52 protein-coding genes, 3 pseudogenes and 1 other annotated feature (1 of these 56 running past the window's edge) are annotated in these 56,813 nt (G+C 61.4%); of the genes and pseudogenes, 30 read left to right on the forward strand and 25 right to left on the reverse strand.

Features of this window, described 5'->3' with window-relative positions; all coding sequences use genetic code 11:
* Both K225_RS20865 and smpB read right to left on the reverse strand, forming a co-directional pair.
* Window positions 1–284 (reverse strand): transposase (locus K225_RS20865; RefSeq protein WP_034712810.1); only part of this gene is annotated, 284 nt, incomplete at its 3' end.
* A 69-nt stretch (window positions 285–353) separates the two neighbouring features.
* Window positions 354–827, reverse strand: coding sequence for an SsrA-binding protein SmpB (gene smpB / locus K225_RS0114290; RefSeq protein WP_026437053.1), 474 nt, complete (start codon window positions 825–827; stop codon window positions 354–356).
* A gap of 133 nt (window positions 828–960) precedes the next feature.
* Between smpB and K225_RS0114295 the strand changes: the two genes are divergently transcribed.
* Both K225_RS0114295 and K225_RS0114300 read left to right on the forward strand, forming a co-directional pair.
* A complete protein-coding gene (locus K225_RS0114295; protein WP_026437054.1) occupies window positions 961–1,401 on the forward strand; it encodes a type II toxin-antitoxin system RatA family toxin in 441 nt (146 codons plus the stop codon).
* Window positions 1,394–1,741, forward strand: a complete 348-nt coding sequence (locus K225_RS0114300; RefSeq protein ID WP_026437055.1) for an RnfH family protein — start codon at window positions 1,394–1,396, stop codon at window positions 1,739–1,741. The genes K225_RS0114295 and K225_RS0114300 overlap by 8 nt, the downstream gene beginning before the upstream one ends.
* A gap of 34 nt (window positions 1,742–1,775) precedes the next feature.
* Here K225_RS0114300 and K225_RS0114305 read toward each other — a convergent pair whose 3' ends face one another.
* Entirely contained in the window at window positions 1,776–2,291 is a 516-nt protein-coding gene (locus tag K225_RS0114305) for a DUF4124 domain-containing protein (RefSeq protein WP_026437056.1), read from the reverse strand.
* 107 nt (window positions 2,292–2,398) lie between these two features.
* On the opposite strand from K225_RS0114305, the gene guaB reads away from it, so the two are divergent.
* From guaB to K225_RS0114320, 3 genes are all read left to right on the forward strand, one after another.
* On the forward strand, window positions 2,399–3,868 hold the full coding sequence (gene guaB, locus K225_RS0114310) for an IMP dehydrogenase (RefSeq protein ID WP_026437057.1): 1,470 nt from the start codon (window positions 2,399–2,401) through the stop codon (window positions 3,866–3,868).
* Window positions 3,869–3,939: 71 nt separating this feature from the next.
* The gene (gene guaA / locus K225_RS0114315) at window positions 3,940–5,559 is read left to right on the forward strand and encodes a glutamine-hydrolyzing GMP synthase (RefSeq protein WP_026437058.1); all 1,620 of its coding nucleotides are present in this window, start codon (window positions 3,940–3,942) and stop codon (window positions 5,557–5,559) included.
* Window positions 5,560–5,866: 307 nt separating this feature from the next.
* Window positions 5,867–7,069 carry a site-specific integrase gene (locus K225_RS0114320; protein ID WP_026437059.1) on the forward strand — a complete coding sequence of 401 codons (1,203 nt, stop codon included), beginning with the start codon at window positions 5,867–5,869 and terminating at the stop codon, window positions 7,067–7,069.
* A gap of 89 nt (window positions 7,070–7,158) precedes the next feature.
* Here the strand turns inward: K225_RS0114320 and K225_RS0114325 are convergent, their stop codons facing one another.
* Together K225_RS0114325 and K225_RS0114330 are read right to left on the reverse strand one after the other, a co-directional pair.
* Window positions 7,159–7,404 (reverse strand): AlpA family transcriptional regulator, encoded by a 246-nt coding sequence (locus K225_RS0114325; RefSeq protein WP_026437060.1) that lies wholly within the window; start codon window positions 7,402–7,404, stop codon window positions 7,159–7,161.
* A gap of 119 nt (window positions 7,405–7,523) precedes the next feature.
* Window positions 7,524–8,519, reverse strand: a complete 996-nt coding sequence (locus K225_RS0114330; protein WP_369794866.1) for a LuxR family transcriptional regulator — start codon at window positions 8,517–8,519, stop codon at window positions 7,524–7,526.
* Window positions 8,520–8,609: 90 nt separating this feature from the next.
* On the opposite strand from K225_RS0114330, the gene K225_RS0114335 reads away from it, so the two are divergent.
* The 11 genes from K225_RS0114335 (at window position 8,610) to K225_RS0114385 (ending at window position 17,590) form a co-directional block, all read left to right on the forward strand.
* Window positions 8,610–8,843: a hypothetical protein gene (locus K225_RS0114335; protein WP_026437062.1), complete on the forward strand. Its 234-nt coding sequence runs from the start codon at window positions 8,610–8,612 to the stop codon at window positions 8,841–8,843.
* 3 nt (window positions 8,844–8,846) lie between these two features.
* A complete protein-coding gene (locus K225_RS0114340; RefSeq protein ID WP_026437063.1) occupies window positions 8,847–9,722 on the forward strand; it encodes a helicase RepA family protein in 876 nt (291 codons plus the stop codon).
* Window positions 9,712–10,581, forward strand: a complete 870-nt coding sequence (repC, locus tag K225_RS0114345; protein WP_034712815.1) for a replication protein C, IncQ-type — start codon at window positions 9,712–9,714, stop codon at window positions 10,579–10,581. Before K225_RS0114340 ends, repC begins: the two co-directional genes overlap by 11 nt.
* 706 nt (window positions 10,582–11,287) lie before the next feature.
* On the forward strand, window positions 11,288–11,569 hold the full coding sequence (locus K225_RS0114350) for a TraK family protein (protein ID WP_026437065.1): 282 nt from the start codon (window positions 11,288–11,290) through the stop codon (window positions 11,567–11,569).
* Between the two features lie 331 nt (window positions 11,570–11,900).
* Window positions 11,901–12,275: a conjugal transfer transcriptional regulator TraJ gene (traJ, locus tag K225_RS0114355; protein ID WP_026437066.1), complete on the forward strand. Its 375-nt coding sequence runs from the start codon at window positions 11,901–11,903 to the stop codon at window positions 12,273–12,275.
* Between the two features lie 34 nt (window positions 12,276–12,309).
* On the forward strand, window positions 12,310–14,106 hold the full coding sequence (traI, locus tag K225_RS0114360; protein WP_026437067.1) for a TraI/MobA(P) family conjugative relaxase: 1,797 nt from the start codon (window positions 12,310–12,312) through the stop codon (window positions 14,104–14,106).
* A gap of 213 nt (window positions 14,107–14,319) precedes the next feature.
* A complete protein-coding gene (gene trbJ / locus K225_RS0114365) occupies window positions 14,320–15,105 on the forward strand; it encodes a P-type conjugative transfer protein TrbJ (protein ID WP_026437068.1) in 786 nt (261 codons plus the stop codon).
* Between the two features lie 15 nt (window positions 15,106–15,120).
* Window positions 15,121–15,390, forward strand: coding sequence for an entry exclusion lipoprotein TrbK (gene trbK / locus K225_RS0114370; protein ID WP_026437069.1), 270 nt, complete (start codon window positions 15,121–15,123; stop codon window positions 15,388–15,390).
* The gene (gene trbL, locus K225_RS0114375) at window positions 15,387–17,030 is read left to right on the forward strand and encodes a P-type conjugative transfer protein TrbL (RefSeq protein WP_026437070.1); all 1,644 of its coding nucleotides are present in this window, start codon (window positions 15,387–15,389) and stop codon (window positions 17,028–17,030) included. Before trbK ends, trbL begins: the two co-directional genes overlap by 4 nt.
* 2 nt (window positions 17,031–17,032) lie before the next feature.
* Window positions 17,033–17,290, forward strand: coding sequence for a hypothetical protein (locus K225_RS0114380; RefSeq protein WP_034712820.1), 258 nt, complete (start codon window positions 17,033–17,035; stop codon window positions 17,288–17,290).
* A 63-nt stretch (window positions 17,291–17,353) separates the two neighbouring features.
* Window positions 17,354–17,590, forward strand: coding sequence for a type I toxin-antitoxin system ptaRNA1 family toxin (locus tag K225_RS0114385; RefSeq protein ID WP_026437072.1), 237 nt, complete (start codon window positions 17,354–17,356; stop codon window positions 17,588–17,590).
* Window positions 17,591–17,861: 271 nt separating this feature from the next.
* Here the strand turns inward: K225_RS0114385 and K225_RS22760 are convergent, their stop codons facing one another.
* A complete protein-coding gene (locus K225_RS22760; RefSeq protein WP_026437073.1) occupies window positions 17,862–18,218 on the reverse strand; it encodes a hypothetical protein in 357 nt (118 codons plus the stop codon).
* Window positions 18,215–18,529 (reverse strand): XRE family transcriptional regulator, encoded by a 315-nt coding sequence (locus tag K225_RS20870; RefSeq protein ID WP_238323240.1) that lies wholly within the window; start codon window positions 18,527–18,529, stop codon window positions 18,215–18,217. The genes K225_RS22760 and K225_RS20870 overlap by 4 nt, the downstream gene beginning before the upstream one ends.
* A 380-nt stretch (window positions 18,530–18,909) precedes the next feature.
* Between K225_RS20870 and K225_RS0114400 the strand changes: the two genes are divergently transcribed.
* The 6 genes from K225_RS0114400 to K225_RS20875 are packed head-to-tail and all read left to right on the forward strand — an operon-like array spanning window position 18,910 to window position 28,823.
* Window positions 18,910–19,110, forward strand: a complete 201-nt coding sequence (locus tag K225_RS0114400) for an AlpA family transcriptional regulator (RefSeq protein WP_026437075.1) — start codon at window positions 18,910–18,912, stop codon at window positions 19,108–19,110.
* Between the two features lie 58 nt (window positions 19,111–19,168).
* Window positions 19,169–21,943, forward strand: coding sequence for a DNA methyltransferase (locus tag K225_RS0114405; protein WP_026437076.1), 2,775 nt, complete (start codon window positions 19,169–19,171; stop codon window positions 21,941–21,943).
* The gene (locus K225_RS0114410; RefSeq protein ID WP_026437077.1) at window positions 21,940–23,994 is read left to right on the forward strand and encodes a DEAD/DEAH box helicase; all 2,055 of its coding nucleotides are present in this window, start codon (window positions 21,940–21,942) and stop codon (window positions 23,992–23,994) included. The genes K225_RS0114405 and K225_RS0114410 overlap by 4 nt, the downstream gene beginning before the upstream one ends.
* Entirely contained in the window at window positions 23,987–25,198 is a 1,212-nt protein-coding gene (locus tag K225_RS0114415; RefSeq protein WP_026437078.1) for a GIY-YIG nuclease family protein, read from the forward strand. The genes K225_RS0114410 and K225_RS0114415 overlap by 8 nt, the downstream gene beginning before the upstream one ends.
* Window positions 25,195–27,864, forward strand: a complete 2,670-nt coding sequence (locus K225_RS0114420; RefSeq protein WP_034712824.1) for a TrlF family AAA-like ATPase — start codon at window positions 25,195–25,197, stop codon at window positions 27,862–27,864. Before K225_RS0114415 ends, K225_RS0114420 begins: the two co-directional genes overlap by 4 nt.
* Window positions 27,846–28,823 carry an RNA-binding domain-containing protein gene (locus tag K225_RS20875; RefSeq protein ID WP_034712845.1) on the forward strand — a complete coding sequence of 326 codons (978 nt, stop codon included), beginning with the start codon at window positions 27,846–27,848 and terminating at the stop codon, window positions 28,821–28,823. Before K225_RS0114420 ends, K225_RS20875 begins: the two co-directional genes overlap by 19 nt.
* Window positions 28,824–28,829: 6 nt before the next feature.
* Here the strand turns inward: K225_RS20875 and K225_RS0114430 are convergent.
* Window positions 28,830–29,069: pseudogene (locus tag K225_RS0114430) on the reverse strand (Tn3 family transposase); the annotation flags it as partial.
* 143 nt (window positions 29,070–29,212) lie between these two features.
* Window positions 29,213–32,137, reverse strand: coding sequence for a Tn3-like element IS1071 family transposase (locus tag K225_RS20880; RefSeq protein ID WP_051248980.1), 2,925 nt, complete (start codon window positions 32,135–32,137; stop codon window positions 29,213–29,215).
* Here K225_RS20880 and K225_RS21800 point away from each other — a divergent pair.
* Window positions 32,136–33,334 (forward strand): annotated as a pseudogene (locus tag K225_RS21800) (IS3 family transposase); the annotation flags it as partial. The gene K225_RS20880 and the pseudogene K225_RS21800 sit on opposite strands and share 2 nt — an antisense overlap.
* Window positions 32,414–32,530: a sequence feature (AL1L pseudoknot), on the forward strand. (Overlaps the previous pseudogene by 117 nt.)
* 484 nt (window positions 33,335–33,818) lie before the next feature.
* On the opposite strand, the gene K225_RS0114450 reads toward K225_RS21800, so the two are convergent.
* From K225_RS0114450 to K225_RS0114460, 3 genes are all read right to left on the reverse strand, one after another.
* Complete coding sequence (locus K225_RS0114450; RefSeq protein ID WP_026437080.1) at window positions 33,819–35,357, reverse strand: IS3 family transposase; 1,539 nt, start codon at window positions 35,355–35,357, stop codon at window positions 33,819–33,821.
* A gap of 140 nt (window positions 35,358–35,497) precedes the next feature.
* Window positions 35,498–37,159, reverse strand: a complete 1,662-nt coding sequence (locus K225_RS0114455; protein WP_026437081.1) for a GMC family oxidoreductase — start codon at window positions 37,157–37,159, stop codon at window positions 35,498–35,500.
* Window positions 37,156–38,694, reverse strand: a complete 1,539-nt coding sequence (locus K225_RS0114460) for a CoA-acylating methylmalonate-semialdehyde dehydrogenase (RefSeq protein ID WP_026437082.1) — start codon at window positions 38,692–38,694, stop codon at window positions 37,156–37,158. The genes K225_RS0114455 and K225_RS0114460 overlap by 4 nt, the downstream gene beginning before the upstream one ends.
* A gap of 73 nt (window positions 38,695–38,767) precedes the next feature.
* Here K225_RS0114460 and K225_RS0114465 point away from each other — a divergent pair, with 73 nt between their 5' ends.
* Window positions 38,768–39,688 (forward strand): LysR family transcriptional regulator, encoded by a 921-nt coding sequence (locus tag K225_RS0114465; protein WP_155885283.1) that lies wholly within the window; start codon window positions 38,768–38,770, stop codon window positions 39,686–39,688.
* Window positions 39,689–39,714: 26 nt separating this feature from the next.
* Here K225_RS0114465 and K225_RS0114470 read toward each other — a convergent pair whose 3' ends face one another.
* Genes K225_RS0114470 through K225_RS0114490 form a run of 5 tightly spaced genes read right to left on the reverse strand, consistent with a single transcriptional unit; the run spans window position 39,715 to window position 45,516 of the window.
* Window positions 39,715–41,631, reverse strand: a complete 1,917-nt coding sequence (locus K225_RS0114470; RefSeq protein ID WP_026437084.1) for a propionate--CoA ligase — start codon at window positions 41,629–41,631, stop codon at window positions 39,715–39,717.
* Window positions 41,632–41,666: 35 nt separating this feature from the next.
* A complete protein-coding gene (locus tag K225_RS0114475) occupies window positions 41,667–42,647 on the reverse strand; it encodes an MDR family oxidoreductase (protein ID WP_026437085.1) in 981 nt (326 codons plus the stop codon).
* Window positions 42,648–42,656: 9 nt separating this feature from the next.
* The gene (locus K225_RS0114480; RefSeq protein ID WP_081679699.1) at window positions 42,657–43,571 is read right to left on the reverse strand and encodes an enoyl-CoA hydratase; all 915 of its coding nucleotides are present in this window, start codon (window positions 43,569–43,571) and stop codon (window positions 42,657–42,659) included.
* Window positions 43,572–43,599: 28 nt separating this feature from the next.
* Window positions 43,600–44,814 carry a CaiB/BaiF CoA-transferase family protein gene (locus K225_RS20890; protein ID WP_034712831.1) on the reverse strand — a complete coding sequence of 405 codons (1,215 nt, stop codon included), beginning with the start codon at window positions 44,812–44,814 and terminating at the stop codon, window positions 43,600–43,602.
* Window positions 44,815–44,874: 60 nt separating this feature from the next.
* Window positions 44,875–45,516, reverse strand: a complete 642-nt coding sequence (locus K225_RS0114490; RefSeq protein WP_026437087.1) for a TetR/AcrR family transcriptional regulator — start codon at window positions 45,514–45,516, stop codon at window positions 44,875–44,877.
* A 429-nt stretch (window positions 45,517–45,945) separates the two neighbouring features.
* On the opposite strand from K225_RS0114490, the gene urtA reads away from it, so the two are divergent.
* Both urtA and K225_RS0114500 read left to right on the forward strand, forming a co-directional pair.
* Window positions 45,946–47,133 (forward strand): urea ABC transporter substrate-binding protein, encoded by a 1,188-nt coding sequence (gene urtA, locus K225_RS0114495; protein ID WP_026437088.1) that lies wholly within the window; start codon window positions 45,946–45,948, stop codon window positions 47,131–47,133.
* Window positions 47,134–47,138: 5 nt separating this feature from the next.
* A pseudogene (locus K225_RS0114500) lies at window positions 47,139–47,300 on the forward strand (urea ABC transporter permease subunit UrtB); the annotation flags it as partial.
* A gap of 50 nt (window positions 47,301–47,350) precedes the next feature.
* Here the strand turns inward: K225_RS0114500 and K225_RS0114505 are convergent.
* The 8 genes from K225_RS0114505 to merT form a co-directional block, all read right to left on the reverse strand.
* Complete coding sequence (locus tag K225_RS0114505) at window positions 47,351–50,317, reverse strand: Tn3 family transposase (RefSeq protein WP_026437090.1); 2,967 nt, start codon at window positions 50,315–50,317, stop codon at window positions 47,351–47,353.
* Between the two features lie 2 nt (window positions 50,318–50,319).
* Complete coding sequence (locus K225_RS0114510; RefSeq protein ID WP_012478189.1) at window positions 50,320–50,877, reverse strand: recombinase family protein; 558 nt, start codon at window positions 50,875–50,877, stop codon at window positions 50,320–50,322.
* A gap of 128 nt (window positions 50,878–51,005) precedes the next feature.
* Window positions 51,006–51,995, reverse strand: coding sequence for a DUF3330 domain-containing protein (locus K225_RS22605; protein ID WP_003132006.1), 990 nt, complete (start codon window positions 51,993–51,995; stop codon window positions 51,006–51,008).
* Window positions 51,992–52,228, reverse strand: coding sequence for a broad-spectrum mercury transporter MerE (merE, locus tag K225_RS0114520; protein ID WP_003132004.1), 237 nt, complete (start codon window positions 52,226–52,228; stop codon window positions 51,992–51,994). The genes K225_RS22605 and merE overlap by 4 nt, the downstream gene beginning before the upstream one ends.
* Complete coding sequence (merD, locus tag K225_RS0114525; protein WP_000995360.1) at window positions 52,225–52,590, reverse strand: mercury resistance co-regulator MerD; 366 nt, start codon at window positions 52,588–52,590, stop codon at window positions 52,225–52,227. The genes merE and merD overlap by 4 nt, the downstream gene beginning before the upstream one ends.
* A 17-nt stretch (window positions 52,591–52,607) precedes the next feature.
* Entirely contained in the window at window positions 52,608–54,293 is a 1,686-nt protein-coding gene (gene merA / locus K225_RS0114530) for a mercury(II) reductase (protein WP_003158917.1), read from the reverse strand.
* Window positions 54,294–54,364: 71 nt separating this feature from the next.
* Window positions 54,365–54,640, reverse strand: coding sequence for a mercury resistance system periplasmic binding protein MerP (gene merP, locus K225_RS0114535; RefSeq protein WP_003131987.1), 276 nt, complete (start codon window positions 54,638–54,640; stop codon window positions 54,365–54,367).
* A gap of 12 nt (window positions 54,641–54,652) precedes the next feature.
* Window positions 54,653–55,003, reverse strand: a complete 351-nt coding sequence (gene merT / locus K225_RS0114540; protein WP_003131974.1) for a mercuric ion transporter MerT — start codon at window positions 55,001–55,003, stop codon at window positions 54,653–54,655.
* 71 nt (window positions 55,004–55,074) lie between these two features.
* Between merT and K225_RS0114545 the strand changes: the two genes are divergently transcribed.
* The 4 genes from K225_RS0114545 to K225_RS0114560 form a co-directional block, all read left to right on the forward strand.
* The gene (locus K225_RS0114545) at window positions 55,075–55,509 is read left to right on the forward strand and encodes a mercury resistance transcriptional regulator MerR (RefSeq protein ID WP_003131969.1); all 435 of its coding nucleotides are present in this window, start codon (window positions 55,075–55,077) and stop codon (window positions 55,507–55,509) included.
* Between the two features lie 80 nt (window positions 55,510–55,589).
* On the forward strand, window positions 55,590–55,772 hold the full coding sequence (locus tag K225_RS0114550; protein ID WP_026437091.1) for a hypothetical protein: 183 nt from the start codon (window positions 55,590–55,592) through the stop codon (window positions 55,770–55,772).
* A 62-nt stretch (window positions 55,773–55,834) separates the two neighbouring features.
* Complete coding sequence (locus K225_RS0114555) at window positions 55,835–56,032, forward strand: hypothetical protein (RefSeq protein ID WP_011805724.1); 198 nt, start codon at window positions 55,835–55,837, stop codon at window positions 56,030–56,032.
* Between the two features lie 400 nt (window positions 56,033–56,432).
* On the forward strand, window positions 56,433–56,813 hold the 5' portion of the coding sequence (locus K225_RS0114560) for a site-specific integrase (protein ID WP_026437092.1). The gene runs 876 nt beyond the window's last position; the window shows 381 of its 1,257 coding nt (coding positions 1–381); its start codon is at window positions 56,433–56,435; its stop codon lies beyond the right edge, outside the window.

Below are 56,813 nucleotides of genomic sequence, written 5' to 3' on the forward strand. Positions count from 1 at the left end.
ATGCGCAGAGCGCCGGCGTCGGTCAGCACGGTCTTGGCGCTCTTGCCGTTGCGGTGATTGGCCGCAGCCCCTTCGGGCTTGGCCTGGCCGGGGGCGTAGCCCAGGTGGTGACTCATCTCCGCGCCCAGCGCGCGCTCAAGCACCGACTTCTTGAACTGCTGGAAGATGCCCTCAAGCTCGGCTGGCGTGACTGGCCCGGGAATGAGTTGCTCAAGCAGCTCGGCTGAGAATTGCGGCTGCGCCGCCTTGTCCGCTGATGCGGTGGTCTTCGTCTTGCGTGGCATTCATGCTCCTTGTTGACATGCTATGCCTCACACACAAACTTTCTGACAGGCTCCCGCCCTCCAGGATCGCTAGCGGTTGCGGCTCTTCATGGCGCGTTCGACCTCGCGCTTGCCTTCGCGGTCCTTGATGGTGTCGCGCTTGTCATGTTCCGCCTTGCCCTTGGCCAGGGCAATCTCGCATTTCACAAAACCATTTTTCCAGTGCAGGTTGATGGGCACCAGGGTGTAGCCCTTTTGCTCGACTTTTCCGATCAGGCGTTTGATGTCATCCTTCTTGAGCAGCAGCTTCTTGGTGCGTGCTGCCTCGGGGTTGACGTGGGTGGAGGCGGTCTTGAGGGGATTGATCAGGCAGCCCAGCAGGTACAACTCGCCATCACGGATGAGCACATAGCCATCGGTCAGCTGCACCTTGCCCTCACGCAGCGCCTTGACTTCCCAGCCATACAGCACCATGCCGGCCTCGTGGCGTTCTTCGAAGAAGTAGTTAAAGGCCGCCTTTTTGTTGTCGGCAATGCGGGACGTGGGATCGGGTTTTTTGGCCATGAGAGATTAGATGCGGCGCAAACGGGGAGATAAAAGGCCTCCCTACAATGGTTGGGTCTCGCTAGAGCGATTCTAAATTCCCCCGGATCCTCTGGCTGATTCCGTCGCTCCATTGCGCCGAAGCCGTATCTGCATGAAAACCGTCCACAAATCCGTCCTTATCTGGTACAGCCCCGAAGAAATGTTTGCCCTCGTAACGGGGGTGGAGCACTACCCCCAGTTCCTGCCCTGGTGCGACCGCTCGGCGGTGCTGGAGCGCGACGATGAAGGGATGACGGCCGAGGTGGGTATCGCAATGGCCGGTTTGCGCCAGACCTTTGTCACCCGCAACATCCATGAGGTGGGCCGGCGTGTGCAGATGCACCTGGTCAAGGGCCCGTTCTCCCGGCTGGAGGGCGATTGGCATTTCCACCCGGTGGCGGATGGCAGTCAGCGTGCCTGCAAGGTCGAGCTGTTGCTGCACTACGGGTTTGACAGCGCTGCCCTCGCGGCATTGGTGGGCCCCATTTTTGACCGCATCGCCGCCAGCATGGTGGACGCCTTTGTCAAGCGCGCGGAGCAGGTGTATGGGTGACGACAAGGGGTTGCTGCATATCACCGTGGTGGTTTGTGCGGCACCGCGCAGTGCGGTCGAGTGGGCATTGCAGCTGCCACAGGGGGCCACGGTGGCCGATGCGCTGAACATGTGCGCGGCCTTGCAGCCGTTGCCTGCAGATGCGACTTCTTCCGTGGTCGGTGTCTGGGGGCGTCAGGTGGCGCCAGACCGCATGCTCGCCGCAGGGGATCGGGTGGAGGTGTATCGCCCGTTGAAGGTGGACCCCAAGGTGGCCCGGCGCGAGCGCTTTGCCCGCCAGGGCGCCCGAACCACCGGACTGTTTGCGCGGCAGCGTCCCGGCGGTAAATCGGGCTATTGAAGTCTGGACAACGGGGGCGGCGGCAGCCCGACCATCACCGCGCGCAATCGGATGCAATGACGCTGTCGATGCGTTGGGATTCTGAAGCGCGGGTTGCTTCATCCAGGTAAACCCGTTCGCCCTGGGCATTCGTATGCATCATGGGCCGGCCAGAATCGAGTGTGGCCCTGGCCTGGCGGGCGCGGGTGCAGTTGTCCGCCTTGGTTTTTGCGATCTTCTCTTGTTCGGATTTTTTCTTGGCCGCTTCTGCCGCCTCTGCTTGCGCTTTTCTCTCTTCAAGTTCCTTGTCCTTGCCGCCGGTGGCGCTGCTGGCCGACGGTTTCGGGGCGGATGCGGCAGCAGCGGGTTCTGCTGCTCCAGCCAGCAGGGCGGGCCTTGGGTCCATACGGGTTCCCGGCTGCTTCAGGATGCTCTTGTCCGGGATGTCCGGAGGGGGCGCACGGTCGCTGAACACTTTGCGGCCGTCCTTGTCGATCCATTGCCATTGGGCCGAAGCGCCCAGTGACCAGGTGCAGGCGAAGGCCAGCAGCACAAGCTTGTGAATTTTCATGGCGGCAAGTTTAGCTGTGCCTCCATGGGGCTGCCAGCAAGTTGCTTTCCGTGGCAGCGTTTTTGCCACAGGCCGCGCGGGTACAATCCATTTTTTGGAGCTTTCTCATGCGCCTTCTTGGAAAAGCGCTCACCTTCGACGATGTGTTGCTGGTGCCCGCGTACTCCCAGGTCCTGCCCAAGGACACGTCCCTCGCGACGAAACTCTCCCGCAACATCCAGCTGAACTTGCCGCTGGTGTCCGCCGCCATGGACACCGTGACCGAGGCACGCCTGGCCATTGCCATTGCCCAGGAGGGCGGCATCGGCATCGTGCACAAGAACCTCACGCCCCAGGAGCAGGCCGCGCATGTGGCCAAGGTCAAGCGGTACGAGTCGGGCGTGGTGCGCGACCCGGTCGTCATCACCCCCGAGCACACCGTGCTCCAGGTGCTGGAGTTGTCGGAGCAGCTGGGAATTTCGGGTTTTCCGGTGTGCGATGGTGGCAAGGTGGTGGGCATCGTCACCAGCCGCGATCTGCGCTTTGAAACGCGCTACGACGTCAAGGTGCACCAGATCATGACGCCCCGTGAAAAGCTCATCACGGTCAAGGAGGGCGCCACGGCCAGCGAGGCCAAGGCCCTGCTGAACAAGCACAAGCTCGAGCGCCTGCTCGTCGTGAACGACAGCTTTGAACTCAAGGGCCTGATCACGGTGAAGGACATCACCAAGCAGACCAGCTTCCCCAATGCCGCGCGTGACAGCAACGGCCGACTGCGCGTGGGCGCGGCGGTGGGCGTGGGCGAGGGCACGGAAGAGCGTGTCGAGGCCCTGGTGAAGGCCGGTGTGGACGCCATCGTGGTGGACACGGCCCATGGCCACAGCAAAGGCGTCATCGACCGTGTGCGCTGGGTCAAGCAGAACTACCCGCAGGTCGACGTGATCGGCGGCAACATCGCCACGGGCGCGGCCGCGCTGGCGCTGGTGGAAGCCGGTGCCGATGCGGTGAAGGTGGGCATCGGCCCCGGCTCCATCTGCACGACGCGCATCGTTGCCGGCGTGGGCGTGCCACAGATCATGGCCATCGACAGCGTGGCCACCGCGCTGCGCGGTACGGGCGTGCCCCTCATTGCCGACGGCGGCGTGCGCTACAGCGGCGACATTGCCAAGGCCCTGGCCGCGGGTGCCAGCACCATCATGATGGGTGGCATGTTTGCCGGCACGGAAGAAGCGCCGGGTGAGGTGATCCTGTTCCAGGGCCGCAGCTACAAGAGCTACCGCGGCATGGGCTCGATTGGTGCCATGCAGCAGGGCAGTGCCGACCGCTACTTCCAGGAGTCGACCACGGGCAACCCCAATGCCGACAAGCTGGTGCCCGAGGGCATTGAAGGCCGCGTACCCTACAAGGGCTCGATGGTCTCCATCGTGTTCCAGATGGCCGGAGGCGTGCGTGCCGCCATGGGCTACTGCGGCTGCGCCACGATCGAGGACATGAACAACAAGGCTGAATTCGTCGAGATCACCACCGCCGGTATCCGCGAAAGCCATGTCCACGACGTGCAGATCACCAAGGAAGCGCCCAACTACCGCGCGGACTGATTTTTCAGCAACCACAGGCCCGAACCCGATGTCCAGGTGTTCGGGCCTTTGTCTTTTTCCTGTGGCCCACCATGCAACACCAGAAGATCCTCATCCTTGATTTCGGCTCGCAAGTCACCCAGCTCATCGCACGCCGCGTGCGCGAAGCCCATGTGTACTGCGAAGTGCACCCCTGCGACGTGACGGACGAGTGGGTGCGCGAGTATGCCAAGGACGGCTCGCTCAAGGGCGTCATCCTCTCTGGCAGCCACGCCAGCGTGTATGAGGACACCACCGACAAGGCACCCGAAGCGGTGTTCCAGCTCGGCGTGCCCGTGCTGGGCATCTGCTACGGCATGCAGACCATGGCGCACCAGCTCGGTGGCAAGGTCGAAGGCGGCCACAAGCGCGAATTCGGCTTTGCGGCGGTGCGCGCACGCGGCCACACCGCGCTGCTCAAGGACATTGCCGACTTCACCACGCCCGAAGGCCACGGCATGCTCAACGTGTGGATGAGCCACGGCGACAAGGTCACCGAGCTGCCCCCGGGCTTCAAGCTCATGGCCAGCACGGAAAGCTGCCCCATTGCTGGCATGGCCGACGAAGACCGCCGCTTCTATGCCGTGCAGTTCCACCCCGAGGTGACGCACACCGTGCAGGGCAGGGCGCTGCTGGAGCGTTTTGTGCTCGGCATCTGCGGCACCTCGCCCGACTGGGTGATGCGCGACCACATCGCCGAGGCGGTGGAGCAGATCCGCCAGCAGGTGGGCGATGAAGAAGTGATCCTGGGCCTGTCGGGCGGTGTGGACTCGTCGGTGGCCGCTGCGCTGATCCATCGTGCCATCGGCGACCAGCTCACCTGCGTGTTCGTGGACCACGGCCTGCTGCGCCTGAACGAGGGCGACATGGTCATGGACATGTTCGAGGGCAAGCTGCACGCCAAGGTGATCCGCGTGGATGCGAGCGAGCTGTTCCTCGGCAAGCTCGCCGGCGTGAGCGACCCCGAACAAAAGCGCAAGATCATCGGCGGCCTGTTCGTCGACGTTTTCAAGGCCGAGGCGGCCAAGCTCAAGGCTGGCGGTGCTGGCCACAAGGGCGCCACCTTTCTGGCCCAGGGCACCATCTACCCCGACGTGATCGAATCCGGCGGCGCCAAGAGCAAGAAGGCCGTCACCATCAAGAGCCACCACAACGTAGGTGGCCTGCCCGAGCAACTGGGCCTGAAGCTGCTGGAGCCGCTGCGCGACCTGTTCAAGGACGAAGTGCGCGAACTGGGCGTGGCCCTGGGCCTGCCGCCCGAAATGGTCTACCGCCACCCCTTCCCGGGCCCCGGCCTGGGCGTGCGCATCCTGGGCGAGGTGAAGAAGGAATACGCCGACCTGCTGCGCCGTGCCGACGCGATCTTCATCGAGGAACTGCGCAACTTCACCGACGAAGCCACGGGCAAGACCTGGTATGACCTCACCAGCCAGGCCTTCACCGTCTTCCTGCCCGTCAAGAGTGTGGGCGTGATGGGCGATGGCCGCACCTACGACTACGTGATCGCCCTGCGCGCCGTGCAGACCAGCGACTTCATGACCGCCGACTGGGCCGAACTGCCCTACGCGCTGCTCAAGAAGGTGTCGGGGCGCATCATCAACGAGGTGCGTGGTATCAACCGCGTGACCTACGACGTCAGCTCCAAACCACCGGCGACGATTGAGTGGGAGTGATTCGGCGTCTGGCACTGGCTGGCACCTAGTGGCACGAAAACACACCTAAGCCCGCGTCAATGCGGGCTTTTTTGTGATTTCGCTCGGCACAGCCTGGCAACATTTGGCATCGCCAAGCACCGTTTCTTCATGGCATGATGGATGGCATTGAACGCTTCTATGCCATGAGAGGTCGCCGATACCATGCAACCACCTTGCGGATGCTCATGGTATCGAATTGGCGTAATGCAATGATTTTATTGTTGTTTTACGCCAGGATCGGCCGGTTTTCGGATCATGGTATTTGAGCTGAATCAGGGCGAGAACCATGTTGACCGATACCAAGCTGCGCAACCTCAAGCCGAAGGACAAGCTCTACAAGGTGAATGACCGTGACGGCCTCTATGTAGCCGTCACGGCCGCCGGAGCGATCTCGTTCCGCTACAACTACTCGATCCACGGTAGGCAGGAGACCATCACCTTCGGCCGGTACGGTGTCGGCGGCATCACCCTGGCGGAAGCCCGCGAGCGGTTGGGCGAGGCCAAGAAGATGGTCGCGGCCGGGAAGTCGCCGGCCAAGGAGAAGGCGCGGGATAAGGCCCGCGTCAAGGACGCGGAGACATTCGGGGCCTGGGCGGAAAAGTGGCTGCGCGGCTACCAGATGGCCGACTCCACCCGCGACATGCGCCGCTCAGTCTACGAGCGCGACTTGAAGCCGAAATTCGGCAATCAGAAGCTGGCGGAGATTACCCACGAGGACTTGCGGGCACTGACCGATGCCATCGTGGAGCGCGGCGCGCCGGCAACGGCAGTGCATGTCCGCGAGGTGGTGATGCAGGTCTATCGCTGGGCCATCGAGCGTGGCCAGAAGGTCGAGAACCCGGCGGAGCTGGTGCGTCCAACGTCCATCGCCAAATTCGAGCCGCGCGACCGTGCGCTGACGCCCGACGAGATCGGCCTGATGTACCAGTACATGGAGCGCATTGGCACAGCGCCATCCATTCGGGCGGCAGCCAAGCTGCTGCTGTTGACGATGGTGCGCAAGAGTGAGCTGACCAACGCGACCTGGAGCGAGATCAATTTCAGCGACGCGCTTTGGACGATCCCGAAGGAGCGGATGAAGCGGCGCAATCCGCACCTGGTGTTTCTGTCCCGCCAGGCGCTGGACATCTTCATTGCCCTGAAAACCTTCGCCGGTGGATCGGACTACGTGCTGCCGTCGCGGTACGACTCAGACCTACCCATGAGCAGCGCCACGCTCAACCAGGTGCTGACGCTGACGTATCGGCTGGCGCAGAAGGAAGGAAAGCCGCTCGCCAAGTTCGGGCCGCACGACTTGCGGCGCACGGCCAGCACGTTGTTGCACGAGGCTGGCTACAACACGGACTGGATCGAGAAGTCCCTGGCGCACGAACAGAGAGGCGTCAGGGCCGTCTACAACAAGGCCGAGTACCGCGAGCAGCGGACGGCGATGTTGCAGGACTGGGCGGACATGATCGACGAATGGACGCTCAAGCGGCCGAAGGCTTAAGTCAGAGGATGGCAGGTAGGCAGCGCCTCCAGAACAGTGACCTTGGTCTCGGCTGTCATTGACACTTGAGGGGCGCGGCGTTTTAGCGGCTAAAAAGCGGTGGCTGCGACCGACGGGGTGAAGCCGGGCCGCATGGCCTGCGTGCCCGATGACTTGCGTGCCTCGATCCATTCCTCGATTTCTGCCAAGTCCCAGGCGACGTTTCGGCTGGTGAGTGCGATCCGGCGCGGGAACTCCCCGCGCTGTTCCATGTTGAAAATCGTGCGCTCAGACAGCGGAATCATTGCCAGCAGTTTCTTGCGGTTGATGAGCGTCTTACTTGTCGTTGCCTGCATCCCCTGGCCTCTTTCGATTACTTGCGAACATGTGCCGGATGGTGCCTGGCAATGCGGATCAAGTCGGCCAAATAGTTGTTCACTTTGGTTGACATAGAAATGGGGCAGGGAGCGCACTTCTATTGCTTCTTCAGGTGAAACGTTTCAGGGATCGATGCCAGCGCTTTAAGGGCCTTAGACACCGCTTGGCGCGTCAGCGGCCGTTGATCGTTGCTCGAAAGTTGTTCTGCAATCTCCGACTGATTGAGCCCGGAATACTGCAGCATCAGAATTTTCTTCTTGGTGTCCGACAGCTTCGAGTCCACCATCAATCGGGCTAGATTGCGTAGCTCGGTTATGTCGGCTGGCTGCAAGGTCTGACCCAGCATGTAGTGAAAGAAGTAGTTATCAACCAGCTTATCGCCGGACGCCGCCGCATGGGGCGTGGCTCGCTTCGCGCATTGCCGCTTGAGCCTTGCCAATTCGATATCGAACTGCGCGACGGATCGTTTTGCTTGTCTATAGGCGGGGTTGCCTGCACCGTTGAGCAACTTCGGCTGATGAGCAACGCAGTACAGGCTGCTCAAGCGAAGTGTGTCAGCGGCCCCGCGAAGTTGAGACTCATCGCCTGCAAATGAAGCGAGCGCGGTGAGCTCTCCGCAAAACCGACAAAATCCTTGCCGGCGTCTTCCATTCAAGCCCCGTGGCTTTCCATCGGAGCCTCGTATTGGAGAGTCCACCGGCTGTTTGCAGGCGCAGGCCCATACCAGCTCAAACAGCGATTCGAGAGTCGCTGTAAACCTTTTGTCCCTTGCGCTTGTGCAGTCTTCCTGGCGGATGAACCTCCGTAGAAGTTCCCGTTGCAGGGGAACCATCGCATCAAATCCAATCAATCGAATGATCCCGCTCAGGCCCACCCCTGTCCCAGCTCCGGGGATGTGCCCCAGGTAGCGCAGTGGAAGTTTTTCCGTGTACTTGGCCACAGCGGGGTCGATCAACTCTTCTATCAGCCGAACGATTGGGTGCTGCCTCGACGATGCGGAGTAAGGCTGCCACCGATCATGGAACTGCTTAATGGCTTCCGCGACGGTGGGATCGCAGTCTTTGGAGATGACGGTGTGTTTTGCGTTTAGCATGTCAACCATTGTGGACAACTAAATGGGTGTTGGCAACTCCAGCAACGCCTAACCTTCGTTGCAATTCAGTTGATAACGGAGGTTTACGCAATGACGATAGAAGACACGCTGCTGCAACGCTTCGGCCCGCTGCTGAGCATGGCGCAGCTCGCCTGTGTTCTGGATCGATCACCGGATGGCCTGCGGGTCAGCTTGCGCACGACGAGCGAATGGGCGGGGAGAATCAACACGGCTCGCTTGAAGATCGGTCGGCGCGTCTACTTCCGAACGTCGCAGATCGCCGAGGTATTGAGCGACGAGTCCCTGTACAGAACGGGGAACTGAGTCGTGGCGATTGATGTACTGGCGGCGTTTGAGCAAGAACCGCCGGTCCTGGACTTCATATGGCCCGGCTTCCTTGCAGGGACTGTCGGCGCGCTCGTTGCTCCAGGCGCGACGGGTAAGAGCTTCTGGGCGCTGGAAGCGGCCATGAGCATCGCATGCAGTGTTGCCGGCGGCGATCTTGTGGGCCTGGCCCCCGCACACACCGGGCGCGTGGTCTATCTGGCCGGGGAAGACCCGCCGCCCGCGCTTGTGCGGCGCATTCACGCCATCGGCCAGCACCTCGGACACGCGGCACGCCAAGCCATCGCAGAGAACCTTGCGCTTGAGCCGATCATGGGCAAGCGCCTGAACGTCATGGACGAGGCTCACTTGCGCCGCGTCATCGAGTACAGCGCCGGGGCGAGGCTGATCGTGCTGGACACCCTGAGCCGCATCCACGCCCTCGATGAGAACAGCAACGGCAACATGGCCCTCCTCGTGGCCGTGCTGGAGCAGGTCGCGGCTTCCACGGGCGCATCCGTGCTCTACCTGCACCACGTCAGCAAGGGAAGCGCTCGCGAAGGGCAGACCGACCAGCAGCAGGCCGCGCGTGGCGCGTCCGCGCTGATCGACAACGCCAGGTGGTGCGGTTACGTCGCCCGCATGACTGAGGACGAGGCGAAGCGCCTCAGCGACCGCGCCCATGACCGGCAACCCATCGGCGATGAGCGGCGCGGCTACTTCGTGCGTTTCGGCGTCAGCAAGCAAAACTACGACGCCACGCCGCTTGATCGCTGGTACATGCGGCACGCCGGCGGCGTGCTGGTGCCGGTGGAGCTGTATGAGGCCAGCAGGAATGAGGAAAGACGTGATAGTCGGAGGCGAGGCGATGGCTTTTGACCTCACCCATGCCAGGCACGATCCAATGCACTGCTTGGTCCCCGGCTTGTTCCGCAGTCTCAAGCGCGGCGAACGGAAGAAGCTCAAGCTCGATGTGACGTATCACTACGCCGAAAATGAACTAGCGCGGTTCGTCGGCTTCGAGCCTCTTGGTGCTGATGACATGCGGCTGCTGCAAGGTCTTGTGGCTCTTGGAGGGCCGAAGGGCATCATCTTGACGCCAGAGCCAACAGCGGACTTGCCGAAGCAACTCCGTCTATTCCTTGAGCCGAAGTTCGACGCGGTAGGGCAGGATGCGCTTGTCGTGCGAGAGAGCATGACAAGCCTGCTAGCCGAAATCGGCTTGACCGATGGCGGCGACAACATCAGGGCGATCAAGGCGTGCTTGCTGCGCATGGCAAACGTGACGGTGGTAGTCACCAAGGGGAGTAGGCAAAGGTCTTTTCACCTGATGAGCTATGCCTTCGACGAGGAGGACGGGCGGTTATTCGTCGCGCTGAATCCCCAGATTGCGGAGGCGATTCTTGGGCGGCGCCCGTATACCCGCATCGAGATGGCCGAGGTGCGGGCGCTACAAACCGACCCGGCCCGCCTGATTCACCAACGGCTGTGCGGCTGGATCGATCCCGGCAAAGCCGGGCGCGTGGAACTTGATACCCTTTCTGGCTACGTCTGGCCGGACGAGGCGAACGCCGAGGCCATGAAGAAGCGCCGCCAGAAGGCCCGCAAGGCTCTGGCCGAGCTTGCCACCGTGGGCTGGAAGGTCAGCGAGTATTCGGCAGGGAAGTGGGAAATTGGCAGGCCGAAGCCCGTAGTAACGTTCCCCAAGCTCCGTAGCAATGCTCCCCTTCACCCGTAGCAACGTTCCCCGCCTCAAACCGAAAAACACAGCAACGGCGCGGGCTTGCGGCTGGTTCTCAAATTCCATCCATGATCTTCCAAGATCATCCACTAGGCGCGGCACTTGCCGCCGCCCATTCGGGCGACGCCAGGCTCTTGCCAATGGTCGGCCTTCGGCCGTTGAGTTGTACGCCAGAAGGGTGGTCGGCTCCAGTCGGTCTTTTTAGCGGCTAAAACGCTGCGCCCCCCAAGTGTCAATAGGCGGTGTTGTATGTTGTATGTTGTAGCGCGCTACAACATACAACAGTTCAATGCGATTCCCGGCCACGTCATCAGGCTGACCTTTCCTCGCGCGCGCTGCAGCACCGCCATTTCCGGCGAGGCTGGCCACGTCCAGACTACGGTCGACCAACGCCACCTTTGACGATGCACCGAGGGCCCCATCACCAGTTCCGGCGATGACGGCAGCCGTTGGATCTCGCATCGCCACTTCTGACGATGAGATCCACTCTTTGACACTTGAGGGGCAGAGCGATAGTGGATGCTCCCGGCTTCCCTCTTGGCGTTCAACCTTCCGTGCTGAACACGGCTGCCATCCCTGATTTGATGGGTGTGCCTGTGTCATCGGCTCCATGTCAACCATTTCGGCCAATTATTGGCATGTTGTGTAGGCCGGCACTCCGTAACCTTCGGAGTAGTTCAGTTGATAACGGAGGTTTACGGACATGGCGACGACAGAAAGCAGCTACCCCGAGGAGCTGGCCGCACGGCTGGCTCTTCAGCAGAAGACCTCGCAAATAAAGCGCAGGGACTACCTAGCCGCTTTCATGGCGGTGCGCTCGGACGTGAAGCAAGCGATGGAGGCCGGCTACGCGCTCAAGATCATCTGGGAGCACCTGCGCGAGGTCGGGCGCATTCCTTTTCGATATGAGACGTTTCTGAAATACGTTCGGCGGCACATCACCAATGCGCAGCCTGGCTCTATCAGTCAGTGCAGCACGAAGTGAGGAAAGCCTCGTGCTCAATCGCTGCATGTGCGCGGCTGAAACACTGCAAATGGTTGTTGAATCGCTGCAAGCGCGTGGAAATGGGGCATTTCCGTCGGTTTTCGCGCTGCTGGCGCGCTGTTGCGAACCAACGGTGCGCTTACAGCGCGAGATTCGATGGGTCCTACGAGGCAAAAACAACGCCGTAAGGCGGGCAGGATGTGTGAAGTAGGCCCACCGCGCAGGCGCGGTGTTCCTCTTCACTTTCCCTTATTCGCGCCTACGGCGCTCAACGGGCATCCTGCTCTGCGAGGCATCCGGCGACCGCCGGCAACGACATGAGGACGCCAAGATGGAGGCCAACGAGAACAAGGTGACGAGGAAGGGCAGTCCGCCCATCAAGGTCTATTGCCTGCCCGAAGAGCGGGCCGAGATCGAGGCGAACGCCAAGAGGGCCGGGGTCAGCGTGGCGCGCTATCTGCGCGACGTGGGCCAGGGCTACCAGATCAAGGGCGTCATGGATTACGAGTACGTGCGCGAGCTGGTGCGCGTGAATGGCGACCTTGGCCGGCTGGGCGGCCTGCTCAAGCTATGGCTGACCGACGACCCGCGCACGGCCCGCTTCGGTGACGCCACGATCCTTGCCCTGTTGGGGCGGATCGAGGCCACCCAGGACGAAATGAGCCGGCTTATGAAATCCGTGGTGCAACCGAGGGCCGAGCCTTGAGCGTTTTAGCGGCTAAAAAGCCGGAGGCCGCCCGATGATCGCCAAGCACGTGCCCATGCGTTCGCTGGGCAAGTCCGACTTCGCCGGCCTGGTGAACTACGTCACCGACGCGCAGAGCAAGGATCACCGGCTGGGCCAGGTGCAGATCACGAACTGCGATGCCGTGTCGGTGCAGGATGCCATCACGGAGGTTCTGGCGACCCAGCACACGAACACGCGGGCCAAGGGCGACAAGACCTATCACCTGATCGTCAGCTTCCGGGCCGGCGAGCAGCCCAGCGCCGACACCCTGCGGGCGATTGAGGAACGCATCTGCGCCGGGCTGGGCTATGGCGAGCATCAGCGCGTCAGTGCCGTTCACAACGACACCGACAACCTGCACATCCACATCGCCATCAACAAGATTCACCCGACGCGGCACACGATGCACGAGCCGTACTACTCGCATCGGGCGCTGGCCGAGCTTTGCACGGCCCTGGAGCGCGACTACGGCCTGGAGCGCGACAACCACGAGCCACGCCAGCGCGGGGCCGAGGGCAGGGCGGCCGACATGGAGCGGCACGCGGGCGTGGAAAGCCTGGTCGGCTGGATCAAGCGCGAATGCCTGGACGAGATCAAGGGCGCGCAGTCCTGGCAGGAGCTGCACCAGGTCATGCGCGACAACGGCCTGGAGCTGCGCGAGCGTGCGAACGGCCTTGTGATCGAGGCCGGCGACGGAACGATGGTCAAGGCGAGCACCCTAGCCCGCGACCTTTCCAAGCCGAAGCTGGAGGCGCGGCTTGGCCCGTTCGAGGCTTCGCCCGAACGGCAGACACGAACCAAAGCGAAGCGGCAGTACCAGAAAGACCCGATCCGCCTGCGCGTGAACACGGTCGAGCTGTACGCCCGGTACAAGGAGGCACAGCAGCACCTCACGGCCACCAGGGCCGGCGCGCTGGCCGAGGCGAACCGCCGGAAGGATCGGGCCGTAGAGAACGTCAAGAAGGTGGCGGCCACCAAGCGGGCGGCGATCAAGCACCTGACCGATGGCCGCCTGACCAAGCGGCTGCTTTACAGCCAGGCCAGCGCCGCGCTGCGGGCCGACCTGGAGGCTATCCACAAGCGCCACGACCAGGAGCGGGCGGCGATCTACCAGGCGCACAGCCGACGCACTTGGGCCGATTGGCTCAAGCAGCAAGCCCAGGCCGGCGATGGCCAGGCACTCGATGCGCTGCGCGCCCGCGAGGCGGCCCAGGGCCTAAAGGGGGACACCCTTCAGGGTGAGGGTGTGGTGAAGGCCGGTTATGCCTTGGTGATCGACAACATCACGAAGAAGGGCACCATCATCTACCGCGCCGGCAGCTCAGCCGTGCGTGATGATGGCGAGCGCTTGGCTGTGTCCAGTGAGGCTGACCGCGCCGGCGTGCTAGCCGCCTTGCGCATGGCGATGGGGCGTTACGGCGAACGCATCACCGTCAGCGGCAGCGTGGCGTTCAAGGCCACCGCGATCCGGGCGGCCGTGGATGCGCGGCTGCCCATCGTCTTCACCGATCCGATCCTGGAGCGTCGGCGGCTGGTCGAGGCCGCGAAGGCTCAGGCCAGAGTCCGTCCCGGCGCGCCACCTGTCGGCCGGCAACCACCGCCGCATCGTCGGCATGGCCTGCACACGCTGGGCCAGCTCGGCGGCCTGTACATCGAGGGCGGAGCCCAGCGGCCGACGCAAGCACCGATGCCAGCCAAAGTACGATCATCAGCACCGTCCGAACTGGCGCAGCGCGAGGCGCGGCTACGGGCGCAGATGGAGGCCAAGAGGGCCAAACGCCAAGAGAACGGCAAGGGGCGTGGTCGATGACGAGCGCTTTCACTCCCTGGGAGGTGCAGTGCGAGCTTCACCCCCGTACACCGATGTTAAACAGAAATGGCCGGGCGCTACGGTGTCGCTCAGGTCGGGGTACCGGGACAGCGATACGGCGTGCTGTCTCTGTGATGGCCCAACGCCGCCAGTTGCCGACCAGGCAGCCGGCAGGCGCAGTGCAGCCGCTCATCACATTCCAGGAACTCGACCATGAAACACGTCCGCCTTTTAGCGGCTAAAACCGCGCTTGCCGCTGCCCTGGCCGGCAGCATCATCATCACCCCGGCGCAGGCCGGCATTCCCGTCATCGACGGCGGGAACCTGGTGCAGAACGTCATGACGGCCATCGAGTCGGTGGCGCAGACGCTCAAGCAGATTGAGCAGTACCAGACCCAATTGCAGCAGTACGAAAATATGCTGCAAAACACGATGGCCCCGGCGGCCTATATCTGGGATCAGGCGCAGTCCACGATCAACGGGCTGATGAATGCCGTCAACACGCTGGACTATTACAGGAACCAGCTCGGCAGTCTCGACGCCTACCTGGGCAAGTTCCAGGACGTGAGCTACTACCGCGGCTCGCCGTGCTTCTCGGCAGCCGGGTGCTCGGATGCTGAGCGCGCCGCGATGGAGCAAAACCGCCGCCTGGCGAGCGAGAGCCAGAAGAAGGCGAACGACGCGCTTTTCAAGGGCCTGGAGCAACAGCAGCGCAACCTGACCGCCGATGCTCGCCAGCTCGAACGGCTCCAGTCTGCCGCGCAGGGTGCGAACGGCCAGATGCAGGCCATCGGCTTCGCCAACCAGCTCGCCGCCAACCAAGCAAACCAGCTTCTGCAAATCCGTGGCCTGCTGATCGCACAGCAGAACGCCGCGACGGCCAGGATGCAGGCGCAGGCCGACCTAGAGGCGCAACAGCAGGCCGCCGGCGCGACTTCTCGGGAGTCCAGGATCGAGCGGACGGCCAACCCGAGAAACTGGCTCGAACTGACCCGCTGACGGAGGCCCTGCACCATGAAGAAAACGATGCTGCTTACCGGCCTCGTGGTGGTGCTGGTGGCTGGTTGCGACAACAAGCCGGCCATCCCGCCCATGCCCGAGGTCAATGACACCAATTGCCAGATCGAGGCGATCAAGAAGATCGAGGACAGGGCCACGCGCGAGAAATTCGCCGGGCTGTGCTCGCGCCGGTCGCCGGCCGCCGGCGGCATCGCGCCGACCGAGAAGCCCATGAACTGGCTCGAACTGGCCGACCCGAAAGACCAGAAGGAGGCGAAGCCATGAAAACACTGCACAAGGCGGCGCTGATCGGCGTCGCCCTCGCGCTTTACTCCACCGCTGCATCGGCCCAGCTCACCAACCAGGGGATGCTTGACCAGGTGGTGACGGAGTTCGCCACGCGGGCCACGTCCTGGCAGACGGTGGTGATGAATGCCGCGATGTTCCTGTTCTGGACGCTGGGCACGATCTCGCTGGTTTTCACGTTCGGCTTCATGGCGCTGCGCAAGGCCGATATTGGTGAATTCTTCGCCGAGTTCATCCGCTTCATTCTGTTCTTCGGCTTTTTCCTCTGGCTGCTGCGCAACGGCCCCGCCTTCGCCAACTCGATCATCCAGTCACTGGCCCGGATCGGTGAGCAGGCATCCGGGGTGGCATCGGTGACACCCTCGGGCATCGTGGATATCGGCTTCATGATCTTGAAGCAGGCATTCACAAACTCGTCGATCTGGTCGCCCGTGGATAGCTTCATCGGTGTGGCCTTGAGCGTTGGCATCTTGATCCTGCTGGCAGTTGTCGCCGTGAATATGCTGCTGCTGCTCGTCTCGGGCTGGCTGCTGATGTACGCCGGCATCTTCTTCCTCGGCTTCGGTGGTTCGCGTTGGACGTCCGACATGGCGATCAACTACTACAAGACCGTGCTGGGCGTGGCCGTGCAGATCATGACGATGGTGCTCCTGGTCGGCATCGGGAACGACCTGCTTACCAGCTTCTACGCCAGGATGAACACCGGCACGTTGAACTTTGAAGAGCTGGGCGTGATGCTGGTTTTCTGCGTTGCGCTGCTCATGCTGGTCAATCGTGTTCCCCCTCTTGTCGCCGGCATCATCACCGGCTCGGGGATCGGCGGCGCGGGTGGCATCGGCAACTTTGGCGCGGGTGCTGCCATAGGTGCGGCTATGGGCGCGGCGAGTATGGCCGCCGGTGCGGCAAGCGTGGCCGGCGCGGCCGTGATGGGTGGTGCGGCCTCGGCCGCCGGCGGTATGTCGGCGGTCAAAGCAGCGTTCGAGAAAGCAGGGTCTAGCGCCGGCGGTGAATCGGGCGGAATGCCCATGCTTGGCGGCGGCTCCGACTCCGGCAGCGATGCAGGCTCGTTTGCGCAAGCTGCTGGCTTTGGTGGCGGGTCAAGCTCAGGTGCGGGCACCACTACACCGCTTGCACAGGCCGCCGGTTTCGGCAGCAGCTCGGGCCGCGGTGCCAGCGGCTCGGGTGGCGGCAATGGGCAGCAGTCCGGTAAATCGGGCGGAGGTTCCAGCTCGAAGGGTGGCGACGAAGCCAGCAGCAAGAAAGCCCAGCAAGGCGGCCAGCAGGCCGCACCAGGCAGCACCGTCCCCGGCTTGCTGGCCTCGGCCGCATCGGCGCTTGGCACGGCGGGCCGCGTGACGGCCGACGCCGGCGCGAGCCTGATGCAAGGCGTCGGCGAGGTTGCGAAGGCCAAGGCCGCCAGCATCCGCGATGCCGCTGTCGAACGCATCGCCGACACCACCGGCGGGAAGATCGCGGCGGCTATCAGAGCGAGTGCGGAGAAAGACCAGGCGGCGGCCGAGTCGGTGCCGACATTCGGCGGCAACAACCTGGCAGGGGCCGATTCGCATGATGAAGTGGCCGCGTTCGCCAACCGCGAGCACGGTAAATCGGAGGTGTGACTATGAGGCGTAGTGGCTTTTTCGACTGCCTGGCGCTTGACCAGGTGCAGCGGCCGGTGGTGGATTTTGAGCAGCCTGGCGATCAATCAACCGAGCTTGATGCAGCGGCGGAAGTTTCGGCCTTTATTGATCGCTCTGCTCCTTCTGCCATCGAGGCCACCAGGCCGGCGGCCAGGTCATCGAGCAACAGCTACAGCGGCAGCAACAGGAACACGCCGCTGGCAGAAGCGGCCGGCTTCTACAGCAGCGGCCAGCGGTAAAGCGCGCCGGCCGGCGTGGGGCCGGCCGACACTTCCACAACCCACCTACTACAGAGGTGAATCATGGCAACTTTGAATCCTACCAATGCAATCGCAACCCAGGCAGTTCATTATGCGGCCGCGCAGCTCGCGGCCCTGGACTGGATCGACCAAGAGGCGGCGCAGCAGCTCTCACCAATGGCCGAGGCCGTCGCCAATATGTTCATGGTGCTGTACTACCAGGCCGAGACGGGCCAGGCCACGCGGGACGACTTCCGCCTGGCTCTGGACGCGGTGCGGCAATCCCTGCACGTCGCGTAGTCTTGCGGCGGGTAAGAAGAATAAGAAGAATATTCTTCTTACCGATCGACTAACTCACTGGGAAGGACAAGGGCGGCTATTAGGTCGCCCTTGTCTTTTCCGGTCATACATCGTCAAAGGTGGTAGTGCGCGTCGGTATGCTCGAGCATCGCCATGTCGGATGATGAAGGCTGCTCTAGGCTGCTCCCTTGGCGTGAGATCTCGCATCGTCATTTCCGGCGATGAGATCCACCTGCAGCACCGCCAGGCATGACGATGCTGGCCAGCTTCCCTACTTGATGCCGTGCATAACCCGCGCACGTGCTGCGACCTGGTGCGCGTGCTCGATGTAGGCCGGGTCGCCGGTGGCTTCCGCATCGGCCAGGAGTGCAGCCACGGCCTCGGCATTGGTCAGGTGTTCGGCCGGGTCGAAGGGGGTCAGCACTTCACGGCCGACCGCCGGCGCATCCAGCCATTCCCGTTCCTGCGCGGTCAGCTCGGCAGAAGGGTCGCATTGGGCCAGTAGCTCATCGAGCGTGTAGCGCACCCGGTCGGCCGAGACGGCGCGGGCCGGGTAGGCTTTCAGCGCGTCATGGGCCGGGCCGGCCTTCTCATGCAGCCAGGTTTCCAGGTTCTTCGGGTCAATCATCGGCCGGCCACATCGAGCAGCGCCGCCAAGCCTTCCAGGTCATCGACAGAATACCCACGGAAGCGGCCGGCCAGCAGCTCGCCCAGCTCGGCCAGCGTCAATCCAAGAGCCGCCGCCGCTTGGTCGTTTGACAACTGCCGTGCCGTGATGGCCTGACCAATCTTGGTTACGAGCGTGGCCTTGGCCTGCATTTCGTCCGTGTCGAGGCGGCCCAGGTCGGCATAGATGTTCGTGCTGCCTTCACGAATTTCCGGCGTGTCGTCGGCGTTCAGGTCGGCGAACAGGGCTTCGACGGAATCGAACCGCTTCAAGCCACCCCGTCGGGCTTCTTCAATTGCTTCCTCGGTTTCCTTTCGGCCCATCGCACACCTCACGCTAATTTGCCTAGCCCGTCTCATCCAGATGAGGCCACAGAGAGCACGGCTGTGAAGGCCAAAGGGTACTACGTTGCGTTTTTGCCCTGGAAAAAGACACGCCGAGCACCTTCTTGGCGTAAACCATCTACGACCCGCTGGCTAAAGCGCATGACCTTGCCATCGAGCTGGTGCCACGAGTGTGCCGCAACGCATGGCGCCTGCCGAATCTATGGCTTTGCGCACATGAGATTCGAGGTTCATTTGGGTGGCTTGGATGGTAAACTTGGCCAGACTTTGGAAAACTTCGCCGTGCGACACCAAGCGAGCCACCTGACATGAACCAACCCGATAGCGAAATTCTCACGCTGGACGAAGTGGCGGTCTATCTCAAGGCAGGGAAGAAGACCGTTTACCGGCTGGCCCAGCAAGGGGAGATACCGGGGTTCAAGCTGGGCGGCACCTGGCGGTTTCGTCGCAGCGAGTTGGATCGCTGGATTGCCGAACAGATAGCCGAGAAAACGCAGGACAAGACATGAGCGCCCCGCAGAACGACAGCAGCCAGGCGGCCACGCCCCAAGGGGGGGCTGCACGCCCATGAACGCCGTAGAAATCGAACAGGCCATCACCGACCTTGCGGAGCGGCCCTTTGACCCCGCAGAGTTCCCCTACACCTTCCTTGAAGCCTTTGGCAACAAGGCGACGACCATCAAACGCCTGCGCGCGGGGGCGTCGAACAAGTCTGACCTCGGCGGTGTTCTTCAGACCAGCAACATCCACATCCTGACCTGCGACGCAGGGCGGGTGACCCAGACACTGGCCGCCCTCAAGGTCAGCCCTGCGACGGTCAAGGCCAAAGCGAAGTTCATCCTCGCCACTGACGGCGTGGACTTCGAGGCCGAGGACCTGACCAGCGGCGAGACCGTTGCCTGCGCCTTCAAGGACTTCCCGGACCACTTCGGCTTCTTCCTGCCGCTGGCGGGCATCAGCACTGTCCGCCAGATCAGTGAGAACGCCTTCGACATCCGGGCCACCAGCCGCCTGAACCGTCTGTATGTCGAACTGCTGAAGGACAACCCAGAATGGGGCTCGGCGGAGCGTCGGCACGACATGAACAAGCTCATGGCGCGGCTGATCTTCTGCTTCTTCGCCGAGGACACCGACATCTTCGTCGGCAAGGGGCGCTTCACCGAAACCGTCGCGCAGATGAGCGCCAGGGACTCGTCGAACACGCACGAGGTTCTCGCCACGCTGTTCCGCGCTATGAACACCAAGCGCGAGGACCGGGCCGCCGCCAAGGTTCCCCGATGGGCCGAAGACTTCCCCTACGTCAACGGGCAGTTATTCTCCGGCAGTGAAGAGGTGCCGCGATTCAGCAAGATCGCCCGGTCCTACCTGCTGCATGTGGGCGGCTTGGACTGGACCAAGATCAACCCTGACATCTTCGGTTCGATGATCCAAGCCGTCGCCGAGGACGAGGAGCGCGGCGAGTTGGGGATGCACTACACCAGTGTCCCCAACATCCTGAAGGTGCTGAATCCGCTATTCCTCGACGACCTGCGTTCCAAGCTGGAAGAGGCGGGCGGCAACCCGCGCACCTTGCTCAACCTGCGCAAGCGCATCGCCAAGATCAGGGTCTTCGATCCGGCCTGCGGTTCAGGCAATTTCTTGGTCATCGCCTACAAGGAAATGCGGGCCATCGAGGCCGAGATCAACCGGCGGCGCGGCGAGCCGGATCGTGCATCAGAAATTCCGCTTACCAACTTTCGCGGGATCGAGCTGCGCGACTTCCCGGCGGAGATCGCCCGCCTTGCGCTGGTCATCGCCGAATATCAGTGCGATGTGTTGTACCGGGGCCAGAAGCTGGCCTTGGCAGAGTTTCTGCCCCTGCGCAACGAGAATTGGATCACGTGTCACAACGCGCTTCGGATCGACTGGCTGAGTGTGTGCCCTGCGACCGGCACCAGCGTGAAGTTGCAGGCGGACGACCTCTTTGAGACGACGCTCGACCAAGCCGAGATCGACTTTCAGAACGAAGGCGGGGAAACGTACATCTGCGGGAACCCGCCGTACAGGGGCAGCAAATGGCAAAGCGACGAGCAGAAAGCTGATTTGGCGAACGCGTGGGCCAAGCACCCCAAGCTGGCGAAGACTACCGACTTCGTGACTGGCTGGTTTGCACGCTTTTTTGATTATGCAGACAAGGTGCCGGATGCTGTTGCTGCTTTCGTTGCAACCAACAGCGTTTGTCAAGGACAACAAGCCAGTGAGGTATGGCCTGTCGCTTTTGAGCGCGGATGTGAAATCCGTTTCGCTCACACCTCGTTTAAGTGGGCCAACCTTGCTGCTCACAATGCGGGTGTGACTGTCGTAGTCATTGGCTTGGGGAAAAAATCCAATCAACCTAAGCAGTTGTTTCTGGAGGACATGCTCAAGCAATGCACAGCCATCGGACCTTATCTTGTGCCAGATAGCTTGGCATATGTTGAAAAAGCCAATGATCCGCTTGGTGGGCAATCCGTCATGCTATTTGGCAACATGCCGCGCGATGGCGGTAACTTGTTGATGGACGCCGATTTGGCAAGAAATGTCATGGCTGACGATGCGGTGGCACGCTCTTTCATCAAACGCTTCATCGGTTCCGAAGAGCTGATTAACGGTAAGCTCCGATATTGTTTCTGGATTGAAGACGATGAGGTTGATGCAGCAAATGCAAGCGAGCTCATCTCACAACGATTGAAGTTAGTGGTGGAGAATCGCAGCAATTCGCCGGCTGAATCCACGCGCAGTTTCGCAAAGAAGCCGTATCGGTTTGTTCAAATTGCTGGGGTTGCCAAAGAAACTGCCATAGTTGTTCCTACGGTGTCTTCCGAGTCCCGTGAATATCTGCCCGTGGGTTTCGTAACGGCAGACACCATTGTTAGCAATCTTGCCTTCGCCCTCTACGACGCCCCACTGTGGAACATGGCTCTCATCGCCAGCCGCCTGCATCTTGTCTGGATTGCCACCGTCTGCGGCAAGCTGGAGACACGCTACCGTTACTCCAACACCATCGGCTGGAACACGTTTCCGGTGCCGACGCTAACCGAGAAAAACAAGGCCGATCTCACGCGCTGCGCGGAGGACATCCTGCTGGCGCGGGAACATCACTTCCCCGCGACCATCGCGGACCTGTACGACCCTGAGAACATGCCCGCCGACCTGCGTGCCGCCCATGATCGTAACGACGAAGTGCTGGAGCGCATCTACATCGGACGTCGGTTTAAAAGCGACACCGAACGGCTGGAAAAGCTGTTCGACCTCTACACCAAGATGACCGCTTCGGCTGCACCGGCCAAGAGCAAGAAGCGCAAAGCGGGAGCCAACGCATGAGCGACAAGATCAAGTCCGTACCGTCCGTTTCCGTCACCTACGCCCGAAACGGCGCATCGACCAAGGCCAATGCTCTTGGGATGCGGCCCATGCAGGAGCGGGCCTACGAGAAGCGAGGCGAGCAATACCTGCTCATCAAGTCGCCGCCTGCATCGGGCAAGAGCCGTGCGCTGATGTTCGTGGCACTCGACAAGCTCAAGAACCAAGGCTTGAAGCAGGCCATCATCGTTGTGCCGGAGAAGTCCATCGGTGCCAGCTTCAACGACGAACCGCTGTCGAAATACGGCTTCTGGTCCGACTGGCAGGTCGAGCCCAAGTGGAACCTGTGCAACGCGCCAGGCAACGACAACGGGGGCAAGGTCAAGTCGCTGGGCGCATTCCTCGAAGGCGACGACAAGGTGCTGGTCTGCACCCATGCGACATTCCGCTTCGCGGTCGATGCCTACGGCGTGGAGGCGTTCGACGACCGACTGATTGCGGTCGATGAGTTCCACCACGTTTCGGCCAACCCGGACAACAAGCTCGGCTTGCACCTCGGGCAGTTCTTCGCGCGCGGCAAGACGCACATCGTTGCCATGACCGGCTCCTACTTCCGTGGCGACGCCGAGGCCGTGCTCGCGCCGCAGGATGAGTCGAAGTTCGATACCGTCACCTACACCTACTACGAGCAGCTCAACGGTTACGAGTACCTCAAGCAGCTCGACATCGGCTACTTCTTCTACAGCGGGCCTTACGTCGATGACATCCTCAATGTCCTCGATCCCGCCGAGAAAACCATCATCCACATCCCCAACGTCAATTCGCGCGAGAGCACGAAGGACAAGATGCGGGAAGTGGAGCACATCATCGAGGCGCTGGGTGAATGGCAAGGCATCGACCCTGCGACCGGCTTCCAACGTATCAAGCGCCCCGATGGCCGCGTGCTGCGGATCGCCGATCTCGTCGATGACGATGCCGCCAAGCGCGACCGCGTGTCCGCCTCGCTCAAAGACCCGGCGCAGAAGAACAACCGCGACCATGTGGACATCATCATCGCGCTGGGCATGGCGAAGGAAGGCTTCGATTGGATTTGGTGCGAACATGCGCTGACCGTGGGCTACCGCGCCAGCCTGACCGAGATCGTGCAGATCATCGGCCGAGCTACCCGCGACGCGCCCGGCAAGACCCGCGCGAGGTTCACCAACCTGATCGCCGAGCCGGATGCAGCCGAGGAAGCTGTCACCGAGGCCGTCAACGATACGTTGAAGGCCATCGCGGCCAGCCTGCTGATGGAGCAGGTTCTTGCTCCGCGCTTCGAGTTCAAGCCCAAGAACCCCGACAGCGGCCCGACGCCGGGCTTTGACTATGGGGAAGGTGGCTACGACGCGGACCGCTGCAATGTCGGTGTCAATGAGCAGACAGGGGCGTACCAAATCGAGATCAAGGGGCTTGCCGAGCCCAAGAGCAAGGAGGCGGCCCGAATCTGCCAGGAAGACTTGAACGAAGTGATCGCGGCTTTCGTGCAGGACAAACCCACCATCGAGCGTGGCCTGTTCGATGAGGAGTTGGTGCCCGAAGAGCTGACGCAGGTTCGTATGGGCAAGATCATCAAGGACAAGTATCCCGAGCTTGACGTCGAAGATCAGGAGGCCGTGCGTCAGCACGCCATCGCTGCCCTCAACCTCACGCAGCAGGCCAAGCGGCTTGTTACCGAAGGTGAGAGCGACGGGTCACCCAACACCGCCCTGATTGACGGCGTGCGCCGCTTCGCGATGGACGTGCGCGAGTTGGACATCGACTTGATCGACCGCATCAACCCCTTCGGGGAAGCCTACGCCATCCTTGCCAAGACCATGAGCGAGGACAGCTTGAAGCAGGTCGCGGCGGCTATCTCGGCCAAGCGCACGAGCCTGACGCCGGACGAGGCGAAGGAGATGGCCGTTCGTGCCGTTCAGTTCAAGAAGGAGCGCGGCCGCATTCCGGCGCTCGATTCCCAGGATGCTTGGGAGCGACGCATGGCCGAAGGCGCTGCCGCTTTCATGCGCTTCAAGGCGGAGGGGCGCTATGAGTAACTCCGATCTTGACGACCTGGCGGCAGAGCTGGCCGAGTTCGCTCCGGCTGAGAAGAAAAATGGCCGCCCAGCCAGCGAGGAGCGTGTCATTGCTGGCTTCGAGGAAATCCAACGCTTCACAGAGCAGCACGGGCGTGCGCCGCAGCATGGCGAAGCCCGCGACATATTCGAGCGCCTATATGCCGTGCGGCTCGACCGGCTGCGCGCGCTCCCGGATTGCCGCGCCTTGCTTGAGCCGCTAGATCATCAGGGCTTGCTTGCTGGGGCACCGACCGTTGCCGCTTCGGCGGACGAAACTATCGACATCGACGACCTGGCTGCCGAACTGGCGGATGTTGCCGGCGCGGACGACATCACGGTCTTGCGCCATGTCCGTACCAGCGCCGAAAAGCGCGCCGCCGAGGAGATCGCGGATCGCAAGCCCTGCGAGGACTTCGAGACCTTCCGGCCCTTGTTCGAACGCGTGCAAGCGGAAGTCAGAACCGGTATGCGCCAGTCCCAGCCCATCGAAGCGGGCCGCCGTGCGATTGAAGTCGGGGACTTGTTCGTTCTCGATGGCCTTACTCTCTACGTCGCCGAGGTCGGCGAGCCGTTGAAAACCACCGCTGGGGAAGTGGACCGCCGCCTGCGCCTCATCTTCTCCAACGGCACCGAAAGCAATCTGCTGCTGCGCTCGCTCCAGCGAGCGTTTTACAACGACCCCGCCGCGCGGCGGCTGGCCTCGCCAGAGAGCGGGCAACTCTCTTTCGGCGGCGAGCTTGAGGCCGGTGATGTCGAAAGCGGCACGATCTACGTCCTGCGCTCCCTCTCCGATCATCCCTATGTCGCGCAGCACCGCGAGATCATCCACAAGGTCGGCGTGACCGGGGGCAGGGTGGAGACGCGCATCGCCAACGCCGAATACGACTCCACCTATCTGCTGGCGAAGGTCGAAGTGGTAGCGACCTACAAGCTCGCAGGCATCAACCGCACCCGGATGGAGAACCTGTTCCACAGACTGTTCGCGCCCGCGCGGTTGAACATCACGATCAACGACCGCTTCGGTCATCCTGTGCAGCCTGAGGAATGGTTCCTAGTGCCACTTCATGTGATCGACGAGGCGGTTCAGCGCATTCGAGATGGATCGATCACCGAGTTTATCTATGACCCGCAGACCGCTCGACTGGTGGGCTACGCGCGGACTAACTATAAGGATGAACCATGATGGAAAGTCTGCGACCGAATCAGTCAGAGGCTCGATCCATGGTCTTTGCAGAAGGGGCGCAGTGGATCCGCGCTGACTTTCATCTGCATACCCGAGCGGACCGTGAATTCAAGTTCACAGGCGATGACAACTTCTACAACAGCAACTATGTGGATGCGTTGGAGAAAGCGGGCATCCGATTAGGCGTCATCACCAACCACAACAAGTTCGACTTCGAAGAATTCAAAGCACTGCGCAAGACGGCCCAGAAGAAGGGCATTGCGCTGCTGCCAGGCGTCGAGTTGTCGGTCAACGACGGGGCTAATGGCATCCACACGCTTGTTGTGTTCTCCGACGAATGGATCGATGAACACAATTACATCAACCCCTTCCTGACCAGTGCATTCGAAGGAAAAACGCCCGCGCAGTACGAGCAGGAGAACGGACGCACTTCATGGTCGCTTCTGGAGACCATCAAGAAACTGGAGGGCTATCACCGGGACTTCTTTCTTGTCTTCGCCCATGTCGAAGCCCCGAGTGGCCTGTGGGCGGAGCTGGATGGCGGCCGACTGACTGAGTTGGGGCAAAACGAGTTTTTCCGACGCAGAGCGCTGGCTTTTCAGAAGGTGCGCACGCACGACGGCGCAGGTAAAGACAAACCCTGCCGCACGAAGATTCAAAGCTGGCTACAGAGCTGGTACCCCGCCGAACTGGAGGGCAGCGACCCGAAGAGGGTCGATGAAATCGGTCGAGGCAAGGCCAGCTACCTGAAGCTGGGCGAGCTGTCCTTCGAGGCGGTCAAGTTTGCCTTGAGCGATCCCGCTGGGCGGGTAGCTATGGAGCCGCCCAAGCATCAAGCGTCGTACATCCGCAGCATCCGCTTCGACGGCGGCATTCTCGACGGGCAGGTGCTGCATTTCTCTTCCGAACTCAACACGTTGATCGGCATCCGAGGCAGCGGCAAATCCTCCATCCTGGAGGCAGTGCGCTACGCCCTCGACATTCCACGCGGCGAGAAGGCGCAGGACACCAAGTACAAGGATGAGTTGATCCGCCATACCCTTGGCAGCGGCGGCAAGGTGACGCTGACAGCATGCGACGTGTACGGACAGGAATTCACCATCTCGCGCATCTTCCGCGAAGCCCCAAATGTCTATTTAGGCGGCAAGTTGCAACCCGGCGTGTCGATCCGGGAGACCGTACTGCGCCGTCCGATCTACTTCGGCCAGAAGGACCTTTCCAGCACCGGCGAAGGCTTCGAGACCGATCTGGTGGAAAAGCTGGTTGGCGAGAAGCTGCGTGTGCTGCGTGACGAAATCGAGGTTCAACGCCAGCGCGTGCGCGACGCTGCTCAGCGCTGGCTCAAGCTCAGCAACACGGCCGAACTCAAGCGCGACTTCGAGACCCAACTAAATGATGCCAACTTCCGTCTGACCAAGTTCGCGGAGCACGGTGTCGCCGATAAGCTCCAAAAGCGACTTGGCTTCCAGCAGGACGCCACAGCGCTCGCGCGCATGACGGAGCGGGCAGACAGCTTCATCCTCGCTCTAGGAAGTCTGATTGCCGAGCATGAGGACGAGCTGCGGAACGCAACGAGCTACGTTTCCAAGCAGAACCCGGATTTCTTCACGGCCTACTACGCCGAGTTCTCCAACCTCGTTGCCAAGGTCGATCAGCTCAAGCAGATCGAGCGAGAAGCGAACGTCATTGCAGCTCGCCTCAAGACCAAACAGGGCGAATTTGAAGGCGCAAGCAGGAGCCTTCAGGAGGAGTTCGCACAAGTCGAGCGCCAACTAGCTCAGGAGCTCAAGCAAACCGGCATGACTGCCATCCAGCCGGACGACTTCCTGGCCCAGCAGCAGCGCAAAACCAAGGCGGAGCAAATGCTTCAGGCGCTGGCCAAGCAGGAATCACAGCAGACCAGCATCCGCGACGCGCTGTTTGCCGAGATCGACAAACTCAATGAACTATGGCTGAGCGAGTTCAACACCATCAAGGTAGAGCTGGACCGAGTGAATGCTGGCCACACCGCCCTGCAGATCGAAGCGGACTTCAAGGGCGACAAGGAAGCCGCCATCAGCTTCATGCAGCAGCTCTTCAAGGGCAGCAACATCCGCGAAACCACGCTGCGCGCAGTGATGGAGGACTATGCAGATTTCGGCGGCCTCCTGCGTGCCCTGCCGGGAGCCTTGGCGAAGGCCGGCAGCACCCCCGAGGTCTTCGAAAAGACCTTCATGCAGAACCTGACCGAGTTCGTCACCTGGCAGGTGCCCAACCGCTTCGTCATCCGCTATCGCGGCAAGGAGTTGAAGCACCACTCTCTCGGGCAGCGCGCTTCGGCGCTGTTGCTGTACGTGCTCAGCCAACGCCAGAACGACGTGATCATCATCGACCAACCGGAAGACGATCTGGACAACCAGACCATCTACGACGATGTGATCAAGCTGCTACGGGAAATGAAGCCTCACGCCCAATTCATCTTCGCCACCCACAACGCCAATTTCCCGGTGCTGGGTGACGCGGAACAGGTGCACGCCTGCCAATACCAGGACGAGAAGGTCGCCACGCGAAGCGGCAGCATCGACGCCCGCCCGGTGCAGGACGCCATCATCAACATCATGGAAGGAGGCCAAGAAGCCTTCAACCGTCGCAAAGAGGTCTACAACCTATGGAAACCACAGAGCTGATCGACCTGCTCAGCCGGGGCGAGGACAGTCGGCAGCAGTTCAAGACGGACATGAACAATGCCGACGCCTTGGCAGCGGAGATTGTTGCCTTCAGCAACACCGCTGGTGGTCGCATCTTCATTGGGGTGAACGACGACGGTTCGGTGCGCGGACTATCCGGCGCCGACGTTGCTCGTCTCAACATGCTCATCGCCAACGTGGCCTCACAGGTCGTGCGTCCCGCCGTGAACCCGCTCACGGAAAACGTGCCCCACCCGGCAGGCACGGTGCTGGTGCTGTCCATCGCTGAAGGCGTCAACAAGCCCTACATGGACAAGAACGGCGCGATTTGGGTGAAGAACGGCTCGGACAAGCGCCGCGCGACCTCGCGCGAGGAATTGCAGCGACTGTTCCAGCAGGCGGGCTTGGTGCACGCCGACGAAACGCCCGTGGCGGGCTTGAGCGCGGGCGATGTGGACATGCCCTATTTCGAAACCTTCTTCGAGCAGCAATTCGGTGAGCCGCTCGCCCAGCATAACCAGCCGTTGCCGCAGTTGCTGACCAACATGAACCTGATGAACCAGGGGCAGCTCAACGTGGCGGGCGGTCTGCTATTCGCCAAATCACCGCACTACGCGCTACCCGCCTTCATCGTCAAGGCCGTCGCCTTTGTCGGCACCCAGATTGAGGACGAACGCTACATCGACAGCCGTGACATCGCCGGCAAGCTGGCTGACGTGTTCCAGCAGACGCTGGGCTTTATTGTCGCCAACACCCGCGCTGCGCAGGGCGAACAGGGCTTCAACTCCCCGGGGCAGCCTGAGATTCCCCGCATCGTCTGGGAAGAGCTGGTCGCCAACGCCCTCATTCACCGCGACTACTTCGTCAGCGCGCCGATCCGCGTACTGGTGTTTGCGGATCGGGTCGAAATCATCAGCCCCGGCCACCTACCTGGGGTCGCCTCAGAAAACGGAAAATAAAGCACGCTAAGCCGGTTGCAGCGGTCGTAGCGGCCTGAACTTGCCCGCGCCGATCTTGGCGCTGCTGCGCCAGAGGTAATCGCCGGTGAGGTTGATGTGCTCCCAACCGAGCGGCGACAGGTACTGCAACAGCGCGTCATCAACGGCATGGCCGTTGCCACGCAGCGCGTGCGCAGCCCGTTCCAGATAGACCGTGTTCCACAACACGACGGCAGCCGTTACCAGATTGAGGCCGCTAGCCCGGTAGGGGTCTCCTCGTTTTCAGTGCAATAAGTGACGGTACGAAAAGCTAGCACTGGCGCGGAGGTGGTGTTGGTAGATCGTTGATTTCATTGACTTTCCTGTTCACTTTCAAATCTGCGATTCGTGGCGTCAAACCGTGGTCGGTTTCATCCATTGGTGCCAGTTATCGATGCATTTGGCCGCGAAGGCAGGATTTGGTCAGCATAGCGGTCAACCGGGAAGCGAAACACACCCCGCAAGTTGATGCTCTCCAGCCTGGTGGGCGCAATCTTCCCGATCAGTTCCGGTGGAATGACCTGGCGGCGGTTCGACCAGCGATCCAGGACCGCCTGCATCTGTGAGGTATTCCACGCCATCACGATGTTGGCCATCAGGCTCAACGCATCGGCCACAGCCTGCATTTCATCGACACGTTTGGCCTGCGCCGGGCTGATCCGGCCGGTATAAATGGCGCGCTTGAGGGCGTTAACAGCCTCGCCCCGATTGAGCACCCGGCGCAACTCGTTCCTGAAAGCGTCCTTGACAAAGTAGTCAGCCAAAAACGCCGTACGCAGCAACCGCCCCAATTGCACGCCAGCCTCATAGATTGGATCGCCCTGGGCGGCAGAACCGAACCGCGCAAGAGCTGCCACCGCACTGGCATGTCCGCTCATGACCGAGGCTGCCAGGTGCACCAGACTATCCCAATGCTTTTCGATCAAAGCGACGTCGACATTGGCTTCGCACACCGCAGCGATTTCTGCGGGCACTTTGGTGCCGCGTGGCACAAAGAGGTGGCGCTGTTTGAGTTCCTTCAACCGCGGGCAAAGATCAAAACCAAGCAAACGGGCATGTGACATGGCAAAGTCGGTGTAGCCATGGGTATCCACAGCAAGCTGGCTGGTCTCCAGCTTTTCTTGGCGGATGACACCTTCAATGGCCACGCCCGCCTGGCGCTCATTGAGCACAAAGGGCTGCGCATGGAAGATGCCCCACCGGTCTTTTACATGGGAGTAGATTCCAATGGAAGGTGTGTTGCGCCGAGGATCAAGCCGGGCTTGCCACACCCGTTTGGTGGTCTCCATGGTCATCATGTCAGAAGATGCCAAATCGGACCGCCCCCAGGTGGCGGCAATCGGGTGTCGCTGCATGAATTCCAGCACAGCCTGGCAGGCCTGGCTCAGACGCCGTTCGTCCCGCGCCCAGCGCATGGCCTGGCGAATGCTGGTGGCAGACAATTGCGGAATCATGCGCGCGCATTCGACCGCAGTCAGACTGGTGCCGTGGGCCATGATGCCGGCATAGACCATCAGCAGCTCGTCGGTAGAGCGCGGCTCACGTCCGAGCATGATCCAGCTAAAGCGCACCTGGGCGTCAACGGCCAGAATCACTTCCGGCAATTGAACCTCACCGATGCGGTGATCCAAAGCCGCGCGCAGCTTGGTCACTTCTGGGTCTTCGTCCTCTGCGGGCAATGGCGACAAATGGAGTTCATCATCCACGCGCAGTACGCCACTGCGGGCTGCAGCGGCCACCGCATCGACACCGGCAGTTACTCTGGCCAGCAAAGGCTTCAAGAAAGTGGCAGCCTTGCTGGGTAACGATAGACGGGCATAGTGTTTCTTGGACTCTGCCTGCCAACGCTCGTCCGTGAAGAACAAGCGCGCACGACCCCGAAAGCTCAGGCTGTGCTCAATCCAGACCGAGCCATTGCGCACCGCGCGGCGCAGGGCAAACAGGGTGGCCACCTCCAACGCCTGAAACGCCCGTTCCCGGTCTGGGCTGGAGATCGAAACCTGCCAGATCATTCCCAGACTTGGTGCCACCACTTCAACTGGCAGCTTTCTGGATCCTTTGAGATATAAAGCTTGCAGCTTGGCAAGGTACTCGATGGCAGGATGCTCGCCGGTGGCCTGCCAGGGCAGCTTTGCAATGGCGACGAGCAACGACCGCACGGGGCGAATTCCATCAATCAATCCCTCGCGGACCAGGGAGGCCCTGCTCGGTGGTTTGCGTTTCTGGGTTTCGGTGATCAAGGCTTCAAGACGGGCACGCAACTCAGCATCTGGCACCGCACCTTGCGCGCTCAAGGCAACAAGTTCGCCGAGCAGCGTTTTGTACATTGCGGCCCAATTGACGGTAGCGGGGACATCGGCGGCAGCCTGACGCCACAGATCGGCGATCCGGCGCTGCACCATAAGGATCAACTGGTCTGTGGTGGTGAACAGGCAATACCGAAGAAAGCATGCGACCTCCACGGTGCGCGCTGGCTCTTTGATCTTGGCTCCGGCTGAGGGCGGCCTGGAGACAAGTCGGCGCGCGTAGCGGCGCAAGATGAGATCGGGGATGTCTGCCAGGTGCTTATGAACGTCCAGCGTGTAAAGCAGGTCGATGCGCTCCAGTACCTCGCTGATTTGGCGGGTTGAGTGTTTCGCCGGTGCAGCCCATAGCCAACTCTGCTGGGTTTGTCCATCTGGGCGCAGCTCTGAAACTGAGGCTCGCCAGCGATCAAGTGTTGCTGGATCAACGCTGGCGGCGATGGCGGTGCCTGTTTCAACTTCAAGCTGGGCAAGTGCCGCCGCAATCAGTGTCCGAATTGCCCGCTCGTGCACGATCACCAGCTTGTTCTTGTACAGCCATTGACGCGCCCGCACGAGTAGCTGATCGCGGTCGGCGCAGCGCGCCACTTCGTCGCGCAGTTCACGTACCAGTGAGCGGCGCTGGTGCTCGCTCATCCACTGGAATCCAAGGACCGTGCAGGCTACTTGTTGGTGATCGAATAGCGTGCGCCCGCGTTCATACATGGCTCTCAGCGAGGCGACTTCTGGTGCTGCAATGCCAAGCTCGTTGCCAAGGTGGCGCCACAAGGCTACTGGAATTACCCGAAAGGCACCGAGCAAACGCCCACTCATGCGCAGGAAACCAATATGGAGCGCCAGACCAAGCTTGTGGGAATCACCTCGGCGTGCATTGATTGCGTCGCGCTCGGCACCATCGAAGGTGAAAAATGCCTTCATCTCGAAGTCGCTGATATCGCGGGGGTGAATCGCCCCGGGTTTAGAGGAGGCTCCAACTCTGGAGAATGGAGCCATGAAGAAGTCCCCGAAGTTTTCGCCCGAGGTTCGTGAGCGTGCCGTGCGCATGGTGCTGGAGCACCGGGCAGAGCATCCGTCGCAGTGGGCGGCCATCGAATCCATCGCCGACAAGATTGGCTGCGTGCCGCAGACCTTGCACACCTGGGTCAAGCAGCACGAAGTCGATTCCGGCCAGCGAGACGGCGTCTCGACTGCGGAGGCCCAGCGCATCAAGGACCTGGAGCGCGAGGTGCGCGAGTTGCGCAAGGCCAACGAGATTCTGAAGCTGGCCAGCGCGTTTTTCGCCCAGGCGGAGCTCGACCGCCGCATCAAGTCCTGAAGGCGTTCATCGACCAGCACCGCCAGCAGCTTGGGGTCGAGTCGATCTGCCGCGTCTTGCAGATTGCCCCATCGGCGTACTGGCGCCACGCCGCGTGTCAGCGCAGCCCTGTCTTACGCTCTTTGCGGGCTCAGCGCGATGCGCAGTTGCTGCCGCAGGTGCATCGCGTCTGGCAGGCCAACCACCAGGTCTACGGCGCCGAGAAGGTCTGGCGCCAGCTCAACCGCGAAGGCGTGGCCGTTGCGCGCTGCACCGTCGAGCGTCTGATGCGTCAACTCGGGCTGCAGGGCGTGCGACGCGGCAAGGCTGTGCGGACCACCATTCCCGATCCCAAGGCGCCATGCCCGCTGGACCGCGTCAATCGGCAGTTCCGTGCCGAGCGGCCGAACCAGCTCTGGGTCTCGGATTTCACCTATGTTTCGACCTGGCAAGGCTGGGTCTATGTGGCGTTCGTCATCGACGTGTTCAGCCGGCGCATCGTGGGCTGGCGCCAGAGCAGCTCGATGCACACCGAGTTCGTGCTCGACGCGCTGGAGCAGGCGCTCTACGACCGCAAGCCGAGCGAAGACGATGGGCTGGTGCATCACTCAGACCGCGGCTCGCAATACCTGTCGATTCGCTACAGCGAGCGGCTGGCCGAGGCCGGCATCGAGCCCTCAGTGGGCTCGAAGGGCGACAGCTACGACAACGCCCTGGCCGAGACCATCAACGGGCTGTACAAGGCCGAGGTCATTCACCGGCGCGGGCCGTGGAAGACCAAGCAGGCGGTGGAACTGGCAACGCTGGAATGGGTCGCCTGGTTCAACCATCACCGGCTGATGGGGCCGCTGGGCCACGTCCCGCCTGCGGAGTTCGAGGCCAATTACCATCGTCAACGCGCTGGTCAGGCCGCGACTGTCTCACTTAAACCAACTGGCCTCCTCGAAACCCGGGGCGATTCAGGGGAGCCCACGCATCCCCAAAAACGTTGTGTGCCAACCCTGCATCGTGAACCTCAAAAGTGGGAGGCCACCATACCCGTTTACAAAGCGAACAGGAAAGTCAATGAAATCAACGATCTACCAACACCACCTCCGCGCCAGTGCTAGCTTTTCGTACCGTCACTTATTGCACTGAAAACGAGGAGACCCCATCACCCAGCTCGAGACAGTCGAAACAATTGGAGCTTTTGTCGTCCTAATGTGCTTGCTGACGGGTACGCAAGTTGGTCCCCATCCGGAGCCAACATGAGAGCTCAGATTTGCTCACTCTCCGCGCTAGGAATAATGGCATGTAGTCCCGCACTGGGGCAGACCGCCGCTGTGTTGAATTCCACGGATCTCTGACCCGAGGGGGGTGCGGACAAATACTTGGACTGGTTTATGCCGTAAGTCCAAGACTCTCTCGGTACTCGATGGGGCTGATAGAGCCCAGAGATATCTTGATCCGCTTCTCGTTGTACCAGCGGATGTAGGAGTCAATCACTTCAATGAATTGCTCAACGGTGGTGCTTCTCCAGTCCCGAGGGTAGAACAGTTCGGTCTTCAGTCGACCGAAGAACCCTTCGCAGGCCGCGTTGTCAGGTGAACAGGCTTTGCGAGACATCGAGCGGGTGAGGTTCGCATCGCTCATTCTTGCCAGCCAACCTGGCCAGCGATAGTGGCCACCACGATCGGAGTGAACCACAGGCCGGTCGGTGGTTCCCACCACCGTCTCAATCGCGGCATCCAGCATCGTGTTGACGAGCTCGGCGTCTGGGCTGGTTCCAATGGTCCAGCTCACCACCATCCCGTCGAAGCAATCGATCATGGGTGACAGGTACACCTTGCCAGCCGGGATCTGGAACTCAGTGATGTCAGTGAGCCACTTCTCATTGGGTGCCACGGCCTGGAAGTCTCGGTTGATGATGTTCTCAGGCGCCGGACTGATCTCGCCTAAGTACGACGCGTATCTGCGCTTTCTGGGCTTTGGAACGATGAGGCTTTCCTGCTTCATCAGCCGTTGCACCACCTTCTCCGAGATGGTGACGTGCTGCCTGTTTAGCGACGCATGCAGCCTGCGGTAGCCGTAGCAGCAGTGGTTCGTTTCGAAGATGTCGGCGATGGCACGACGCGCGTCAAGGTACTTGTCTGCCACCTGCGTACGGGCTCGGTGGTAGAAGTACGAGCTTCGCGCAAGATCCAACTGAGCCAGGAGCTCTGGCAGGGCATAGACCACCTTGAGGGCGTCAACCAGCAATGTCTTCTCCCGGTTGGTCAGGAGATGCAGATCGACGCCCAGGCCTTTTTTTAGCAGTTCATTGGCCTTCTTCAAGAGATCGCGTTCGAGCTGCAATTGCCGGATGTCGCGTTGCAGGGATTCGAGCTGTTGCTCCAGCTCCGCTCGTTCAGGTGATGGTGGTGAGTGGTTCCGGCGTTTCATGGATGCGGGCGCCTCGCGGCCGAGTAGCTGGTTCTTCCAGTTGTACAGCGTCGGCCTGCATACGCCCAGTTTTTCTGCCACGGCTTGCGCACCTTCCTGCCGCGTGCAGAGCTCCATGACGCCCGCCTGTTTCAATGTCTCGGAATATCTTCGCCGGCCGGCGGTGCCAACGGCGACTCTCCTGCTCTCAGGAAGTGCATCGCGAATCCAGGCGGTCAACGTACCCCGGCCTGGGTATCCCAATGCCCTCATCGTTGCAGCAATGCAGCGATCATGCGCAAGGTAGTGCGCAATAGCCGCCTGCTTCTGATCCTGCGAGTACTTGGGAGGCCGGCCCGCATAGCCCTCAGGCAGAGCCGAGCGTCGTTCGTACTCACGGTGCCAGCTCTTCAGGGCATTCTTGGTTGGGTAACCCAGCTGGCGGATGGTTGCCCTGATGCGCTTGCCCAGCTTGATGTAGAGCTGGACCGCTCGAATCCTATCTTCGTATGAATACATGAACTACCTCCTGGTAGTCCAAGATTTCATCCGCACCCCCACTGGGTCAGTTTTCAGTGGAAGACAACAATCAAAGTTCTTCATCGGAAAGCGACGCGAAAAACACCATTCGCGTCGCTCAAATCAAGACATCAAACGGCCTACTCTCCACGTTGGATCCAACGCGCTGCTTTCTCGGCAATCATGAGCGTCGGACTATTGGTGTTTCCACTCGTGATGGTCGGCATCACACTTGCGTCGACGACGCGCAGCCGGGATACGCCGATGACTCGCAGGTGCGGGTCGACCACTGCAGACGGGTCGTCAACCCGGCCCATGCGCGCTGTCCCCACGGGATGGAAAATCGTGGTTGCGATGTCCCCAGCGACTTTGGCCAGATCTTCGTCGGATTGGTGCTGCGCACCAGGCAGGAATTCACTGGGACCATAGGGAGCCAGCGCACTCTGCGCCATGATCTGGCGAGCCACTCTCAACGAGTCGGCAGCCACCTTTCGGTCTTCCGGCGTGCTGAGGTAGTTCGGTGCAATCACCGGGGCTGCGTGGGGGTCCGAACTGCGCAGCGAAACCTTCCCTCGGCTGGTCGGGTTCAAGTTGCAAACGCTGGCCGTGACAGCCGGGAAGTTGTGCAACGGCTGCCCAAACGCCGGCAGACTGAGCGGCTGCACGTGAAACTGGATGTTCGGGTGCTGCTGCGACGGGTCGCTTCGGGTGATGGCACAAAGTTGCGAAGGCGCCATACTCATCGGACCGGTGCGACGCCATGCGTATTCCAGTCCAATCATTGCCTTGCCCCACAGGCTATTGGCAATCGTATTGAGCGTTCGCCCGCGCGCGATCTTGAAAATGGCGCGGACTTGCAGGTGGTCCTGCAGGTTTCCTCCAACGCCAGCGAGGTCGCGCACAGGCGCGATGCCGTGCTTCCTCAGCTCGTCTGCGGGCCCGATTCCCGACAGCTGCAGCAGCTGCGGCGTGCCGACGGCACCGCACGACACGATTACCTCGCGACGAGCCTTCACGCTGATACGCATTCCGTTGCGCTCAAGGTCGACCCCAACGCAACGCGGCCCCTCAGAAGCCTTCTCGGTCTGCAACTTCAGCGCTTTGGCTCCAGTCCACACGTGCAGGTTCTTGCGCGACAGTGCCGGCCGAATGAAGGCTTTAGAGGTGTTCCAACGCCATCCGTTCTTCTGGTTCACCTCAAAATAACCGACACCTTCGTTGTTGCCGCGGTTGAAGTCATCGGTGGCAGGCAATCCGGCCTGCTGAGCGGCCTGGGAGAATGCATCGAGAACATCCCAGCGCAGGCGCTGTTTGTCGACTCGCCATTCGCCCCCTGAGGCGTGGAACTCGTTCGAAGCCCTTTGCTTGCCTGAGGCCTTTGGCGCGCCTTCAGAACGCAGTCGATGGTGGTCTTCATGGCGCTTGAAGTCGGCAAGGGCACCTTGCCAGCCCCATTCGCTTTCGCCGGTCGCTTCAGCCCACTGTTCGTAGTCACGGGCCTGCCCTCGCATGTACAGCATGCCGTTGATGCTTGAGCAACCACCCAAGACCTTGCCCCGCGGGTACAAGAGGGAGCGACCGTTAAGTCCTTTCTCAGCCTCGGTCCTGAAGCGCCAGTCGGTGCGCGGATTGTCAATGCAGTAGAGATAGCCCACGGGCACGTGGATCCACGGGTAGGTGTCACGACTCCCTGCCTCGGCCAGGAGCACGCTGTGCTTTCCGTCCTCGCTCAGGCGGTTTGCCAGCAGGGCGCCGGCGCTGCCGCCGCCCACGATGACATAGTCGAATTCCAGGGAGTTCATTTCGAAACGGGCATCGTGAACTCCGCCCCCTTCTGAATGCTTTCGGGCCAGCGTTGCATGATGCTCTTCTGGCGGGTGTAGAACCGCACACCCTCTTCCCCGTAGGCATGCATGTCGCCGAAAAGGCTCTTCTTCCAGCCACCGAAGCCGTGCCATGCCATGGGAACAGGAATCGGGACGTTCACGCCAACCATGCCGATCTCCACATTGCGGGAGAACTCACGAGCACTGCCACCGTCCCGCGTGTAGATGCTCACCCCGTTACCGAACTCGTGCTCGTTGATGAGGGTGAGAGCTTGCTTCATGTCGTCAACGCGAACGCATGCCAGGACCGGACCGAAGATTTCCTCGCGGTAGATGCGCATGCCAGGTTCGACGTGGTCAAAGACGGTCGGCCCGAGGAAGAAGCCGGAACCTTTCGTGACTGCGTGGGTACGGCCGTCAGCGAGGATTTCCGCGCCCTCTTCAACACCGCTGGCGATAGCGCCGGCAATGCGATTCAGGGCAACTTTCGAGACCACAGGGCCCATCTCGCTGCTGAGGTCGAGGCCATCACCGACCTTCAATGCCTTGACACGTTCATTAAGCAAGGGCAGAAGCGCTTCGCCCGCCGAACCCACCAGTACGGCCACAGAGATGGCCATGCAGCGCTCCCCGGCCGACCCGAATGCCGCACCCATTAGGGCGTCAGCGGCTTTCTCCATATCGGCGTCAGGCATGACCACCAGGTGGTTCTTCGCGCCGCCCAGCGCCTGCACCCGCTTGCCATGGCGCGCGCCCGTCTCATAGACGTAGTTGGCAATGGGGGTGCTACCGACAAAGGACACAGCCTTCACATCAGGGTGTTCCAAAAGCGCGTCAACCGCCTCCTTATCGCCTTGGACGACATTGAAGACACCATCTGGGAAGCCAGCTTCTTTCATCAGACGAGCCGTCAGCAGAGTGGCACCCGGGTCGATAGGGCTGGGCTTGAGCACGAACGTGTTCCCTGCGGCAATGGCGATGGGATACATCCAGGCGGGAACCATCACGGGGAAGTTGAACGGGGTGATGCCCGCGACCACGCCCAGCGGCTGACGCAGGGTCCAGTTGTCGATGCCGGTGGACACTTGGTCGGTGAAGTCGCCTTTGAGCAACTGGGGGATGCCGCAGGCGAATTCGATGATGTCGACGGCGCGATCGACTTCGCCTTGCGCGTCGGAGAAGGTCTTGCCGTGCTCGATCGTGATGGCGCGCGCCAGCTCGTCGCGATGGCGGTTCACAAGCGACAGAAACTTGTTCATCAACCGAGCACGGCGGATGGGCGGGGTTTCGCTCCACGCAGGAAACGCGGCCTTAGCAGCGGCTACGGCGTGGTCAACGTCAGCTGCGCTTGCCAGGGCAACTTGCGCGATGCGCTCACCGGTGGCGGGGTTGAAGATGTCCTGCAGGCGCGTTCCAGCTGGAGCAGTCTCGACACCAGCAATGCTGTGACCGAGAGTAGAGAGGCCGCTAGCGGCTTGCGAATTGGTAGGGGTGTCAAGTCGAGTGTTCATGACGCCAAATTTAAAAAGGCGCACGAACTACGTCCAATGAGTTCCAATGCTCGTGATATAAATTTCACTGATGATGCAGCGGCCTCCCGATACACGCCTCCTCCATACCTTCGTGACGGTTGCTCGTGAAGGCAACGTCTCGCGTGCGGCGGCCAAGCTGTTTCTCACCCAGCCAGCTGTCAGCTTGCAGATCAAGGAACTTCAAACGCAGGTGCAGCTTGAGCTATTCACGCGCACCAGGACTGGCGTGAATCTCACACGCGACGGTCAGGTTCTTCTCGCCTACGCTGAGCGTGCTCTGGATGGCTTGCAGGATTTCACCGCCGCAGCGCAACGCATCGGATCTCGCGTGCAAGGTCCCTTGCGCATCGGAACTATCCTCGACGCGGAGTTCACGCGTCTGGGTGCATTCCTTCAAGAACTTGTTCAGCACTCCCCAGACATCCGCCCCGAGCTTCTTCACGGGATGAGCGGGACGACCCTTGCGCGATTGCTCGCCGGCGACATCGACGTGGGCTACTACATAGGTGATGCAGCTGCTGATGCTCAGGCGTTGCAGACCAAGACCAGGCTACGGGTGTCCAGCCGTGTCCTCACTCGATTCAGCTATCGAGTTGTGGCACCTGCAGGATGGGAAGACCGCGTGCGTGGCCGTGATTGGCCCGAGCTCGTGGACTTGCCCTGGGTATTGACGCCCGCAGAGTCCGCTCATTCACGGCTCTTGAAGGCGACACTGGAGCCGCTGGGCCTTCAACAACGTGGCGTCGCGATGGTTGACCAAGAAGCGTCGATGCTCGCGTTGGTCCGTTCCGGCGTTGGTCTGACGCTTGCTCGAGATGCGATGGCAATCCACGCGAGCCAAACGGATGGTCTGGCCGTTGCAGATGCCGTCGCACTTGATACTGAACTCTGCTTCATTACCGTCGAAAGGTCCAGTCAGTCTCCGGCCGTCGACGCGGCAATTGCGGCCATAAGAAGAGCGTGGCGCCGCTAGTGTTCCGAACCTTCAATGCCGAACCGTCAATGGGTGGCTTCAGCAGTCAGTGCGGTTCGGACGTGAGCTAGCGCCCCTTGGTCCTCCATGGTGGAGAGATCGCCGGGATCACGTTGCTCGCACACCGCCTGGATGGTTCTTCGCATGAGTTTGCCGCTGCGCGTCTTGGGTAACGCCGGCACCAGAAGGACACGAGCTGGGCGAGCCACCGCGCCAAGGTCTTTCACCACACGAGCAGCCAACTCATCTTCAATGGAAGAAGATACGGACGTCGCGTCCTGACCTGTTGGCCTGGGAACCACAAATGCGACAGCGACTTGGCCTTTCAGGGAGTCAGCAACGCCAACCACGGCAACTTCAGCGACGGCGGGGTGACCGCCAATGCACTCTTCGATTTCTCGAGTCCCAAGGCGGTGTCCGGCAACGTTGATGACGTCGTCGGTTCGACCAAGGATGAAGATGAAGCCATCCTCGTCGCGCACCGCCCAGTCGAACGTTGAGTAGCGTTGCTTCCCAGGCGCCCCCGCCCAGTAAGTGGTGCGAAAGCGATTCTCGTCTCGCCAGAGGGTCTGCATGAAGCCAGGTGGCATTGGCGTCTCCACGACAAGGACGCCCTTGCGATTCGGCTCAAGAATCTCCTCTCCGCTTTGCTCATCGACCAGTTTGACGTTCCAGCCGTACACCGGTTGACCGGGACTGCCCAATTTTCCGCTGGGTGACTTGAGACCCTGGGGCATCGCAATCATCGGCCACCCGGTTTCAGTCTGCCAGTAGTTGTCCACAATTGGCACACCAAGCCCATCGCCGATCCAACGGGAAGTTGGCTCGTCAAGCGGCTCACCCGCCAGGAAGAGCGCGCGAAGGCTGGAAAGGTCATGCTGACGCAGCAAGGAAGGATCCTGGCGCTTGAGCACCCGAATGGCAGTGGGTGCACTGAACATCACGTTCGCCCGGTACTTCTCCACCAGCCGCCACCAAATGCCTCCATCCGCTTGGCCGTTCAGCCCTTGAGTAGGAAGCCCTTCGTAGAGGATGGTGGTCATACCGGCAAGCAATGGACCGTAGACGATGTAGCTATGCCCCACCACCCAGCCCACATCGCTCGTGCAGAACATGGTCTCGCCTGCTCGCGCACCGAAGATAAGGTCCATGCTTGCGGCAAGCGCCACCGCGTACCCGCCGACGTCACGCTGAACGCCCTTCGGCCGACCAGTGGTGCCACTCGTATAAAGGGTGTAGCTCGGTTCGTTAGATTCAAGCCATGCGCACGGAACGTCCTTGTTGGCGTACTGCGAGAGCCAATCTTGCATACGCACATCGCGCCCGGGCTTGCGCTCCATGGGCGCCAAGCCCCTATCCGCCAGCAGCACCGCTGCGGGTTGGTGCGAGCTCAATCGAAGCGCTTCATCAAGCAGTGGCTTGTATGCGATTCGTTTGCCACCACGCATGCCTGCGTCAGCACTGACGATGACCTTGGGCTGTGCATCTTCGATGCGACTGGCCAAAGAGCCACTGGCAAATCCCCCGAAGACGACCGAGTGAATGGCTCCCAGCCTTGCACAAGCCAGCATTGCGAACACTGCCTCGGGGATCATCGGCATGTACAGGAGGACACGGTCTCCCTGAGCAACGCCAAGAGCCTGCAGACCAGCGGCCATCGACACGACCTCTCGGTGCAGCTCGCGGTACGTGTAAGTCCGCTCCACACCCGTCTCGATGGAGACGAAGATCATTGCAGCCTGATCAGGTCGGTCTCGGGCGTGACGGTCCACCGCGTTGTGGCAGAGGTTGGTGGTACCACCGCAAAACCATCTCGTGGATGGATGTTGCGTGGTGTCCAATGTTTTGGACGGCGGGGTACGCCATTCGATTCGACTGGCTTGGTCAGCCCAGAACTGCTCAGGCTCTGCAATGGAAAGAGCGTGACACTCAGTGGAGTCCATTTTTTTCTCGATCTTTGGCTCGTTGGCGTTCTCGCTTACTCAGCCACGCGCACGACGACACGGCCGCGCACTTCACCTTGCATAAGTCGGTGGGCAGCTTCGACGGCACCTGACAGCGAAACTTCACTCACCACCGTAGCCAGGCTGGAAGGAGCCAACTCCTTGGCGAGCCGGTCCCAGGCACGTTCGCGCAGAGCGCGCGGAGCCATGACACTGTCGACACCTCTCAGCGTGACACTGCGCAAGATGAAAGGCATCACGCTGGAAGGGAAATCACCCCCTTGGGCAAGGCCGCATGCTGCGACCACGCCGCCATAGCGAGTCTGAGCGCAGACGTTTGCGAGGGTGTGGCTGCCGACGCAGTCCACCACAGCGCTCCAACGCTCCTTCTGCAAAGGGCGTCCCTGCTGCGAAAACTCTGCCCGCTCAAGTACCGCACTGGCTCCCAAGCCCGACAGGTACGCAGCCTCGCTTGCCTTCCCGGTGACGGCGACGACACGGTAGCCGAGCTGGGCCAGCAGCAGGACCGCGATGGAGCCCACGCCACCGGTCGCCCCGGTCACCAGCACCTCACCGTCTCCAGGACGAACGCCGTGGTCCTGGACTGCCATCACGCAAAGCATTGCGGTGTAGCCCGCAGTACCGATAGCCATGGCATCTCGCGCTTGGAATGCTTCGGGCAGACGAATCAGCCAGTCTCCGCTGAAACGACCGCGTTCAGCAAAGCAGCCGCGATGGGTCTCACCAACACCCCAGCCGTTCAGAATCACGCGGTCGCCTTTCTTCCACAGGGGATGCCCGCTTTCGCGCACAACTCCGCTGCCGTCAATGCCGGGAACCATGGGCCAGGTACGCACCACCGGCGCCCGGTTCGTGATGGCCAGGCCGTCTTTGTAGTTCAGCGTGGAGTATTCGATGTCGACGGTGACGTCTCCTTCAGGCAGGAAGTCGTCTTCGACGCTTTTCAGTGTTGCCTGGAACGTTGGTTCCTTCTCCAGGACGAGTGCATTGAACATGGGATTTCTTTAGCGATGACGAAAAACTGGGGCGCGCTTGGCCAGGAACGCATTCATGCCTTCCTTCTGGCCTTCCGTGGCGAATGCGGCTTGGAACAGACGACGCTCGTGCAAGATGCCTTCGGCCAGAGAGACCTCATGGGCGCGATTCACGGCTTCTTTGGCCAGGCGGACAGCCGGTGCGTTGTGCCCAGCGATGGTGTGCGCGGCCTCAAGAGCCGTCTGCAAAAGGACGGCGGTGGGGACCACACGTGCCACCAATCCTGCGGCCCGGGCTTCATTTGCGCTAATCGGTCGCCCGGTCAGGATGAGGTCCATGGCGAGCGACTTGCCAACAGCGCGGGTCAGCCGCTGGGACCCACCGATGCCGGGGAGAATGCCCAGCTTGATCTCAGGCTGGCCAAAGTGTGCGTCTTCCGATGCAATGATGAAGTCGCACATCATGGCCAGTTCGCAGCCACCGCCCAGCGCGTAGCCAGCGACAGCGGCGATGATGGGTTTTTTGATCTGCGGCAGGTCCTGCCAGGCAGCGAACACATCGTCTTTCTGAAGTTCGACGAAGCTTCGTTCAGCCATTTCAGCAATGTCTGCACCTGCGGCGAATGCACGGGGGCTTCCAGCAATCACGATGGCGCCCACGTTGTCATCGGCATCGAAGGCCTTCAATGCAGACACGACCTCACGGGCCAGAGTCGTGTTCAAAGCGTTCAAGCTGCGCGGGCGATTGAGCGTCACAAGACCGACACGGTCGCGACGTTCAACAAGGATGGTCTCGTAGCCACCACCTGTGGCAGGTGCGGTCGCACCAGGCGCCGCAGCCGGGATGGGCGGCGCCGGTGCGTCGGCTGCAGTGACGCCATTGGCTTCAGCCTGGGGGGTGGCCTCACGTGCCCGGGCGGAGCGGGTCAGGGTGTTGGTGTTCATTTCGTCTCCTTCGTTGGTTGGGGGTTGGTCAGGAAGCGCTTGCAGGGGCCGGCGCGTAGTCACCGGTCGAAGCCATCAGTTCGGCCAGGATGCGTTCGCGGTGTTGGTCCAGCGTGGGGGCCATCACTGGCTCACGCGGGGTTGCCAGGGTGTAGTCACCGAGCTTGATGGGGTTGCCAGCGGTACGCACTGGGCGGGCGCCCTCGGTGCCGACCTGAATGATCATGTCGCGCGCGCGCAGCTGCGGATGGTCAAACAGGCGGTCGATCGTGTTGATAGGGGCGCAAGGGACGCCCGCAGCATTCAGACGGTCAATCCAGTGCTCGATAGGGGCTTGTGTCGTGATTGCCTCTATGGCCTTGACCATGGCAGGACGGTTCGTACAACGCAGGTCATTGCTCAAGAAGCGCTCATCCAGCGCCACCTCAGGATGGCCCAGGGCATCTGCCATCAACAGGAACAACGTGTCATTGCCTGCGGCAATGACAAAGCGGCCATCGGATGCTGCGAAGGTCTCGAAGGGTGCCAGCGAGGGGTGGCAGTCACCCGTGCGGGTCGGGACCTTTCCTTCGACGTCGTACCGTGCCAGCGCCGTCTCCATCATTGCCGCCTGGCAATCCAGCATGCCGATATCGACGCGAGTTCCCTGCGCGTCGCGTGTTCGGCGATACAAGGACGACACAATGCCAATCGCCGCAAACAGGGCAGCGCTGAGGTCGCCGAAGCTGGTTCCCACGCGAGCGGGCGGAGCATCGGGCCAGCCGGTGAGGCTCATCACACCGCCCATGGCCTGCACCACCATGTCGTAGCCCGGCAGGTCGCTGAAGGGGCCGGTATGTCCAAAGCCCGAGATTGACGCGTAAACGATGTGCGGGTGTGTGCGCGCCAGACGCTCCGGACCGTAGCCAAGCCGATCCATGACGCCGTGACGGAAGTTCTCCACCAGCACATCCGCTTCGTCGAGCATGCGCTCGAGCAGGTCTCGGTCACGAGGACTCTTGAGGTCGAGCGCAACGCTTTCCTTGCCGCGGTTGAAGCACATGAAATAGGCCGACTCGCCATCCACGAATGGACCGAACGCTCGGGTGTCATCTCCGGTACCGAGCTTCTCAATCTTGATGACGCGTGCACCCAGGTCCGCGAGCACCATGGTGCAGTACGGGCCCGCGAGCACGCGCGAGAAGTCCAGCACGGTGATGCCCTTGAGAGGCAGCACCGGAGCGGGTTGATTTGCAACTTGCATTTCTCTTGTCTCCTTAAAATTAGACCGATCGTCTATAAATTGGCAAAAAAAAGCGGCGCGCTAGCGCCGCACGCCCACCAGGAACGATTCAGCAAAGACCTTCAACGGTGTCGCCTTGCGTTCCAGCTTGGCTCGCAACACGGCCCCTTCCCAACCGATCCAGAAGAAGGCGGCCGAGGAGGCGCAGTCCGCCTCGGCAGGAATCTCCTTCGCTTGCTTGGCTGCTTCAAGACACAACGCCAGTCGCCGCTGCCAGTCTTCCAGCACCTCGACCAGCTGTGCGCGGTACGCCTCGGGAAGCCCGCCCATCTCCTGCCCCAGGTTGCCAACCAGGCAGCCTCGCCGGAATCCGTACCGCCGCATGCCTCGTTCGGCATCAACGCAGAACGCCTCGACTCGTGCAAGTGGCGTCATCTTCTCGTCGAGGAAGAACTTGTCCAACTTGTGCGCAAAGTAGGCTGCGTACTGAGAGATCAGCTCGGCGCCGAAGGCCTCTTTGCTGCTGAAGAAGTGATAGAAGGACCCTTTAGGAACGCCCACTGCCCGAAGAATTTCGTCGAGTCCAGTCGCCGAGAACCCCTTCTCCGTCAAGGCAGCGAGACCTGCATGACAGATAGCCTCGCGCGTCTGACGGTATTCACCGTCAATCTTCGGAGGGCGACCCCGCTTGCGCGGGGTTGGCGTGGATTCTGCGTAGACCATAAGCGAATTATTAGACCGGTTGACTTTAAAAATCAAGTGCACCAGCGCGGGGCTTGTCGAAGAAGTTTGCCCTCTCATGGAGCGTTGATCCGGTCCTGGAGAGTCAGATGTGCAAAAAACGCACCATAAATAGACCGACCGTCTACATAAATTCATGGAAAACCCTGATGCCGAAAACTTGAGCGGCTGATAAATTTCTTTCGCAGGCGAAGTTCTCGTCGCTCACTCTCTCAGCATCCGCTGCCAGCACTGCCGGCGAGATGCAAGGCAAAAAGGCCCGATCCGGTTCCCCCCGGCTCGGGCCTTTTTGTTTGCACTTCTCTCAGCGACCCCGTCTCCGGCAACGGAAACAAGGGTCAAAGCGGGCAGGCGGCAGAGGGGAATGAGAACGGCGTCTTGGTCAACCCACTTACTTACCAGGAGACTCGGATGAACAACATCTCACGCCGCAAGCTCGTTCAGTCGGGCGGCGCCATGATCGCGCTAGGTGCCTCGGGCACGCTGCTTACCCGCCCCGCCTTCGCGCAGGAGACCGTCAAGCTCGGCCTGCTGCATTCGCTGTCAGGCAACGTTGCCATCGCTGAGGCATCCCTCGTGGATGCCGAGAAGATGGCCGTGGAAGAAATCAACGCCGCAGGCGGTGTCCTCGGTCGCCAGATCGAGCTGATCGTGGAGGACTGCGCCAGCGACAACTCCGTGTTTGCGGAAAAAGCTCGCAAGCTGCTCGAGCGCGACAAGGTGGCCGCCATCGTCGGCTGCTACACGTCCGCCTCGCGCAAGGCGGTTCTGCCCGCGCTCAACCGCGCCAAGGGCCTGCTGTTCTATCCCACGTACTACGAGGGCCTGGAGCAGGACAAACACGTCATCTACACATCCCAGGAGGCGACCCAGTCGGTGGTGGCAGCCGTGGAGTGGCTTGCCCGCGAAAAAGGCAAGAGCTTCTTCCTGGTTGGCTCTGACTACATCTACCCGCGCACGTGCAACAAGATTGCAAAGCCCACGATTGCACGCGTGGGTGGCAAGCTGGTCGGTGAGGAGTACGCACCTCTCGGTCACACCGAGTTTTCCTCCATCATCAACAAGATCAAGGCGGCCAAGCCTGATTGCATCTACAGCACGGTTGTGGGCGGCTCCAACGTGGCCTTCTACAAGCAACTGCGCGCTGCCGGCCTCGACGGCACCAAGCAGACCCTCCTGTCCACGGTGGTCTCGGAAAACGAGATCGAAGGCATCGGCAAGGAGAACGCCGCCGGCTACTACGCGTGCATGGGCTACTTCCAAAGCCTGAAGAACCCCAAGAACGAGCGCTTCGTCAAGGCGTTCAAGGCCAAGTACGGCGCCGGCCGAGTCATCGGCGACCCGATGCAAGTGGCCTACAACAGCGTGCATCTCTGGGCGCGCGCCGCCACCGTGGCGAAGAGCTTCGACCCCGAGAAGGTTCGCGACGCGGCCGCCAACATCGAGCTCGACGCGCCGGAAGGCCTGGTGCGCGTGCACGCCACCAACCAGCACGTCTGGAAGAAGGTGCGCGTCGGCCGTGCGATGCCAGATGGCCAGTTCGACATCGTTTGGGAATCCCCGAACCCGATCGAACCCAATCCCTTCCCCAAGCTGTAACTGCGATGAGTACCGAAATTGTTGTGATGCAGGTGTTCAACGGCGTAAGCCTGTTCACCATCCTGCTGCTGATGTCCATCGGACTGGCCATCGTGTTTGGCCTGATGGGCGTGATCAACATGGCGCATGGCGAGTTGATGGCGCTTGGCGCCTACGTCACCTACCTGACTGCGGGAGCCTTCTCGGGGTCGTCTCAGAAAACGGAGAATAAAGCACGTTAAGCCGATTGCAGAGGTCGCAACGGCCTGAACTTGCCCGCGCCGATCTTGGCGCTGCTGCGCCAGAGGTAATCGCCGGTCAGATTGATGTGTTCCCAGCCCAACGGCGACAGGTACTGCAATAGCGTTTCATCGACGGCATGGCCGTTGCTACGCAACGCATGCGCTGCGCGCTCCAGGTAGACCGTGTTCCACAGCACGACAGCCGCCGTCACCAGATTGAGGCCGCTGGCCCGGTAGCGCTGCTGCTCAAAGCTGCTGTCGCGGATTTCGCCCAGCCGGTTGAAGAACACGGCGCGGGCCAGTGCATTGCGTGCTTCGCCTTTATTCAGCCCGGCATGGACGCGGCGGCGCAGCTCAACGCTTTGCAACCAGCCCAGGATGAACAACGTCCGCTCGATGCGCCCCAGCTCACGCAGGGCGACAGCCAGGCCGTTTTGGCGCGGATAGCTGCCGAGTTTCCTAAGCATCAGCGAGGCCGTCACCGTGCCTTGCTTGATCGAGGTGGCCAGGCGCAGAATTTCGTCCCAATGGGCGCGGACGTGCTTGATGTTGAGAGTGCCGCCGATCATCGGTTTCAGCGCGTCATAGGCGGCTTCGCCTTTCGGGGTGTAGAGCTTGGTGTCGCCCAGGTCTCGGATGCGCGGTGCGAAGCGGAAGCCCAGCAGGTGCATCAAGGCAAAGACGTGATCGGTGAAGCCCGCCGTGTCCGTGTAATGTTCCTCGATGCGCAGGTCGGACTCGTGGTACAGCAGGCCGTCAAGCACGTAGGTGGAATCGCGCACGCCGACATTGACCACCTTGTTGTGGAACGGCGCGTACTGGTCAGAGATGTGGGTGTAGAACGTCCTGCCTGGGCTGCTGCCATATTTCGGATTGATGTGCCCGGTGCTTTCTGCCTTGCTGCTGGTTCGGAAATTCTGTCCGTCCGACGATGATGTGGTGCCATCGCCCCAGTGCCCGGCAAAGGGATGCCGAAACTGGGCGTTGACCAGTTCGGCCAGCGCCATCGAATAGGTTTCATCGCGGGTATGCCAGGCTTGCAGCCAGGCGAGCTTGGCGTAAGTCGTACCGGGGCAAGATTCGGCCATTTTGGTCAGGCCCAGGTTGATCGCGTCGGCCAGGATCGTAGTCAGCAGCAGATTTTTGTCTTTGGCGAGGTCGCCGGATTTCAGGTGCGTGAAGTGGCGGGTGAAGCCCGTCCACTCATCGACCTCCATCAGCAGCTCGGTAATCTTGACGTGCGGCAGAATCATGGCCGTCTGGTCGATCAATGCCTGCGCGGTGTCGGGCACCGCAGCATCCAGCGGCGTGATCTTCAAGCCCGATTCGGTGATGATGGCGTCCGGCAGCTCGTTGGCCGCCGCCATGCGATTGACCGTGGCAAGTTGCGCTTCCAGCAACTCCAAGCGCTCGCTCAGGTACTGGTCGCAATCGGTGGCCACGGCCAGCGGCAATTCGCTGGACTGCTTGAGGCTGGCGAACTTCTCGGGTGGCACCAGGTAGTCCTCGAAGTCCTTGAACTGACGTGAACCCTGTACCCAGATGTCGCCCGAGCGCAACGCGTTCTTAAGTTCCGACAGTGCGCACAACTCGTAATAGCGTCGGTCGATGCCGGCGTCGGTCATCACCAGCTTCTGCCAGCGCGGCTTGATGAAGTTGGTCGGTGCATCAGCGGGCACCTTGCGGGTGTTGTCGATGTTCATGCCGCGCAGCACCTCGATGGCGTCGAGCACGTCCTTGGCGGCGGGCGCTGCTCGCAGCTTGAGCACGTCGAGGAATTCCGGCGCGTAGCGGCGCAATGTGGCGTAACTCTCGCCGATGCGGTGCAGGAAGTCGAAATCATCGGGCTGGGCGAGCTTCTGCGCCTCGGTGACGCTCTCGGCGAAAGCGTCCCAGGAAATGACGGCCTCGATGGCGGCGAACGGATCGCGGCCCGCCTGCTTGGCGTCGATCAGCGCCTGGCCGATGCGCCCGTACAAACGCACCTTGGCATTGATGGCCTTGCCGGACGCCTGGAACTGCTGCTGATGCTTATTCTTGGCGGCGTTGAACAGCTTGCCCAGGATGCGGTCGTGCAGGTCGATGATTTCGTCGGTAACAGTAGCCATGCCCTCGATGGCCAGCGCCATGAGGGTGGCGTAACGTCGCTGTGGCTCGAACTTGGCCAAGTCGGCGGGCGTCATCTGGCCACCCTCGCGGGCGATCTTGAGCAGCCGGTTTTGATGAACCAGCCGCTCGATGCCGGTAGGCAGGTTGAGCGCCTGCCAGGCTTTGAGACGTTCGATGTGTTCCAGCATGTAGCGGGAATTCGGCTTGGCCGGTGATTGCCGCAGCCATGCCAGCCAGGTGGTCTTGCCGTTGTCGCGGCGCTTCAACAGTTCATCCAGGCGATGCCGGTGCCCGCTCGACAACGGCTCGGACAGGGCTTCGTAGATGCGCCGATTGGCGCGGGTGATGGCCTCGGCACTGGCGCGCTCGATGGCGTTGAGCGCGGGCAGGATGATCGACTGCCGCCGTAGATGCTCAATCAAGGCGTTGGCCAGGACGATGCCCTTGTCGGTTTGCATAGCCAGCTCAGTCAGCGTGTGGACAGCCTGCCGGTAGTGACTCACGGTGAACGGCTGGAAGCCGAACACCGTTTGCAGTTCGACCAGGTGCTCGCGCCGGGTCTGCTCCCGCTGCGCGTAGTCGTCCCAGCTTTCGACCGGCACTTTGAGTTGCGACGCCACGATGCGCAGCAAGGGCGGAAACGGCGGCTCATCAACGCCCAGGATGACGCCGGGGAATCGCAGGTAGCAAAGCTGAATGGCGAAGCCCAGCCGATTCGCAGGCCCGCGCCGCTGACGAATCACCGACAGGTCGGTGTCGCTGAACGTGTAGTATCGGATCAGATCGTCTTTGACATCGGGCAATGCCAGCAGGCTTTGTCGCTCGGTGGCGGACAGAATGGAACGACGCGGCATGCTCAGGACTCGCGCAGGTACTGGTACAAGGTTTCACGGCTAATGCCGAAGTCGCGGGCGATCAGGGCCTTTTGCTCGCCCGCCGCGACGCGCCGTTTCAGTTCGGCAATCTGCTCATCGTTCAGTGACTTTTTGCGGCCCCGGTACGCACCCCGCTGCCGGGCCAGCGCGATTCCTTCGCGCTGCCGCTCGCGGATCAAGGCCCGCTCGAACTCGGCAAACGCGCCCATCACCGACAGCATCAAATTCGCCATCGGCGAATCCTCGCCAGTGAAGGCCAGGCTTTCCTTGACGAATTCGATGCGTACCCCGCGCTTGGTCAGGCCCTGCACGATGCGGCGCAAGTCATCCAGGTTGCGTGCCAGGCGATCCATGCTGTGCACCACCACGGTGTCGCTTTCGCGCACGAAGGCGAGCAGCCTTTCCAGCTCGGGACGCTGGGTGTCCTTGCCGGATGCCTTGTCGGTGAACACCCGCGCCACCTGAACCCCTTCCAATTGCCGTTCCGGGTTCTGGTCGAAGCTGCTGACGCGAACGTAGCCGATGCGTTGACCGTACAAAGTGTCTCCAAGGGTAATGTGTCAGAGTGAAATCTATTACTCTTGACTGATTGTGTCAATAAATTTCATATTGGACTCTATTCTGACGTGATTACAGTCTCTTCCCTGACGTTGCGTTAGGGTATGCCTCAATCTGACGGTAGCGAGTCGCAGGCGTTCGGATCGGCATCGGTTTCGTTCCCTGTCTTGGCACGCGCTTCGAAGCGTTGATAACACTCCAACCCGCAGAAGTGCTCGACGTATTCCGCGCCTTCCGGGGTGAAGGCGGCATCGAGCGGGATTTCCTTGCAGCACACGCAGCAACTGGTGGTGGTCGAGTCACTTGCATTCATGGTGGCACCCCTCCATTGACTGACGAAGACGGCGAATGCCGCCGCCGGCATTGGCTTCGCGAACAGGAAGCCTTGTCCTGTGTCGCAGTCCGCTTGTCGCAATAGATCAAGACTCGCCGATGTTTCCACGCCTTCAGCCACCACATCCATGCCCAGCCCGTGCGCAAGCTGAATCACGGTGTGCACGATGGTTTGGTCGCGGCGGTCGTTGGCGAGCCCGGCGACAAACGATTGGTCGATCTTGAGCGTGCTGATTGGGCAGCACTTCAGATGTTGCAGACAGGAATACCCCGTCCCGAAGTCATCGGCGGCGAAGCGCACACCGATCTGCCGCAAGGCGTCCAGGGCGGGGAAGATCGCCGGATCACCAAACGCGACCGATTCGGTCAGCTCGATTTCGAGATACTCGGCGGGCAACTCGGCATCAGCCAGCACGCCCTTTACCCACCCGTCGAAGTCCGGTCCCACTTGGCTCGCCGAAACATTGACGGCCAGCCGGAACGGTCGCCATGCCAGCATTCGCCAGTCACGCATCTGGCGGCAGGCTTCGCCCAGCACCCAAGCGCCGATTTCAGGCATCAGGCCGGACGATTCGACCACGGGCAGGAACTGGCCCGGTGGCAATAGTCCAAGCGTCGGATGACGCCAGCGCAACAGGGCTTCCGCGCCGACAATCCCACCACTGCGCAGATCGACGACGGGCTGGTAGTGCAGTTCAAGCTGCCCGCGCTCGACCGCTTGGGCCAGTTCCGGCGTCGTCCATCCATCCGGCCGGAAAGCGCTCATTCTCTTTCCCTGAATGCCCGCAACGCCCGCGACAGGGACAGAAGGAACAGGCCGGTCAAACCGAGCGCCGCGATGACCCAATGCTCGCCGAGGAAAGCACCGGCGGTTGTGCCGGCCAGCACGACAGCGAGGATGGGCAGGTGGCAGGGGCAAGTCAGCACAGCCAGTCCGCCCCACAGGTAGCCGGTGATCGGTTTGTGCGTCTCGGACGGCAAGCGCTCGGGGTTGTTCATGGCAGACTCTCCGCGTGCTGTGCCGGCTCGGTCGGCAGGGTGGCCAACTGCACTTCCAGATCGGCCAACGCTTCGCGCCGACGCTCGACGAACTGACGCAGCAGGGCAAGCTGCGCGGCCGCTTCGTCGCCGTCCGCCGCATCCAGCGCCCGGCACAGCCGCGCCAGCGCGTCGAGGCCGATGCCCGCCTCGAAGGCCGCCCGCACGAAGCACAGCCGTTGCAAGGCGGCGTCATCGAACAAGCCGTAGCCGCCTGGTGTGCACGCCACCGGGCGCAGCAATCCGCGCAGCAGGTAGTCGCGCACGATATGCACGCTCACCCCGGCATCAAGAGCCAGCCGGGACACCGTGTAGGCGTTCATTGAACACCTCCTTTTTCTCACCCGGCGCAGCAGGAAAGCTGCTTCACATCCTTGTTGAAGGTCTGCGCCGCGAGCTTCAACCCCTCGACCATCGTCAGGTAGGGGAACAACTGGTCGGCCAGTTCCTGCACCGTCATGCGGTTGCGAATGGCCAGAGCCGCCGTCTGGATCAGTTCACCCGCTTCCGGCGCGACCGCCTGTACGCCGATCAGCCGATGGCTGCCTTCCTCGATAACCAACTTGATGAAGCCGCGTGTGTCGAAGTTGGCGAGCGCACGCGGCACGTTGTCCAAGGTCAAGGTGCGGCTGTCGGTCTCGATCCCGTCGTGGTGGGCTTCCGCCTCGCTGTAGCCCACGGTCGCCACTTGCGGATCGGTGAACACCACGGCCGGCATTGCGGTCAGGTCGAGCGCCGCATCGCCGCCGGTCATGTTGATCGCGGCACGGGTGCCGGCCGCTGCCGCCACATAGACGAACTGCGGCTGGTCGGTGCAGTCGCCGGCCGCGTAGATGTTCGGGTTGCTCGTGCGCATGCCTTGGTCGATGGCGATGGCACCTTGCGCATTGACAGTGACCCCCGCTGCGTCCAGCGCGAGGCTGCGCGTGTTCGGTGTCCGACCGGTGGCAACCAGCAGTTTGTCGGCGCGCAATTCACCGTGCGTGGTGGTCAGCACGAATTCACCGTCCATATGGGCGACCTGGCTGGCTTGCGTGTGCTCCAGCACCTCGATGCCCTCGGCACGGAAAGCGGCTGTCACCGCCTCGCCGATGGCCGGGTCTTCACGGAAGAACAAGGTATTGCGCGCCAGGACCGTGACCTTGCTGCCCAGCCGGGCAAAGGCTTGCGCCAGCTCCAGCGCCACCACCGACGAGCCGATTACGGCAAGGCGTTCGGGAATGGTGTCGCTCGCCAGGGCCTCGGTGGAAGTCCAGTAGGGTGACTCTTTCAAGCCCGGAATCGGCGGGACCGCCGGGCTGGCACCCGTGGCGACCAGGCAGCGGTCGAACATCACGACGCGCTCGCCACCCTCGTTCAAACGGACGGTAAGGCTCTGGTCGTCCTTGAAGCGCGCCTCACCGTGCACAACGGTGATGGCCGGATTACCGCCCAGGATGCCTTCGTACTTGGCGTGCCGCAGTTCGTCGACGCGGGCCTGCTGCTGGGCCAGCAGCTTACTGCGGTCAATCGTAGGCACAGTTGCCGCAATACCGCCATCGAACGGGCTTTCCCGGCGCAGATGGGCGATGTGGGCGGCGCGGATCATGATCTTGGACGGCACACAGCCGACATTGACGCAGGTGCCGCCGATGGTGCCGCGCTCGATCAGCGTGACCTGCGCGCCTTGCTCGACGGCTTTCAGCGCCGCCGCCATCGCGGCTCCACCGCTGCCAATGACCGCTACCTGCACCGGGGGCTCGTTGCCACTGTGCTTTTCGGCGGCGGCCATCCATCCCCGCACCTTGTCGAGCAGTCCGACGCGGTTGTCCGCCAGTGGCGCATCGGCTAGCGTTGCCTTGTAGCCCAGTCCGGCCACGGCGGCAGTCAGCGCGTCCGGCGATGTGCCCGGCACGATGGCGAGTTGCGCTGTGCCCTTCGGATAGGACACCAGCGCCGACTGCACGCCTGGCACTTTTTCCAGCGCTTCCTTGACGTGCGCCGCGCACGAGTCGCAAGTCATGCCGGTGATTTTTAGATGGGTCATGCAACAGATCCTTTATCGTTTGTGGCGCCAGACAATGACGTCCGTTGTGCTGCGGTGCCGTTTTCAGTGACTCACTGCTTGACGCTGGACGGATAGCCCGCGTCTGCGGTTGCCTTGGTCAGCTTCTGCACGCTGGTCTTGGCATCGTCGAAGGTGACGACCGCTTGGCGTGTCTCGAAAGTCACGTCAACTTTGCTGACGCCTTCGACCTTGGAAATCGCCTTCTTGACAGTGATCGGGCAGGCGGAGCAGGTCATGCCCGGTACGGACAGCGTGACGGTCTGGGTGGCGGCCCAGACGGGGGCAACAACGGCGGCGAGGGCGAGGGAGGCAAACAGTTTCTTCATGGTGAACTCCGATCAGTAGAAAAATGGCATGACGTAGGGAAATCCGAGCGCGACCAGAACCAGCGCGGCCACGATCCAGAAAATGAGCTTGTAAGTAGCTCGCACTTGGGGAATCGCGCAGACCTCACCCGGTTTGCAGGCCGCTGCCTGCCGGTAGATGCGCCGCCAGGCGAAGAACAACGCCACCAGCGCCACGCCGATAAAGATGGGGCGATAGGGTTCCAACACCGCCAAGTTGCCGATCCAAGCGCCGCTGAACCCCAAGGCGATCAGAACCAACGGCCCGAGGCAGCAAGCCGAGGCGAGGATGGCGGCAAGCCCTCCAGTGAAGAGCGCGCCGCGCCCGGTTTTTGGTTCAGACATGCGCTTGTCCTTTCGAATTGAAATTGGATAGCGTAACCTTACTTCCGTACTCATGTACGGAGTCAAGCGATATGGAAAACAATTTGGAGAACCTGACCATTGGCGTTTTCGCCAAGGCGGCCGGGGTCAATGTGGAGACCATCCGTTTCTATCAGCGCAAGGGCTTGTTGCTGGAGCCTGACAAGCCCTATGGCAGCATCCGCCGCTATGGCGAGGCGGATGTAACGCGGGTGCGCTTCGTGAAATCAGCCCAGCGGCTGGGCTTCAGCCTGGATGAGATCGCCGAGCTGCTGCGGCTGGAGGATGGCACCCATTGCGAGGAAGCCAGCAGTCTGGCCGAGCACAAGCTCAAGGACGTGCGCGAGAAAATGGCTGACCTGGCGCGCATGGAGGCCGTGCTGTCTGAGTTGGTGTGCGCCTGCCATGCGCGAAGGGGGAACGTTTCCTGCCCGCTGATCGCGTCACTACAGGGTGGAGCAAGCTTGGCAGGTTCGGCTATGCCTTAGCGTGCTTTATTTTCCGTTTTCTGAGACGACCCCTACCTAACAACCTAACGATCGAGAACATCAAGGCCGGCAACTCAAATATGCGCAACCCCATCCTGGCGTCCTTTGCCGCCAAGCTCCTCCCTTATCGCGGATTGGGTAGCGGCCTGCTGCGCTCACTGCGGGCATGGCCGCAGATCGAACTCATCGATGATCGGGCCGGCAATCTGTTCAAGGCTATTGTGGCGCGTCCCAGTGTGCTGGAGCCGGCCGGAAGATCTTGACTGATCGGCTGGGTCGGAGGTGGATAGGCTTCTGGTTTTTAGATCGTCGCTAGGGTGTCAGCATGAAACTGCACGAAGAAAATGAACCGTTCTTCATCACCGAGGACATAGCCGCCGAGATGGCCGCTGCCGGCTACGAGTTCAAGCCCCCCGGCCATGCCAGAACGAAGAGCATCCGCGACCTGTACGGATGGCAGCCCGGGGAGACTCTGGAAGAGGCCATTGCCCGGCACCAGCGCAGGCAGTGTTCATCCTCTTGATCTAAGGATGGTATTTTTCATGGCATCAATTGGCTTGCCATTATTAAGTCGTTGATATTAAAAGAGTTTTTATGCTTATAGATAATCGAGTGGGAGTGAAATCAGGTCCTTCGGGGACTATCGCCACCTATCGAGAATCCGACGTAACGTGTTGATTTCAAAGGAAATACGTCACGGCAGCTATCGGCGGCTATCGCCGGGCAGCGAAACGGATTGACGGTAGAGGTGACGGTAGAAACCGGAGGCCGGATTAAGACCTCCTTGTTGACTATCGAGGCCAAATCGGTCTTTGACGGTAAAACACTCCTCTGGAAAGCTTGTTTCATGCGGCTTTCCGGGCATCAGCAGGTCTCCTGACCCCTGACGGTAAAAGCCGTCATAAACAGGAGGAAAAACCTCGATGCTTACCGACACCGCACTGCGCAATTTGAAGCCTAAGTCCTTGACTTATAAGGCTTCTGACCGGGATGGAATGTACGTGACGGTATCGCCCACCGGTACCGTCACCTTCCGCTTCGATTACCGTCTCAACGGCCGCCGCGAGACCCTGACCATTGGCCGCTACGGGCCGTCCGGCATTTCGCTGGCGATGGCCCGCGAAAAGCTGCTGGATGCCAAGAAGGCCGTCGCCCAGGGCAAGTCACCGGCGTATGAGAAGCAGCGCGAGAAGCGCCGCCTGACCGCCGCCAAGAACTTTGGCGACATGACCGCCCAATGGCTGGCCGGCGCCAGGATGGCCGACAGCACGCGAGCGATGCGCAAGAGCATCGTCGATCGGGAC

This window comes from Acidovorax sp. JHL-9 (assembly GCF_000426205.1).
GTDB classification, from domain to species: domain Bacteria; phylum Pseudomonadota; class Gammaproteobacteria; order Burkholderiales; family Burkholderiaceae_C; genus Acidovorax; species Acidovorax soli.

Bases quoted from the DNA above. Each gene is read 5' to 3' on its own strand.
- K225_RS0114555 (WP_011805724.1), top strand. From the start codon at position 55,835: ATGAAACTGCACGAAGAAAATGAACCGTTCTTCATCACCGAGGACATA.
- merE (WP_003132004.1), bottom strand. From the start codon at position 52,228: ATGAACAACCCCGAGCGCTTGCCGTCCGAGACGCACAAACCGATCACC.
- K225_RS0114470 (WP_026437084.1), bottom strand. From the start codon at position 41,631: ATGGACTCCACTGAGTGTCACGCTCTTTCCATTGCAGAGCCTGAGCAG.
- K225_RS20880 (WP_051248980.1), bottom strand. From the start codon at position 32,137: ATGGCTCCATTCTCCAGAGTTGGAGCCTCCTCTAAACCCGGGGCGATT.
- merD (WP_000995360.1), bottom strand. From the start codon at position 52,590: ATGAACGCCTACACGGTGTCCCGGCTGGCTCTTGATGCCGGGGTGAGC.
- K225_RS0114420 (WP_034712824.1), top strand. From the start codon at position 25,195: ATGATGGAAAGTCTGCGACCGAATCAGTCAGAGGCTCGATCCATGGTC.
- K225_RS0114320 (WP_026437059.1), top strand. From the start codon at position 5,867: ATGTTGACCGATACCAAGCTGCGCAACCTCAAGCCGAAGGACAAGCTC.
- K225_RS0114325 (WP_026437060.1), bottom strand. From the start codon at position 7,404: ATGCAGGCAACGACAAGTAAGACGCTCATCAACCGCAAGAAACTGCTG.
- K225_RS20875 (WP_034712845.1), top strand. From the start codon at position 27,846: ATGGAAACCACAGAGCTGATCGACCTGCTCAGCCGGGGCGAGGACAGT.
- traJ (WP_026437066.1), top strand. From the start codon at position 11,901: ATGGAGGCCAACGAGAACAAGGTGACGAGGAAGGGCAGTCCGCCCATC.
- merA (WP_003158917.1), bottom strand. From the start codon at position 54,293: ATGACCCATCTAAAAATCACCGGCATGACTTGCGACTCGTGCGCGGCG.
- K225_RS20890 (WP_034712831.1), bottom strand. From the start codon at position 44,814: ATGCAAGTTGCAAATCAACCCGCTCCGGTGCTGCCTCTCAAGGGCATC.
- K225_RS0114505 (WP_026437090.1), bottom strand. From the start codon at position 50,317: ATGCCGCGTCGTTCCATTCTGTCCGCCACCGAGCGACAAAGCCTGCTG.
- K225_RS0114380 (WP_034712820.1), top strand. From the start codon at position 17,033: ATGAGGCGTAGTGGCTTTTTCGACTGCCTGGCGCTTGACCAGGTGCAG.
- K225_RS0114305 (WP_026437056.1), bottom strand. From the start codon at position 2,291: ATGAAAATTCACAAGCTTGTGCTGCTGGCCTTCGCCTGCACCTGGTCA.
- K225_RS0114405 (WP_026437076.1), top strand. From the start codon at position 19,169: ATGAACGCCGTAGAAATCGAACAGGCCATCACCGACCTTGCGGAGCGG.
- trbK (WP_026437069.1), top strand. From the start codon at position 15,121: ATGAAGAAAACGATGCTGCTTACCGGCCTCGTGGTGGTGCTGGTGGCT.
- guaA (WP_026437058.1), top strand. From the start codon at position 3,940: ATGCAACACCAGAAGATCCTCATCCTTGATTTCGGCTCGCAAGTCACC.
- trbL (WP_026437070.1), top strand. From the start codon at position 15,387: ATGAAAACACTGCACAAGGCGGCGCTGATCGGCGTCGCCCTCGCGCTT.
- K225_RS0114385 (WP_026437072.1), top strand. From the start codon at position 17,354: ATGGCAACTTTGAATCCTACCAATGCAATCGCAACCCAGGCAGTTCAT.
- trbJ (WP_026437068.1), top strand. From the start codon at position 14,320: ATGAAACACGTCCGCCTTTTAGCGGCTAAAACCGCGCTTGCCGCTGCC.
- K225_RS0114400 (WP_026437075.1), top strand. From the start codon at position 18,910: ATGAACCAACCCGATAGCGAAATTCTCACGCTGGACGAAGTGGCGGTC.
- K225_RS0114415 (WP_026437078.1), top strand. From the start codon at position 23,987: ATGAGTAACTCCGATCTTGACGACCTGGCGGCAGAGCTGGCCGAGTTC.
- K225_RS0114465 (WP_155885283.1), top strand. From the start codon at position 38,768: ATGCAGCGGCCTCCCGATACACGCCTCCTCCATACCTTCGTGACGGTT.
- repC (WP_034712815.1), top strand. From the start codon at position 9,712: ATGGCTTTTGACCTCACCCATGCCAGGCACGATCCAATGCACTGCTTG.
- K225_RS0114295 (WP_026437054.1), top strand. From the start codon at position 961: ATGAAAACCGTCCACAAATCCGTCCTTATCTGGTACAGCCCCGAAGAA.
- K225_RS22760 (WP_026437073.1), bottom strand. From the start codon at position 18,218: ATGATTGACCCGAAGAACCTGGAAACCTGGCTGCATGAGAAGGCCGGC.
- K225_RS0114460 (WP_026437082.1), bottom strand. From the start codon at position 38,694: ATGAACACTCGACTTGACACCCCTACCAATTCGCAAGCCGCTAGCGGC.
- traI (WP_026437067.1), top strand. From the start codon at position 12,310: ATGATCGCCAAGCACGTGCCCATGCGTTCGCTGGGCAAGTCCGACTTC.
- K225_RS0114550 (WP_026437091.1), top strand. From the start codon at position 55,590: ATGCGCAACCCCATCCTGGCGTCCTTTGCCGCCAAGCTCCTCCCTTAT.
- smpB (WP_026437053.1), bottom strand. From the start codon at position 827: ATGGCCAAAAAACCCGATCCCACGTCCCGCATTGCCGACAACAAAAAG.
- K225_RS0114300 (WP_026437055.1), top strand. From the start codon at position 1,394: ATGGGTGACGACAAGGGGTTGCTGCATATCACCGTGGTGGTTTGTGCG.
- K225_RS0114335 (WP_026437062.1), top strand. From the start codon at position 8,610: ATGACGATAGAAGACACGCTGCTGCAACGCTTCGGCCCGCTGCTGAGC.
- K225_RS0114480 (WP_081679699.1), bottom strand. From the start codon at position 43,571: ATGAACACCAACACCCTGACCCGCTCCGCCCGGGCACGTGAGGCCACC.
- guaB (WP_026437057.1), top strand. From the start codon at position 2,399: ATGCGCCTTCTTGGAAAAGCGCTCACCTTCGACGATGTGTTGCTGGTG.
- K225_RS0114490 (WP_026437087.1), bottom strand. From the start codon at position 45,516: ATGGTCTACGCAGAATCCACGCCAACCCCGCGCAAGCGGGGTCGCCCT.
- urtA (WP_026437088.1), top strand. From the start codon at position 45,946: ATGAACAACATCTCACGCCGCAAGCTCGTTCAGTCGGGCGGCGCCATG.
- K225_RS0114410 (WP_026437077.1), top strand. From the start codon at position 21,940: ATGAGCGACAAGATCAAGTCCGTACCGTCCGTTTCCGTCACCTACGCC.
- K225_RS0114475 (WP_026437085.1), bottom strand. From the start codon at position 42,647: ATGTTCAATGCACTCGTCCTGGAGAAGGAACCAACGTTCCAGGCAACA.
- merT (WP_003131974.1), bottom strand. From the start codon at position 55,003: ATGTCTGAACCAAAAACCGGGCGCGGCGCGCTCTTCACTGGAGGGCTT.
- K225_RS0114545 (WP_003131969.1), top strand. From the start codon at position 55,075: ATGGAAAACAATTTGGAGAACCTGACCATTGGCGTTTTCGCCAAGGCG.
- K225_RS0114450 (WP_026437080.1), bottom strand. From the start codon at position 35,357: ATGTATTCATACGAAGATAGGATTCGAGCGGTCCAGCTCTACATCAAG.
- merP (WP_003131987.1), bottom strand. From the start codon at position 54,640: ATGAAGAAACTGTTTGCCTCCCTCGCCCTCGCCGCCGTTGTTGCCCCC.
- K225_RS0114330 (WP_369794866.1), bottom strand. From the start codon at position 8,519: ATGCTAAACGCAAAACACACCGTCATCTCCAAAGACTGCGATCCCACC.
- K225_RS0114455 (WP_026437081.1), bottom strand. From the start codon at position 37,159: ATGAACTCCCTGGAATTCGACTATGTCATCGTGGGCGGCGGCAGCGCC.
- K225_RS0114350 (WP_026437065.1), top strand. From the start codon at position 11,288: ATGGCGACGACAGAAAGCAGCTACCCCGAGGAGCTGGCCGCACGGCTG.
- K225_RS22605 (WP_003132006.1), bottom strand. From the start codon at position 51,995: ATGAGCGCTTTCCGGCCGGATGGATGGACGACGCCGGAACTGGCCCAA.